Source organism: Pseudomonas brassicacearum (assembly GCF_003732175.1).
Lineage (GTDB): Bacteria > Pseudomonadota > Gammaproteobacteria > Pseudomonadales > Pseudomonadaceae > Aquipseudomonas > Aquipseudomonas brassicacearum_G.
The window spans coordinates 173,015-229,261 of record NZ_MOBI01000005.1; the positions used below are offsets into that span (position 1 = coordinate 173,015).

At 59.5% G+C, this 56,247-nt stretch carries 55 protein-coding genes and 1 riboswitch (1 of these 56 running past the window's edge); of the genes, 32 read left to right on the forward strand and 23 right to left on the reverse strand.

All coding sequences use genetic code 11. The annotated features are described in order from the left end of the window. Window positions 1-443 precede the first annotated feature (443 nt). Complete coding sequence (locus BK658_RS04825) at window positions 444-737, forward strand: fructose-bisphosphate aldolase (RefSeq protein ID WP_123581290.1); 294 nt, start codon at window positions 444-446, stop codon at window positions 735-737. Window positions 738-767: 30 nt separating this feature from the next. On the opposite strand, the gene BK658_RS04830 is transcribed toward BK658_RS04825, so the two are convergent. Both BK658_RS04830 and BK658_RS04835 read right to left on the reverse strand, forming a co-directional pair. Then, a complete protein-coding gene (locus BK658_RS04830) occupies window positions 768-2,024 on the reverse strand; it encodes a type II toxin-antitoxin system HipA family toxin (RefSeq protein ID WP_123581291.1) in 1,257 nt (418 codons plus the stop codon). Then, window positions 2,017-2,268, reverse strand: coding sequence for a helix-turn-helix transcriptional regulator (locus BK658_RS04835; RefSeq protein ID WP_123581292.1), 252 nt, complete (start codon window positions 2,266-2,268; stop codon window positions 2,017-2,019). Before BK658_RS04835 ends, BK658_RS04830 begins: the two co-directional genes overlap by 8 nt. Before the next feature lie 293 nt (window positions 2,269-2,561). Between BK658_RS04835 and BK658_RS04840 the strand changes: the two genes are divergently transcribed. Further along, window positions 2,562-3,386 (forward strand): aspartyl/asparaginyl beta-hydroxylase domain-containing protein, encoded by an 825-nt coding sequence (locus BK658_RS04840; RefSeq protein WP_123581293.1) that lies wholly within the window; start codon window positions 2,562-2,564, stop codon window positions 3,384-3,386. A gap of 596 nt (window positions 3,387-3,982) precedes the next feature. Next, window positions 3,983-4,252 (forward strand): hypothetical protein, encoded by a 270-nt coding sequence (locus tag BK658_RS29790; RefSeq protein WP_148049702.1) that lies wholly within the window; start codon window positions 3,983-3,985, stop codon window positions 4,250-4,252. Between the two features lie 106 nt (window positions 4,253-4,358). On the opposite strand, the gene fba is transcribed toward BK658_RS29790, so the two are convergent. From fba to tkt, 6 genes are all read right to left on the reverse strand, one after another. Continuing rightward, window positions 4,359-5,423: a class II fructose-bisphosphate aldolase gene (fba, locus tag BK658_RS04845; RefSeq protein ID WP_019694035.1), complete on the reverse strand. Its 1,065-nt coding sequence runs from the start codon at window positions 5,421-5,423 to the stop codon at window positions 4,359-4,361. Window positions 5,424-5,674: 251 nt separating this feature from the next. Next, window positions 5,675-6,007, reverse strand: a complete 333-nt coding sequence (locus tag BK658_RS04850) for an MliC family protein (protein WP_123581294.1) — start codon at window positions 6,005-6,007, stop codon at window positions 5,675-5,677. A gap of 59 nt (window positions 6,008-6,066) precedes the next feature. Continuing rightward, entirely contained in the window at window positions 6,067-6,288 is a 222-nt protein-coding gene (locus BK658_RS04855) for a hypothetical protein (protein WP_123581295.1), read from the reverse strand. 34 nt (window positions 6,289-6,322) lie between these two features. After that, entirely contained in the window at window positions 6,323-7,486 is a 1,164-nt protein-coding gene (locus BK658_RS04860; RefSeq protein ID WP_123581296.1) for a phosphoglycerate kinase, read from the reverse strand. 25 nt (window positions 7,487-7,511) lie between these two features. Further along, window positions 7,512-8,597, reverse strand: a complete 1,086-nt coding sequence (epd, locus tag BK658_RS04865) for an erythrose-4-phosphate dehydrogenase (protein WP_123581297.1) — start codon at window positions 8,595-8,597, stop codon at window positions 7,512-7,514. Between the two features lie 151 nt (window positions 8,598-8,748). After that, window positions 8,749-10,746, reverse strand: a complete 1,998-nt coding sequence (gene tkt / locus BK658_RS04870) for a transketolase (protein WP_123581298.1) — start codon at window positions 10,744-10,746, stop codon at window positions 8,749-8,751. A gap of 39 nt (window positions 10,747-10,785) precedes the next feature. Between tkt and BK658_RS29795 the strand changes: the two genes are divergently transcribed. From BK658_RS29795 to BK658_RS04890, 5 genes are all read left to right on the forward strand, one after another. After that, entirely contained in the window at window positions 10,786-11,007 is a 222-nt protein-coding gene (locus BK658_RS29795) for a hypothetical protein (RefSeq protein WP_148049703.1), read from the forward strand. Between the two features lie 12 nt (window positions 11,008-11,019). Next, window positions 11,020-12,015: an ArsR/SmtB family transcription factor gene (locus BK658_RS04875; protein WP_123581299.1), complete on the forward strand. Its 996-nt coding sequence runs from the start codon at window positions 11,020-11,022 to the stop codon at window positions 12,013-12,015. 18 nt (window positions 12,016-12,033) lie between these two features. Next, on the forward strand, window positions 12,034-13,224 hold the full coding sequence (gene metK / locus BK658_RS04880; protein WP_103316704.1) for a methionine adenosyltransferase: 1,191 nt from the start codon (window positions 12,034-12,036) through the stop codon (window positions 13,222-13,224). A 158-nt stretch (window positions 13,225-13,382) separates the two neighbouring features. After that, complete coding sequence (gene ligB / locus BK658_RS04885; RefSeq protein WP_123581300.1) at window positions 13,383-15,065, forward strand: NAD-dependent DNA ligase LigB; 1,683 nt, start codon at window positions 13,383-13,385, stop codon at window positions 15,063-15,065. Window positions 15,066-15,162: 97 nt separating this feature from the next. Further along, entirely contained in the window at window positions 15,163-15,558 is a 396-nt protein-coding gene (locus BK658_RS04890; protein WP_123581301.1) for a DUF1090 domain-containing protein, read from the forward strand. 194 nt (window positions 15,559-15,752) lie between these two features. On the opposite strand, the gene BK658_RS04895 is transcribed toward BK658_RS04890, so the two are convergent. Beyond that, a complete protein-coding gene (locus BK658_RS04895) occupies window positions 15,753-16,202 on the reverse strand; it encodes a c-type cytochrome (RefSeq protein ID WP_019694045.1) in 450 nt (149 codons plus the stop codon). A gap of 128 nt (window positions 16,203-16,330) precedes the next feature. On the opposite strand from BK658_RS04895, the gene mltA reads away from it, so the two are divergent. Further along, window positions 16,331-17,515 carry a murein transglycosylase A gene (mltA, locus tag BK658_RS04900; RefSeq protein WP_123581302.1) on the forward strand — a complete coding sequence of 395 codons (1,185 nt, stop codon included), beginning with the start codon at window positions 16,331-16,333 and terminating at the stop codon, window positions 17,513-17,515. 128 nt (window positions 17,516-17,643) lie between these two features. On the opposite strand, the gene BK658_RS04905 is transcribed toward mltA, so the two are convergent. Then, window positions 17,644-18,027 carry an MAPEG family protein gene (locus BK658_RS04905; protein WP_123581303.1) on the reverse strand — a complete coding sequence of 128 codons (384 nt, stop codon included), beginning with the start codon at window positions 18,025-18,027 and terminating at the stop codon, window positions 17,644-17,646. 35 nt (window positions 18,028-18,062) lie between these two features. Beyond that, window positions 18,063-18,896: an EamA family transporter gene (locus BK658_RS04910; protein ID WP_123581304.1), complete on the reverse strand. Its 834-nt coding sequence runs from the start codon at window positions 18,894-18,896 to the stop codon at window positions 18,063-18,065. Window positions 18,897-19,094: 198 nt separating this feature from the next. Here BK658_RS04910 and BK658_RS04915 point away from each other — a divergent pair, with 198 nt between their 5' ends. Next, window positions 19,095-20,264 carry an MFS transporter gene (locus tag BK658_RS04915; protein WP_123581305.1) on the forward strand — a complete coding sequence of 390 codons (1,170 nt, stop codon included), beginning with the start codon at window positions 19,095-19,097 and terminating at the stop codon, window positions 20,262-20,264. A 187-nt stretch (window positions 20,265-20,451) separates the two neighbouring features. On the opposite strand, the gene BK658_RS04920 is transcribed toward BK658_RS04915, so the two are convergent. After that, window positions 20,452-20,856 carry an acyl-CoA thioesterase gene (locus BK658_RS04920; protein WP_019694048.1) on the reverse strand — a complete coding sequence of 135 codons (405 nt, stop codon included), beginning with the start codon at window positions 20,854-20,856 and terminating at the stop codon, window positions 20,452-20,454. Between the two features lie 198 nt (window positions 20,857-21,054). Then, window positions 21,055-21,157: riboswitch (S-adenosyl-L-homocysteine riboswitch) on the forward strand. Between the two features lie 22 nt (window positions 21,158-21,179). Here BK658_RS04920 and ahcY point away from each other — a divergent pair. From ahcY to BK658_RS04945, 5 genes are all read left to right on the forward strand, one after another. After that, window positions 21,180-22,589 (forward strand): adenosylhomocysteinase, encoded by a 1,410-nt coding sequence (ahcY, locus tag BK658_RS04925; RefSeq protein ID WP_123581306.1) that lies wholly within the window; start codon window positions 21,180-21,182, stop codon window positions 22,587-22,589. A 167-nt stretch (window positions 22,590-22,756) separates the two neighbouring features. Next, window positions 22,757-23,602, forward strand: coding sequence for a methylenetetrahydrofolate reductase [NAD(P)H] (metF, locus tag BK658_RS04930; protein ID WP_123581307.1), 846 nt, complete (start codon window positions 22,757-22,759; stop codon window positions 23,600-23,602). An 87-nt stretch (window positions 23,603-23,689) separates the two neighbouring features. Then, a complete protein-coding gene (locus BK658_RS04935; RefSeq protein WP_123581308.1) occupies window positions 23,690-24,772 on the forward strand; it encodes a hypothetical protein in 1,083 nt (360 codons plus the stop codon). Between the two features lie 56 nt (window positions 24,773-24,828). Then, window positions 24,829-25,644: a substrate-binding periplasmic protein gene (locus tag BK658_RS04940; RefSeq protein WP_123581309.1), complete on the forward strand. Its 816-nt coding sequence runs from the start codon at window positions 24,829-24,831 to the stop codon at window positions 25,642-25,644. A 227-nt stretch (window positions 25,645-25,871) separates the two neighbouring features. Continuing rightward, on the forward strand, window positions 25,872-27,728 hold the full coding sequence (locus BK658_RS04945) for an RNA helicase RhlE2 (RefSeq protein WP_123581310.1): 1,857 nt from the start codon (window positions 25,872-25,874) through the stop codon (window positions 27,726-27,728). Window positions 27,729-27,794: 66 nt separating this feature from the next. Here the strand turns inward: BK658_RS04945 and BK658_RS04950 are convergent, their stop codons facing one another. Both BK658_RS04950 and BK658_RS04955 read right to left on the reverse strand, forming a co-directional pair. After that, a complete protein-coding gene (locus BK658_RS04950; RefSeq protein WP_123581311.1) occupies window positions 27,795-28,373 on the reverse strand; it encodes a YceI family protein in 579 nt (192 codons plus the stop codon). Window positions 28,374-28,405: 32 nt separating this feature from the next. Beyond that, the gene (locus BK658_RS04955; protein ID WP_123581312.1) at window positions 28,406-28,957 is read right to left on the reverse strand and encodes a cytochrome b; all 552 of its coding nucleotides are present in this window, start codon (window positions 28,955-28,957) and stop codon (window positions 28,406-28,408) included. Between the two features lie 322 nt (window positions 28,958-29,279). On the opposite strand from BK658_RS04955, the gene BK658_RS04960 reads away from it, so the two are divergent. Beyond that, window positions 29,280-30,686: an adenosylmethionine--8-amino-7-oxononanoate transaminase gene (locus BK658_RS04960; RefSeq protein WP_123581313.1), complete on the forward strand. Its 1,407-nt coding sequence runs from the start codon at window positions 29,280-29,282 to the stop codon at window positions 30,684-30,686. A gap of 144 nt (window positions 30,687-30,830) precedes the next feature. Then, a complete protein-coding gene (locus BK658_RS04965; RefSeq protein WP_123581314.1) occupies window positions 30,831-31,550 on the forward strand; it encodes a 16S rRNA (uracil(1498)-N(3))-methyltransferase in 720 nt (239 codons plus the stop codon). Between the two features lie 84 nt (window positions 31,551-31,634). On the opposite strand, the gene trhA is transcribed toward BK658_RS04965, so the two are convergent. The 7 genes from trhA to pilG all read right to left on the reverse strand — a co-directional run bounded on the left by trhA (window position 31,635) and on the right by pilG (window position 42,421). Continuing rightward, window positions 31,635-32,252, reverse strand: a complete 618-nt coding sequence (gene trhA, locus BK658_RS04970) for a PAQR family membrane homeostasis protein TrhA (protein WP_123581315.1) — start codon at window positions 32,250-32,252, stop codon at window positions 31,635-31,637. Between the two features lie 151 nt (window positions 32,253-32,403). After that, entirely contained in the window at window positions 32,404-32,865 is a 462-nt protein-coding gene (locus tag BK658_RS04975) for a chemotaxis protein CheW (protein ID WP_123581316.1), read from the reverse strand. Beyond that, entirely contained in the window at window positions 32,858-38,788 is a 5,931-nt protein-coding gene (locus BK658_RS04980; RefSeq protein WP_123581317.1) for an Hpt domain-containing protein, read from the reverse strand. Before BK658_RS04980 ends, BK658_RS04975 begins: the two co-directional genes overlap by 8 nt. A 38-nt stretch (window positions 38,789-38,826) precedes the next feature. Continuing rightward, window positions 38,827-40,887 carry a methyl-accepting chemotaxis protein gene (locus tag BK658_RS04985; protein WP_123581318.1) on the reverse strand — a complete coding sequence of 687 codons (2,061 nt, stop codon included), beginning with the start codon at window positions 40,885-40,887 and terminating at the stop codon, window positions 38,827-38,829. Window positions 40,888-41,043: 156 nt separating this feature from the next. Further along, a complete protein-coding gene (locus BK658_RS04990; protein WP_123581319.1) occupies window positions 41,044-41,583 on the reverse strand; it encodes a chemotaxis protein CheW in 540 nt (179 codons plus the stop codon). A gap of 10 nt (window positions 41,584-41,593) precedes the next feature. After that, the gene (gene pilH / locus BK658_RS04995) at window positions 41,594-41,959 is read right to left on the reverse strand and encodes a twitching motility response regulator PilH (protein WP_123581320.1); all 366 of its coding nucleotides are present in this window, start codon (window positions 41,957-41,959) and stop codon (window positions 41,594-41,596) included. A 57-nt stretch (window positions 41,960-42,016) separates the two neighbouring features. Next, a complete protein-coding gene (pilG, locus tag BK658_RS05000; RefSeq protein WP_103316754.1) occupies window positions 42,017-42,421 on the reverse strand; it encodes a twitching motility response regulator PilG in 405 nt (134 codons plus the stop codon). A 234-nt stretch (window positions 42,422-42,655) separates the two neighbouring features. Here pilG and gshB point away from each other — a divergent pair, with 234 nt between their 5' ends. The 7 genes from gshB (at window position 42,656) to BK658_RS05040 (ending at window position 48,686) form a co-directional block, all read left to right on the forward strand. Continuing rightward, on the forward strand, window positions 42,656-43,609 hold the full coding sequence (gene gshB / locus BK658_RS05005) for a glutathione synthase (protein WP_123581321.1): 954 nt from the start codon (window positions 42,656-42,658) through the stop codon (window positions 43,607-43,609). 77 nt (window positions 43,610-43,686) lie between these two features. Beyond that, entirely contained in the window at window positions 43,687-44,586 is a 900-nt protein-coding gene (locus BK658_RS05010; RefSeq protein WP_123581322.1) for an energy transducer TonB, read from the forward strand. A gap of 192 nt (window positions 44,587-44,778) precedes the next feature. Continuing rightward, window positions 44,779-45,348 carry a YqgE/AlgH family protein gene (locus tag BK658_RS05020; RefSeq protein ID WP_123581323.1) on the forward strand — a complete coding sequence of 190 codons (570 nt, stop codon included), beginning with the start codon at window positions 44,779-44,781 and terminating at the stop codon, window positions 45,346-45,348. Continuing rightward, window positions 45,348-45,785: a Holliday junction resolvase RuvX gene (ruvX, locus tag BK658_RS05025; RefSeq protein ID WP_054594455.1), complete on the forward strand. Its 438-nt coding sequence runs from the start codon at window positions 45,348-45,350 to the stop codon at window positions 45,783-45,785. Before BK658_RS05020 ends, ruvX begins: the two co-directional genes overlap by 1 nt. A gap of 95 nt (window positions 45,786-45,880) precedes the next feature. After that, complete coding sequence (pyrR, locus tag BK658_RS05030) at window positions 45,881-46,387, forward strand: bifunctional pyr operon transcriptional regulator/uracil phosphoribosyltransferase PyrR (protein WP_123581324.1); 507 nt, start codon at window positions 45,881-45,883, stop codon at window positions 46,385-46,387. A gap of 26 nt (window positions 46,388-46,413) precedes the next feature. Continuing rightward, window positions 46,414-47,418: an aspartate carbamoyltransferase catalytic subunit gene (locus tag BK658_RS05035; RefSeq protein WP_123581325.1), complete on the forward strand. Its 1,005-nt coding sequence runs from the start codon at window positions 46,414-46,416 to the stop codon at window positions 47,416-47,418. Beyond that, entirely contained in the window at window positions 47,415-48,686 is a 1,272-nt protein-coding gene (locus tag BK658_RS05040; RefSeq protein ID WP_123581326.1) for a dihydroorotase, read from the forward strand. The genes BK658_RS05035 and BK658_RS05040 overlap by 4 nt, the downstream gene beginning before the upstream one ends. 158 nt (window positions 48,687-48,844) lie before the next feature. On the opposite strand, the gene BK658_RS05045 is transcribed toward BK658_RS05040, so the two are convergent. Continuing rightward, window positions 48,845-49,264, reverse strand: a complete 420-nt coding sequence (locus tag BK658_RS05045; protein WP_123581327.1) for an NINE protein — start codon at window positions 49,262-49,264, stop codon at window positions 48,845-48,847. Between the two features lie 251 nt (window positions 49,265-49,515). Between BK658_RS05045 and BK658_RS05050 the strand changes: the two genes are divergently transcribed. Further along, a complete protein-coding gene (locus BK658_RS05050; protein WP_123581328.1) occupies window positions 49,516-50,139 on the forward strand; it encodes a C40 family peptidase in 624 nt (207 codons plus the stop codon). Window positions 50,140-50,285: 146 nt separating this feature from the next. On the opposite strand, the gene BK658_RS05055 is transcribed toward BK658_RS05050, so the two are convergent. Then, window positions 50,286-51,320 (reverse strand): type IV pilus twitching motility protein PilT, encoded by a 1,035-nt coding sequence (locus BK658_RS05055; RefSeq protein ID WP_123581329.1) that lies wholly within the window; start codon window positions 51,318-51,320, stop codon window positions 50,286-50,288. A gap of 196 nt (window positions 51,321-51,516) precedes the next feature. On the opposite strand from BK658_RS05055, the gene BK658_RS05060 reads away from it, so the two are divergent. The 7 genes from BK658_RS05060 to BK658_RS05090 all read left to right on the forward strand — a co-directional run. Beyond that, the gene (locus BK658_RS05060) at window positions 51,517-52,203 is read left to right on the forward strand and encodes a YggS family pyridoxal phosphate-dependent enzyme (protein WP_123581330.1); all 687 of its coding nucleotides are present in this window, start codon (window positions 51,517-51,519) and stop codon (window positions 52,201-52,203) included. A 33-nt stretch (window positions 52,204-52,236) separates the two neighbouring features. After that, a complete protein-coding gene (gene proC, locus BK658_RS05065) occupies window positions 52,237-53,055 on the forward strand; it encodes a pyrroline-5-carboxylate reductase (RefSeq protein WP_123581331.1) in 819 nt (272 codons plus the stop codon). Window positions 53,056-53,079: 24 nt separating this feature from the next. Then, on the forward strand, window positions 53,080-53,667 hold the full coding sequence (locus BK658_RS05070; RefSeq protein WP_123581332.1) for a YggT family protein: 588 nt from the start codon (window positions 53,080-53,082) through the stop codon (window positions 53,665-53,667). Continuing rightward, window positions 53,667-53,957, forward strand: a complete 291-nt coding sequence (locus BK658_RS05075) for a DUF167 domain-containing protein (RefSeq protein WP_123581333.1) — start codon at window positions 53,667-53,669, stop codon at window positions 53,955-53,957. The genes BK658_RS05070 and BK658_RS05075 overlap by 1 nt, the downstream gene beginning before the upstream one ends. A 191-nt stretch (window positions 53,958-54,148) precedes the next feature. After that, window positions 54,149-55,288, forward strand: a complete 1,140-nt coding sequence (gene metX / locus BK658_RS05080) for a homoserine O-succinyltransferase MetX (protein ID WP_123581334.1) — start codon at window positions 54,149-54,151, stop codon at window positions 55,286-55,288. A gap of 7 nt (window positions 55,289-55,295) precedes the next feature. Then, window positions 55,296-55,916 (forward strand): methionine biosynthesis protein MetW, encoded by a 621-nt coding sequence (gene metW / locus BK658_RS05085; protein ID WP_071552963.1) that lies wholly within the window; start codon window positions 55,296-55,298, stop codon window positions 55,914-55,916. Between the two features lie 24 nt (window positions 55,917-55,940). Then, window positions 55,941-56,247 carry the 5' portion of a DUF4426 domain-containing protein gene (locus BK658_RS05090; protein ID WP_123581335.1) on the forward strand. 128 nt of this gene lie beyond the right edge of the window, so the window shows 307 of its 435 coding nt (coding positions 1-307); its start codon is at window positions 55,941-55,943; the stop codon falls past the right edge of the window.

Sequence of the window (56,247 nt, forward strand, 5' to 3'; positions counted from 1 at the left end):
TCAGTAGGAACAATCCCATTGTGGCGAGGGAGCTTGCTCCCGCTGGGTTGCGAAGCAGCCCCAAACCCTACCACCTCATTTCCTCAGACACACCACACCGCCCGGTTTACGACGGCTGCGCCGCCGAGCGGGAGCAAGCTCCCTCGCCACAATGACCGCGCAACGGTCCTACAGCCCGGTTGCACCCGCCAAAATCGCCGCTTACAGTCCATCCCGTCAGCTGGCTTCGGTCAGCGGCAGGGTTTCGCAGCCCTTATCCAGCACCGTCAAAAGACAGCACAGGTAAACTCTCCTGCGTTTCGTTTCATGGCGGCTGTGTGTGGGAGGCTTTCGGGTCTGCCGGGGTTTTAATTCTTTTCCTGGTCTGCGAACCCGCGCACAGCTGCCACCCAATTTGTTTCGCAGCGAACGGTGGCCATTCTTTTTCTTGAAAGGATTCCGCTATGACTACGCAAACCCCGCCCCGCCGCTTCACCCCCTTCACCCAAATCGCCACCGACTACCCCGTCCTGCTCATCGACAGCCACGCCCCGCTCCGCGAGCTTCACGCCTGCGTCAGCGAACGCCTCAACGCCGTCCTCAAGTACCTCAACCTCATGGCCTGCACCAGCCTCCCCGACTACGCCGAGAACGACATCAACACCGTCACCAACATCGCGCGGATCATGATCCAGGACATTACCGATGTGTTTGGGGTGATTGAGCAGCGAGGGTTTGACGAGCCGGCGAATGGCTGAAAGTTTGGCGTATGAAAAGGGCGAGACTGATTAAATGAATTTGCCCCCTTTTCTTTGCTTGATCGAGTCATTAAGTGCCATCAACCGCCCCGCATCCCATTCGGCCAACATCCCCGCAAACAACTCACCGTCTATCCGATGCCGATTAGCTGCCAACGCCTCGGTCATCGCCTCGGCAATTCGCTCAATAATCAAAGCCGGTTTATCCACCGCGCAGTGCTTACGACCAAATTCAATCAGTTGCTGACGATCTGGATAGGTCTTTACCTTGTTCATCTTGATGGCCAACGTCCGGTCAACCAATGATCTCCCAGACTTCGGATTGTAGTTTTCGTAAACGGTTGTAGTGGTCACATCAAAAACAGGCGCCAACTGCACCGTCTCAAGCGCTTCAGGATGGGTGTAAATAACCCCGAAATTCTTCAAATGCGCGTCGCCATTGCGAACCATCACCGAAAGACACACATAAGAGAAAAATCGTTCAAGCTCACGTATCGGCTCGCCATGTCGGCACACTTGGCTAATCACCGCCGCTAGCGTCTCGTAACTTTGGGAGTACTTGTAGTTATCGTGAGGATCCTTGTTGAGACTGAGCAGTACGGCCATGTCTTCAAAACCAAGCCGGCCAGTCGTTGTCAGGTCGAATCGCTCCATCACAAACAGATCGCCGCTTTCCGACAGCCAGAATGGCGGTGTTTCCAGCCCCGCAAGGCGGGCCGCTTCCAAGCAGAGAAATTCGTTCTGCGCCAAGTGTGCATACTCGTCGGCCCCTGACTTAACGATCAGGTCGGAACTGAGCATGGTTTTTCGGTTACCAGTGAGCTTGTCCAGATCGGGCACCAGCACCTTGGGCTGTACGCCTGAAATGCCCGACTCAAAATAGGTATCGACGAGAAATTCGAAGACGCCTTGCGAGGTATCCGCTGACAGAATTTCTTGCAGCCCGACCTGAGCACGAACCGGCGCGAATGCCTCTGTCGGGTTCTGATAACTGAGTCGGCCGATCTGATTCCCCCCGATGACCGATAACAGGCGCATTTCATCCACCTGCATGTGCTTGGCCATCCGGCGTTTGATCTGATCAGCCAGAAACCCTTCTGGCACGTTCATATCGAATATCGGGTGTAAAACGTTGTTGATTGATGGCGTCGGGTCATAGGGCATGACCAGTGAAACCTCGCGTGGCCCTTCGGCAGATGCGTAGGCAAACGAGAACTGGGAACCTTTGGAGAGTTCGCCGGAGAGCCCCTGTGGTGTCTCTACGTTGAGCGACTTGACTCTACTCATCAGATTCCACCAATTCAGCGAGGGATTTGAGGTCGATCCGGCTATCGACAACTTCAAGCGCCATGCCCAACGCCGAGATGACCCTGAATGCCGTGTACAGCGACACATTTTCGCCAGCTTCAAGGTCGATGATGGTTTTACGGCTACATTTCGCTCGGTGTGCCAGTTGTGCCTGGCTGTGGCCTTGGGAGCGACGCAGCTGACGCATTCGCTCGCCGAATACGGCCGGGTTGTTCAGGAGCATAAATGTCACCTATATCGGACTTTTACAGAGATACTTTTCATTATGTCCGCTATAGGTGACATTTCAAGCACCTTATGTCAGCTGCTTCCGAAAATAAAAATCCGGACAAAAAAACGCCTCGCTGCGATTTTTTACTGACACCGAAGAAAAATTCATCTCCTTGCATCTGAGAAATCTTTACAAACAAGAAACATTTATTACAGAATGAGCCCTTATGATGGCGAATATAATGTTTGTCCTATAGGTATTTTTCAAATCCAAATACCCGCACCGCCTCAGGGGAACTGAGTTCCATGAACACTCGAGTCATCCGCAAGAAAGCAGTCTCGGCAGTCACCATTCTCGGTATTGCCGCCATTATTTATTGTTTCCCGGTGGCAACCCTTTGGTTTCTTGCTGTGCTTTGTATTTGCGGCATCTATGACTTCCTGCGCAATGGCATCTTCGATACCGACATCATCAAAAAGTATTTTATAGGTGGCGGCCGTAATACATGGTTACTCGCGCCTCTGAATACTTTTTTCGATCTGTTGTGCAAGCCAAGCCGTTATGTTTACACGTTGCGCGATCTTCCCGAAAGCCACCAGCACGATATCAACTATGTAATTGAAACCGCGATGGCTCACAAGGAAGAGATCATTGCATTCCTCGATGCGCGCATGGCCCAGAAAAAGCGTGGCATGTTGTTCTTCCAATGGTATGGCCGCAAGATCGATACCGAACTCAACATCCCCGCACTTCAGAAGAAACTGCCTTATATCAAGACCATCGGCGTATCGGTTTTCAATGAAAATCAGTCGACGTCCTTTCACTTCGGGCCATTGCGCATGATGTACCGCGTGCTCTACAACATCATGCCGGCCGCCCATCATGACGGTGTGTACATTCAGGTCAGGAAGCAAAAACACTACTGGCACGACGATCCGCTGTTCATCTTTGATGACACGCTGTTACACGCATCCTTCAACAAGAACAACGCCAAGCGCTACTGCCTGTTCCTCGACATACTGCGCCCGTCCTGGGCCTCTTTTATCCTGAACGGCATCGTTGCGTCGTTTGCAGGCGTAGCCTTCGCCTTGCGCCGGTTCTTTTACAAGAACTGGAAACTTATTCAGTAAGCGTAAAAAACGGGAAAACCTTAGTTACCCCATCACTCTCACCCAACGAAAACCCGCCTCTCGGCGGGTTTTTCGTTAGTGCAATTAAACGCTCAGCTCTTAGGAAAATAATTGGCTGGATGAGGATCCTTGCTTCAGTAAACTGGGCGAGACGGATACAGAGCACCGCGCACGCTATAAATCTTTTGTGGAGCAGACCATCCCAACGCCCGAACTACAACTGATCAGCGATGCCGTCTAACGCAATCAGCTCACCGGCAGCCCGCGCTTCACGGGTGAAATAGAAGAAAATACAAGGCGACACATCACACAACGGGAGCGAGGCAGGCCGATGAAGGCGTTCGAATCAAACACAAAGGGTGATTAAATAAATCCTCTCCACTTTCTTTATTATGCCGCCAACTTTTCCCAGCTATACCAAATTCGTTTAATTATTTCATGCGATTATCGCGAAATCGCATAGTTAACTGTCACTTCTTACAGGTGACCCAGCAGCAGATGATGCCTACTATCACAACGCGACATCTAAAGCGGAACGGATGAACGCATCCATTACATATCACCCGTTCCACACATCAAAAAAGGAGATTTAGATCATGGCGATTCAATATATAACTTTCAATTCGTGCACCGCACCAGGAACAGTTACCATCGGAGGCCAAGCCAAAGCATATGACCCAATCTACATGTGTGTAGCAGCACACGGAGCATTATTGGGCGCCAGCATGGCTGACCAGAATGGTAATTTCACTGTCGTTGGTTCTATTACCGGGAAATTCCCACCGGGCTCTTATGACATCACATTAACCGACGTGCCGGGCGGCTCTGGAACTTGGACCACTCCTGTAAGAGCCACCTTCAATTAAATGCAATAATAATGAGGGCAATATTCACTTAATCCTCATTGATATTTCCCGTATAAAAAACCCGCCTCTCGGCGGGTTTTTTATTAGTGCTATCAAACGCTCAGACTTAGTTAACCTTGGCGTTCAACTCACCCTTCAAATAACGCTGGAACATCGCTTCCAACGAGATCGGCTTGATCTTCGAAGCATTACCGGCAGTCCCAAACGCTTCATAACGTGCGATGCACACATCACGCATGGCCGTCACGGTGGCGCCGAAGAATTTACGTGGGTCGAATTCGCTCGGGTTGGTGGCCATCAGGCGACGCATCGCACCGGTGGATGCCAGACGCAGGTCGGTGTCGATGTTGACCTTGCGCACGCCGTGCTTGATGCCTTCGACGATTTCTTCAACCGGTACGCCGTAGGTTTCTTTGATGTCGCCGCCGTACTGGTTGATGATCGCCAGCCACTCTTGCGGTACCGAAGAGGAACCGTGCATCACCAGGTGGGTGTTCGGGATGCGCTTGTGGATTTCCTTGATGCGGTCGATGGCCAACACGTCGCCGGTTGGTGGCTTGGTGAACTTATAAGCGCCGTGGCTGGTGCCGATGGCGATGGCCAGGGCGTCGACCTGGGTGCGCTTGACGAAGTCAGCGGCTTCTTCCGGGTCGGTCAGCATTTGGCTGTGATCGAGCACGCCTTCTGCACCGATACCGTCTTCTTCACCGGCCATGCCGGTTTCCAGCGAACCCAGGCAGCCCAGCTCGCCTTCTACCGATACGCCGCAGGCGTGAGCCATGGCCACGGTTTGTTGGGTAACGCGGACGTTGTAGTCGTAGTCGGTCGGGGTCTTGCCGTCTTCGCCGAGGGAGCCGTCCATCATCACCGAGCTGAAGCCCAGCTGGATCGAGCGCTGGCAGACGTCAGGGCTGGTGCCGTGGTCCTGGTGCATGCACACCGGGATGTGCGGGAATTCTTCGATTGCCGCCAGAATCAGGTGACGCAGGAATGGCGCGCCAGCGTATTTACGGGCGCCGGCCGAAGCCTGGACGATCACCGGGGAGTCAGTCTTGTCAGCGGCTTCCATGATGGCGCGCATCTGCTCAAGGTTGTTGACGTTGAAGGCTGGAACGCCGTAGCCGAACTCGGCTGCGTGGTCCAGCATCTGGCGCATGCTGATAAGTGCCATGGTGTGTGTCTCTCCCGGTTGAGGGTCGTTAATCGTGCAAGCCTGCCGTAGCGGCGGCTGCTATTCAAGTTAATGCAGATCGGGGGTAAGACCGGCCTGCGAATTCGGTGGTGCTTCAATCTCAAGAACTACACCGACCCACTGTGGGAGCGAGCCTGCTCGCGATAGCGGTTGCTCAGTCACATCATCGTTGGATGTGCCATCCTCATCGCGAGCAGGCTCGCTCCCACATTAGGTCCGTGGTGTGTCAATTACTGCGCTTTACAGCCGCGGCCGATCAAATCGTTGGTGGCGACCCAGTACACCAGGCCTTCCTCACCTTTGACGTGAAACGCCAGTTTGTCATCGCTGTACAGCGAACCACTGCCTGCCGGCTCCAGCTTCAAGCGGTGCACCTGATCGTCGCCACCCAGGCGCACGTCAACAGCGTTGTGGCTGTTGTCAGTGTAGTGCCAGAGTACTTGTGCCTGGCTGTCGCAAACCCAGGTCGTCCATGCATCAGGCGCGGGCGACGACGCGAACGGGTTCATAGTGGCGCAACCGGCAAGTACTGCCAGTGCCCCCACGGCTATCAAGCCTTTCATCAATGTTCCTCGGCTGGCGGCGCACGCCACCAGCACTGGGAGTGTGTGAGTCAGACCGGTCAAGGGCAACCATGTTCCTTGGCCGGAGTCCGTGTCTCGTATTTATCCAGGCCATCCGGCCCGGAACGCTTGTTGAGCACCGGGTTGGTTTCTGCTTGCCAGTCAGCCTGATAACAGCCTTTGTCCGGCGCGCCGGTATCCGTTTCCGGCGCGGCTTTCGGGGTACTCCCGCAGCCGGCCAGTACACCCGCTGCGATCAATGTCGCTAACGACTTGACCATGTAAACACTCCTTTGCCTGGCCAATGGATGACCCTTAGGCCTTTGCCCGGCTTTCCAGGACTTCAACCGCTGGCAGCACTTTGCCTTCGACGAACTCGAGGAACGCGCCGCCGCCGGTAGAAATGTAGGAGATTTGCCCGGCAACACCATACTTATCGATGGCTGCCAGGGTGTCGCCACCGCCCGCGATGGAGAATGCCGAGCTGTCTGCAATGGCCTGAGCCAGGACTTTGGTGCCGTTACCGAACTGGTCGAATTCGAATACGCCGACCGGGCCGTTCCACAGGATGGTTTTCGACGACTTCAGCAGCTCAGCGAAGTGCGCCGCAGTCTGTGGGCCGATGTCGAGGATCATGTCGTCTGCCGCTACGTCGGCGATCAACTTGACGGTCGCGCTAGCGCTTTCGGCGAATTCCTTGGCAACCACCACGTCGACCGGCAACGGCACGCTGACTTTAGCGGCGATGGCGCGGGCGGTGTCCAGCAGGTCTGGCTCGTACAGCGATTTGCCGACCGGGTGACCGGCAGCAGCCAGAAAGGTGTTGGCGATGCCGCCACCGACGATCAGTTGGTCGCAGATCTGGCTCAGGCTGTTCAGCACGTCGAGTTTGGTCGAGACCTTGGAGCCGGCGACGATGGCTGCCATTGGCTGGGCCGGGGCGCCAAGGGCTTTGCCCAGTGCGTCCAGCTCGGCAGCCAGCAACGGGCCAGCCGCAGCGACTTTGGCGAACTTGGCCACGCCGTGGGTCGAACCCTCGGCACGGTGAGCGGTGCCGAAGGCGTCCATCACGAACACGTCGCACAGGGCAGCGTATTGCCGGGCCAGTTCGTCAGCGTTCTTTTTCTCGCCTTTATTGAAGCGCACGTTCTCGAACAGCACGATGTCGCCAGCCTTGACGTCAACGCCGTCCAGATAGTCGGACACCAACGGCACTTCACGGCCCAGAGCCTTGCTCAGGTAGTCAGCAACTGGCTTGAGGCTGTTCTCGGCCGAGAATTCACCTTCGGTCGGACGGCCCAGGTGCGAGCAGACCATCACCGCCGCGCCTTTTTCCAGGGCCAGCTTGATGGTCGGCAGCGAAGCCAGGATTCGCGCATCGCTGGTGACAACACCATCCTTGACTGGGACGTTGAGGTCTTCGCGGATCAATACGCGCTTACCTTGCAGATCGAGGTCGGTCATCTTCAACACGGTCATGGGTCGCATTTCCTGGATAGCTGTTTTAGAGAGCAGATTTTTTAGAAACAGAGAGTTGAGAAGCAGAGAGCTTGATAGCGGTTTGCAGATAGTGTTCTGCAACATCCAGCATTCGGTTGGCAAAACCCCATTCGTTGTCGAACCAGGCCAGCACGTTCACCAGCCTTGGGCCGGAAACGCGGGTCTGACTGGCATCGACGATCGCCGAATGTGGGTCATGGTTGAAATCACAACTGGCATGAGGCAATTCGGTGTAAGCCAGAAGCCCCTTGAGCGGGCCGCTGGTGGCAGCCTCGCGCAGGATCCGGTTGACTTCACTCGCGTCAGTGTCGGTAACGGTTTGCATCGTAATATCGAGGCAAGACACGTTGACCGTCGGCACGCGTACAGCTTTGGCCTGAATTCGCCCGGCAAGTTCCGGCAGCAAGCGTTCGATACCACGCGCCAGGCCGGTGGACACCGGGATCACCGACTGAAACGCCGAACGGGTACGGCGCAGGTCTTCGTGATGGTAGGCGTCGATGACCGGCTGATCGTTCATCGCCGAGTGAATCGTGGTGATCGACACGTAATCCAGACCAAAGGCCTGATCCAGCAGCCGCAACAGCGGCACGCCGCAGTTGGTGGTGCAGGACGCATTGGACACCAGCCGTTCATCGCCGGTCAGACAATCCTGATTGACGCCATAGACGATGGTGGCGTCGACATCCGCTTCGCTGGCCATCGGCTGGGAAAACAGCACACGCGGCGCACCGGCGTCGAGAAAGCGCTGACCGTCTGCGCGCGTGTGGTAGGCGCCGGAGCACTCCAGCACCAGATCGACGCCCAGCGACGCCCAATCGATGCCTTCGGGGATGGAACTGCGCAGGACCTTCACGCAGTTGCCATTAATATGCAGACAATCGCCGTCGACCTTCACCTCACCGGGAAAACGCCCGTGGGTGGAGTCGAAGCGTGTCAGGTATTCGATGCTGGCCATGTCGGCCAGATCGTTGATCGCCACAATTTCAAACCCGCCAGCCGCCCCTCGCTCGAACAAGGCACGCAAGACGCAACGACCAATCCGGCCGTAGCCGTTGAGTGCAACTTTGTAAGGACGCGGTTGAGGCATGGGGTTCTCGATTACCGTGGTGAATCCTTCAATCCGGTGTTGCCTGAACCAACGCTATCGCGAGCAGGCTCGCTCCCACAAGGATCTTCACCGACCCTGTGGGAGCGAGCCTGCTCGCGATGACGTCAGATCAGACGACACATTTTCTGGATCAGTCTTCCAGCAGCTCTTCAGCCTGACCCAGGATGTTTTCCAGGGTGAAGCCGAACTCTTCGAACAAGGCAGGCGCAGGCGCCGACTCGCCGTAGGTGGTCATGCCGATGACGCGACCTTCCAGGCCCACGTACTTGTACCAGTAGTCCGCGTGTGCGGCCTCGATGGCGATACGGGCGCTGACCTGCAACGGCAGAACCGCTTGCTTGTAGCCGGCATCCTGAGCATCGAACACGCTGGTGCATGGCATGGAAACCACGCGCACCTTGCGACCCTGTTCAGTCAGTTTGTCGTAGGCCTGAACGGCCAGGCCGACTTCCGAACCAGTGGAGATCAGGATCAGCTCTGGCTCGCCTGCGCAATCCTTGAGCACATAACCACCGCGGTTGATCAGTTCGATCTGCACCGCGTCACGGGTTTGGTGCTGCAGGTTCTGACGCGAGAAGATCAGCGCTGTAGGACCGTCTTTACGCTCCAGGGCGTTCTTCCAGGCCACTGCCGATTCAACGGCATCGGCTGGACGCCAGGTGTCGAGGTTCGGTGTGCAGCGCAGGCTGGCCAGCTGCTCGATTGGCTGGTGAGTCGGACCGTCTTCGCCCAGACCGATGGAGTCGTGGGTGTAGACGTGGATCACGCGCTGCTTCATCAGGGCGGACATGCGCACTGCGTTGCGGGCGTATTCCATGAACATCAGGAAGGTCGCGCCGTAAGGCACCAGGCCGCCGTGCAAGGCAACGCCGTTCATGATGGCAGTCATGCCGAACTCGCGAACGCCGTAGTACATGTAGTTGCCGCTGGCATCTTCAGCGCTGACACCTTTACAACCTTTCCACAGGGTCAGGTTGGAACCGGCCAGGTCAGCCGAACCGCCGAGCATTTCCGGCAGCAGCGGGCCGAACGCGTTCAGGGCGTTCTGGCTGGCTTTACGGCTGGCGATGGTTTCGCCTTTGGCCGCTACTTCAGCGATGTAGGCCGAAGCTTTTTCAGCGAAGTCTTCTGGCAGCTCACCGCTCAGACGACGGACCAGCTCGTTGGCCAGCTCCGGGAATTCGGCGGAGTAGGCCGCGAAGCGCTGATCCCACTCGGCTTCGACAGCGCGACCGGCTTCTTTGGCATCCCATTCGGCATAGATGTCGGCCGGGATTTCGAAAGGGCCGTAGTTCCATTTCAGCGCAGTGCGGGTCAGGGCGATTTCCGCGTCACCCAGTGGGGCACCGTGGCAATCTTCCTTGCCTTGCTTGTTCGGCGAACCGAAGCCGATGGTGGTTTTGCAGCAGATCAGCGTCGGTTGCGCGCTTTTGCGGGCAGTCTCGATCGCGGTCTTGATCTCTTCCGGGTCGTGACCGTCAACATTGCGGATCACTTGCCAGTTGTAGGCTTCGAAACGCTTTGGAGTGTCATCGGTGAACCAGCCTTCGACTTCGCCGTCGATGGAGATGCCGTTGTCATCGTAGAAAGCGATCAGCTTGCCCAGGCCCAGGGTACCGGCCAGGGAACTGACTTCGTGGGAAATGCCTTCCATCATGCAGCCATCACCCAGGAACACGTAGATGTGGTGGTCGACAACATTGTGACCTGGACGGTTGAACTGCGCCGCCAGGACTTTTTCTGCCAGGGCAAAGCCCACGGCGTTGGCCAGGCCCTGACCCAACGGGCCAGTGGTGGTTTCAACACCCGGGGTGTAACCGAGTTCCGGGTGGCCCGGTGTGCGGCTGTGCAGTTGGCGGAAGTTTTTCAGGTCATCGATCGACAGGTCGTAGCCGGTCAGGTGCAGCAACGAGTAAAGCAACATCGAGCCGTGACCGTTGGACAGGATGAACCGGTCGCGGTCGGCAAACGATGGATTGCTCGGGTTGTGCTTGAGGTAGTCACGCCAAAGCACTTCGGCGATATCCGCCATACCCATAGGGGCACCGGGATGGCCGCTGTTGGCTTTTTGCACGGCATCCATGCTGAGGGCACGAATGGCGTTGGCACGCTCACGACGGCTGGGCATCGCTGTTCTCCTGCGGATTCTGAATCGAGAGTGAATAGGATGAAACGGAAAAAAGGCGAGCATTTTCCCTCACCCGGACGCCTCGGGGCAATGACAGATAGTCATCTGGAGACGTTTTTCCAATGGATAACGCAGGTTTCTAATGATGAAACCTTTCCGCGCTTGGTTTGTAGAGTGAAGCGCAGCCCGGTAAGTGCCATCTATCGAGCAATATCAAAACTTTTTGATATTGCCCTTGCGGGGATTTCGGTGGATCACTAGACTGCTGGCCTTATGAATTTACGCGTGCCTTCCATTCGCCATGACGATTGCGATGAGCTGGCGGCCTTGTGCAAGGCCGGCGGCGATCCGTTGCGGCTGAACGTTTTGCGCGCACTGGCCAACGATTCGTTCGGCGTGCTGGAGCTGGCGCAAATCTTCGCCACCGGCCAGTCGGGCATGAGCCACCACCTGAAGGTGCTGGCCCAGGCCGATCTGGTAGCGACCCGCCGTGAAGGCAACGCGATTTTTTACCGTCGCGCCCTGCCCCACACCGAATTGTTGGGCGGCAAGCTGCACGCAGCACTGCTCGACGAAGTAGACAACCTGACCCTGCCCAGCGATGTGCAGGCACGGATCAGCCAGGTCCACAGACAACGAGCCGCTGCCAGCCAGGACTTTTTCTCACGGGTTGCGGAAAAATTTCGCGCCCAGCAAGACTTGATCGCCGGCTTGGCGCAGTACCGTGAAAGCGTGCTGGCCCTGCTCGACAAGTTGAGTTTCAGCGAAGGCGCCACCGCGATTGAAGTCGGCCCCGGCGACGGCAGTTTTCTGCCGGAACTGGCGCGCCGATTCAGTCAGGTCACGGCGCTCGACAACAGCCCGGCGATGCTCGAACTGGCGCGTCAGGTTTGTGAACGTGAAACGCTGGCTAACGTCAGCCTGCAATTGGCCGATGCATTGGATGGCGTAAGCCTTGAGGCCGATTGCGTTGTACTGAACATGGTCTTGCACCATTTCGCCGCGCCAGCCGATGCGCTCAAGCAGATGGCCGGTTTGCTGCAACCAGGCGGTAGCCTGTTAGTGACAGAGTTATGTAGCCACAACCAAAGTTGGGCCAGGGAGGCCTGCGGTGATCTTTGGTTGGGGTTTGAACAGGACGATTTGGCCCGTTGGGCCACCGCTGCGGGACTCGTTCCCGGGGAAAGCCTCTATGTAGGCTTACGTAATGGTTTCCAGATCCAGGTCCGCCACTTTCAGCGACCGGCTGGCGACACTCACCATCGGTAAATTCAGGAAAACATCGAGATGAGCGAATACTCCCTTTTCACCTCCGAGTCCGTGTCTGAAGGGCATCCGGACAAAATCGCCGACCAGATTTCTGATGCGGTGCTGGACGCCATCATTGCTGAAGACAAGTTCGCCCGTGTGGCGTGCGAGACTCTGGTGAAAACGGGCGTGGCGATCATCGCCGGCGAAGTCACCACCTCGGCCTGGGTCGATCTGGAAGACATCGTCCGTAACGTGATCCTCGACATCGGCTACAACAGCTCGAATGTTGGCTTCGACGGCGCGACCTGCGGCGTGATGAACATCATCGGTAAGCAGTCCCCCGACATCAACCAGGGTGTTGATCGCGCCAAGCCTGAAGACCAGGGCGCCGGCGACCAGGGCCTGATGTTCGGCTACGCCAGCAACGAAACCGACGTGCTGATGCCAGCACCGATCACCTTCTCGCACCAACTGGTTCAGCGCCAGGCCGAAGCCCGTAAGTCCGGCCTGCTGCCTTGGCTGCGCCCGGACGCCAAGTCGCAAGTAACCTGCCGCTACGAAAACGGCAAGGTTGTCGGTATCGACGCCGTTGTACTGTCGACCCAGCACAACCCGGAAGTATCCTACAAAGACCTGCGCGAAGGCGTGATGGAACTGATCGTCAAGCACGTGCTGCCTGCCGAGCTGCTGTCCAAGGACACCCAGTTCCACATCAACCCGACTGGCCAGTTCATCATCGGTGGCCCGGTGGGCGACTGCGGCCTGACCGGTCGCAAGATCATCGTTGACAGCTACGGCGGCATGGCCCGTCACGGCGGCGGCGCGTTTTCCGGTAAAGATCCATCGAAGGTTGACCGTTCGGCTGCCTACGCCGGTCGTTATGTGGCCAAGAACATCGTGGCTGCCGGCCTGGCCGAGCGTTGCGAGATTCAGGTTTCCTACGCAATCGGCGTCGCTCAACCGACTTCGATTTCGTTGAACACCTTCGGCACCGGCAAGATCAGCGACGACAAGATCGTCAAACTGGTCCGCGAAGTGTTCGACCTGCGTCCATACGCAATCACCACCATGCTCGACCTGCTGCACCCGATGTACCAGGACACCGCTGCGTACGGCCACTTCGGTCGCACCCCGGAAACCAAAACCGTGGGCGACGATACATTCACCACGTTCACCTGGGAAAAAACCGACCGCGCCGACGCCCTGCGCGCCGCTGCCGGTCTGTAAGACTTTCCTGGCTGCACAAAAAGCCCCGCACGGTTCGCCGTGCGGGGCTTTTTCATGGGCGCTGATCCGGTCTGGACACACCCTGAAAACTACCCGCGCTCGCTAGCCTCCCTGCTGATCTAGCCTTCAGGCATCCCCCTCGAGCAAGGATGCTCATGATGCTGCCCACGCTTCGTCTGTTGATCGGTTTTTGGTTGATCGTTGCCTGCCTGAACGCCAACGCCAATAGCTGCCCCGACTGGCCCCCCATCCGGGCCCAAGCCGAAATCACCGCGCTGCAAGAGCAAATCGAGCGCTGGGACGACAGCTACCACCGGCAAGGACATTCACTGGTCACCGACGAGCTTTATGACCAGTCCCGCGTCCGCCTCAAGGCTTGGCGAGAATGCTTTGCCCCGGCCACAACACCTGAAAATCCGCTGCGTGCCGCCCGCGGCACGGTTACCCATCCGACTCCCCATACCGGCCTCGAAAAGCTCATCGACGGTCGAGCCGTCGAAGCCTGGCTCAAGACACGCGACGATATCTGGGTTCAGCCCAAAGTCGATGGCGTTGCAGTCACGTTGATTTACCGTGAGGGCCAGCTCCAGCAGGCGATCAGTCGCGGCAACGGTATCAACGGCCAGGACTGGACCGCTTCGGCGCGCAAGATCGCCGCGATCCCCCAGCAACTGCCGCAGCCACTGGATTTGCTGCTGCAAGGCGAGCTCTATTGGCGCCTGACAGATCATCTGCAAGCCAAAAGTGGCAGCCTGAATGCCCGAAGCGCCGTGGCCGGGTTGATGGCCCGTAAAGAACTGAACCTTGTGGACGCCAACGGGATAGGACTATTCGTCTGGGACTGGCCGCAAGGTCCGACCAGCTTGCCAGAGCGCCTGGCCGCCCTCAAAGCGCTGGGCTTCCCTGACGGCGAGTTCTACAGCCACCCCGTCAGCGCATTTGCCGATGCCGAGCGTTGGCGCGATCACTGGTATCGCACACCCCTGCCGTTTGCCAGCGACGGTATTGTTTTGCGTCAGAGCCAACGTCCGGCGGCAGAACGCTGGGAGGCGAAAACACCGTTCTGGAGTGCGGCCTGGAAGTACCCTTTCGCCCAGGCGTTGGCTGAAGTGCGCCAGGTTAACTTCAAGATCGGGCGCACCGGGCGCATCACCCCGGTGCTCGAGCTTGCTCCGGTCATGCTCGATGACCGACAGATCAAACGTGTGAGCGTCAGTTCGTTGCAGCGCTGGCAGGCCATGGATATCCGCCCCGGCGATCAGGTCGCCATCAGCCTTGCCGGGCTGACCATCCCGCGACTCGACAGTGTCGTGTTGCGCAGCACTGAACGACCTGAGGTCAGCGCACCGCGTGCAGAAGACTTCCATCACCTCAGCTGTTGGCAACCGAAACCGGGCTGCGAAAGCCAGTTTCTCGCACGACTGACCTGGCTCAGTGGCAAGCAAGGCCTGGCGCTACGCCATATAGGCCCCGGCACTTGGGAAAAATTGATCAGCGCCGGACGCCTCAAGGGTTTGCTCGATTGGTTGACCCTCGACGCCCAAGAGCTTGCTAACATTGACGGTTTCGGCGAGCGCAGCAGTGTCCGCTTGCTGAACAGCCTGCAAAGCGCCCGGCAACAGCCCTTTTCACGCTGGCTGAAGGCTTTGGGCTTACCGCCCGCGGGCGAGGCCAGACTTGCGGACTCATGGCAATTACTGGCGCAACGAGACACTGAGCAATGGCAGACCGAAGCCGGAATCGGCCCGGGGCGCGCGGCGCAATTGAGCGCATTTTTCCGCGACCCGCAGGTGCTGGCCTTGAGCGAACAATTACACGCTGCCGGGATAGACGGTTTCTAGATATGCAGAGAGCCGGCAGTTTTGAACCCAATGGGTATCGATGCGCTCCAACAGCCCATCTGCTGCCGATCTGATGATTTTTTTAAACGGAGCCTTTATGAAATTTCTTTCACCGCTCGCCATACTGACCCTTTGCGGCGTCATGGCGACACCGCTGATGGCTGCCGAAGAAACCCCGGAGCTCACTGGCTGCGCTGCCAAGCGCCAGTCCATCAGCAACCAGATCGAACAGGCCAGGGTGCATGGCAATGCCGGACAACAGTCTGGCCTGGAAAAAGCCCTGAGCGAAGCCACCGAGCACTGCAACGACGCCTCCTTGAAGAAAGAGCGCGAGAACAAGGTGCTCGACGCCAAGCACGAAGTCAGCCGCCGTCAGGCCGACCTCGACAAAGCCATGAAACAGGGCGATGCCGAGAAGATAAACAAACGCAAAGACAAACTCGCCGAGTCCCGTAAAGAATTGCAGCAAGCGCTGGACGAGTTGGATAAGTAAATCCGGACGTGATGGGGAGAGTTTTTGTGGCGAGGGGGCTTGCCCCCGTTGGGTCGCAAAGCGACCCCGATTCGGCTGGCACGGAATGCCAGAATGAATGCGCTCGCTGACATAACGACTGCTGCGCAGCCGAACGGGGCGATGCGGCGCTCCGACGAGCCCCCTCGCCACAGAGTTATCAGATGAGCCTGAAATCAGTGATCACGAAACTGTTTATGGCACGCACTACAGGCGTCTTCGACTTTTTGCACGGCCGGGCCCAGGTTACTGGCCTTGTACGGCTGAACCTGGCTGGCAATCACCAATTCACCGGTGGCGGCCTCAAGCGTGCGGGCCATGTCCTGGAAACGCGCCTGCTGCTGCCAGACACCGTCTTTGGCGCTGGTGTTGCCGTCCTCACGAACCTGTGGGAAATGCTTCCACGGCTCATGGGACAAGGCGTCGAGCTTGACTGCGCCTGCGGTAAAACGCGGGCCATCGAACGGGATACGTCCCCGCAACATGCCGCCCAGGTCTTCGCCGGTCTTGAGCATTTGCTTGAAAATCGCCTTGCGCTGACCCAGCGGCGAGTTCGGATCGACACCGCCACAGGCGGACAGCGTCAGGCAGGCCAGCAATACAACAGAAAGTCTTTTAAGAGTCATGGTGGCTTCAGGTCACGGGAAACGGCGGCCAGTATCCTCGCGTCGTCAGCAAAGACCAATAGCCCTATTAACAATAAGGGTTGCCTGAACGCTGGAAGCGCTCGGGCAACCTGCACAGGAAATACTGCATGAACAGCCGTTTCAAGGCCTGGCGCAACACTCTGCTCTGGACCGTACCGATGGTCGCCCTGCTCGCCGGTTGCAACAGTGGCGACACCGCAAAACCACAAACCCACGCCATCGCCACCTATTCCAGCGCGACCTGGGAAGCGTTGCCCGCGGTATCTGATAATGACTTGCTGGCCGGCTTCGGTTCCTGGCGCAGCGCCTGTACTCGCCTGAAATCCGACCCGGTCTGGGGCGCGACCTGCGCAGCGGCCGCCAACGTGCCGCAAACCGCAGACGCCATCCGTGGTTTTCTCAAGGAACAGCTGGCGGTCTACGGCCTGCGCTCCTCCAGCGGCAATGCGAATGGCTTGATCACCGGCTATTACGAGCCGGTCTATCCGGGCAGCCTGACGCAGAACCCGGTGGCCAATGTGCCGGTTTACGGTGTACCGGACGACATGATCATCGTCTCGCTTGAGAGCATTTACCCCGAACTCAAAGGCAAGCGCCTGCGCGGGCGCCTTGAAGGCCGGGTGCTCAAGCCTTACGACGATGCCGCCGCCATTGAAACCAACGGGGTCAAGGCGCCTGTGCTGGCGTGGCTGACCGACCCGATGGACCTGCAGTTTCTACAAATCCAGGGCTCGGGCCGCATTCAACTGGAAGATGGCCGCCAACTGCGCATCGGTTATGCCGACCAGAACGGCCACCCCTACCGCCCAATTGGCCGCTGGCTGGTGGATCAGGGTGAGCTGAAAAAGGAAGACGTAACCATGGGCGCCATCAGTGCCTGGGCCAAGGCCCACACGACGCGCATTCCTGAACTGCTCGGCAGTAACCCGAGTTATGTATTCTTCAGCCGCAATCCTGACAGCAACGAAGGTCCACGCGGTTCGTTGAACGTGCCACTGACCTCGGGTTACAGCGTGGCGGTGGACCGCAAGGTTATTCCGCTGGGCAGTCTGCTCTGGTTATCCACTACCCGCCCTGATGGCAGCGCACTGGTACGCCCCGTCGCCGCACAGGACACCGGTGGCGCGATCACCGGCGAAGTTCGCGCCGACCTGTTCTGGGGCACCGGCGATGCCGCTGGGCAACTGGCTGGCGACATGAAACAGCAAGGGCAAATCTGGATGCTCTGGCCAAAAGGCGCGGCGTTGCCGCAATTGCCGCAGGTGACCGATGCGGTAAAAACTACCCCTTAGGCAATGTGTCGACTGGACTATTGCTATCGCGAGCAGGCTCGCTCCCACATTGGAATGCATTCTCCTGTGGGAACGAGCCTGCTCGCGAAGAGGCCAATCGAAACACCGAAAATTACGGCTACTGAACTTCAGATCGACACAAAAAAGAAACTGGCAATCAGCCCCATGCCGACAAACCACACCAGCGAACGCAGGATCGCCCAGTCTGCCAGGTAGCAGATGATGTAAAGCAGGCGACTGGTGATGAACAGCACCGACAGCACGTTGATCGTCACCAGTTCGGCATTGCCGGCCAAATGCGCGACGATGACCGCAGCGGCAAACGCCGGGGTTACTTCAAAGCTGTTCAACTGGGCCCAATGGGCACGCTTGGCAAACCCGTCGAGGGACTCAAGAAAATCTCGCGGATCATGATTATCCTGAAGCCCGAACTTGCCGCCGGTCTTGGCGATGGCGGTGCACAGGTACGGCAAGAAAATCGCGATCAATACACACCACAGAGCAACAGTCATTACGGATTCCTTTTCAGAGATTGTTGAACGTTCGCTCAAAGCTTCATGACCAGCATACCGACCAGCACCAGCCCACAGGCCAGGAGTCTGGGTCTGCCAAAAGGTTCTTTGAGGTAACGCATGCCGAACAGCACCACCAGGATCACACTGATCTCGCGCAGCGCCGCCGCTTCGGCAATCGATCCCAACTGCATGGCCCAGAGCACCAAAGCGTAGCTGAACAACACGCAGAACCCGACGCTCAAGCCCAGTCGCCACTGCTCACGCCAGAACAGCATGAAAGCCGGACGTTTGCGCACCAGTGCCAACAGCGGAAACGGCCAGGCGCTGACCAACGTGACCCAGACCAGATAATCGAGCGGGTGCGACCAACGCCGTAACGCCTGCCCATCAATGAAGGTGTAGCAGCCGATGCACAAACCGATCAGCACCACCACCGGCAACATCGACCACGGCAAACGCTCCCCGCCACCGCCCTGCCAGAGCAGGCACAGCATGCCGAACGGGATCAGCAAAATGCCAAGGATCTGCTGGGTCGTCAGCACTTCGCCCACAAAGATCAGTGTCAGCGCCAAGACCACCAACGGCGACAAACCGCGCATCAGCGGATAGACCAGTCCGAGATCGCCAACTCGATAGGCCTGGATCAGCAGATAGCGGTAGAACAACTCGAAGGCCGCTGAAGCGAGTATCCACGGCCAGATGTCCATCGGCGGCAGCGCGACGAAACCCAGCATCAGCGCGACAAACAGCATCGCTACACTGTCCATGCAGGCCACGACCAATAACCGCTCAGCACTGAATTTGATCAGGGTATTCCAGGCTGCGTGCAACAGCGCCGCCACCAACACCAGAATCGTCGCAAGCACCCTGCTCTCCTTGCCCGCATCAACCGAATTGATTCGCCATATGTCAGCAGCTGTTTATACTGCAACCGACCACGCCGCACTCAGTTGCGCACATACTTATTCCAATAAATTTCTGCTGCTACCCGATCCTTACGGAGCCGGGAGCGCGCATGCGTATGCCTGATCAGAGCGTCAAGACTACCGACAGAGACCTTGCGCATGCCACTCGCCTTGCTTGCACTGGCTGTTGCCGCCTTCGGCATCGGCACCACTGAATTCGTCATCATGGGCTTGCTGCCCGATGTCGCCCGCGACCTCGCCGTGAGCATTCCGCACGCCGGCCTGCTGATTACCGGTTACGCCCTGGGCGTGGTGTTCGGTGCACCGATCCTCGCGATCGGGACGGCCAACATGCCACGCAAAGCCACGCTGCTGGGCATGACGCTGATGTTCATTCTCGGCAACATCCTCTGTGCGCTCGCTCCGAACTACGCCACGTTGATGGCCGCGCGGGTGATTACCGCGTTGTGCCACGGCGCATTCTTCGGTATCGGTTCGGTGGTCGCTGCAGGTTTGGTGGCGCCGAACAAACGCGCCCAGGCGATTGCGATGATGTTCACCGGCCTGACCCTCGCCAACGTACTCGGCGTACCGCTGGGCACCGCGCTCGGGCAATACGCCGGCTGGCGCTCGACCTTCTGGGCAGTGTCGGTGATCGGCGTGATCGCAGCCATCGCCCAGTGGGTCTGGTTGCCGAAAGAGATCGCCATGGACAAGGCCAACCTGGCCAGCGAATTCAAGGTACTGGGCAAAACCAATGTGCTGCTGGCGTTGGGCATGAGCGTGCTGGCATCGACCAGCCTGTTCAGTGTCTTCACCTACATCGCACCGATCCTGCAGGACATCACCGGCGTCAGCCCGCACGGCGTAACCATCATGCTGTTGTTGTTCGGTGTGGGCTTGACTGCTGGCAGCATGCTCGGCGGACGCCTGGCCGACAGCCGCTTGCTGCCGTCATTGGTCGGCATGGCCCTCGCCGTCGTGCTGGTGCTGGCCGCATTCAGCCAGACCAGCCACTCGGTGATCCCGGCAGCCATCACCCTTGTGCTGTGGGGCGTGTTCGCCTTCGCCCTATGCCCGATCCTGCAACTGCTGATCATCGACCAGGCCGTCGAGGCGCCAAATCTGGGTTCAACCCTGAACCAAAGCGCCTTCAACCTGGGCAACGCAGCCGGTGCGTGGATCGGCGGGCTGGTGGTGGCCAGCGGCGCCGACCTTGCAGACCTGCCGTGGACCGGCGCACTGGTCAGCGGCTTGACTGTGCTGACGGCGCTGTTCTTTATCTACCTGCAACGCCGCGAAGCGGCAACGGCCAACGTCCCTGGCTAATCGACGCGCTCCGTCAGATTGCTATCGCGCGTCTTGCACAACACCTGTGGCGAGGGGGCTTGCCCCCGTTGGGACGCGTAGCGGCCCTAAAACCTGCCATCGAATTCCTTCAGTTCAGACTTCACCGCCCGGTTTACGACTGCTGCGCAGCCGAACGGGGGCAGCCCCCTCGCCACAAAGCGTGCGACTACTCGACGGCGGGATCGTCCTGGAACTGGTCTTTGACGTACTTGATCTCGGTCCGGCCATGGGGCGCAGGCAAGCCGTCTTCGCCCAGGTTGACGAAGACCATCTTCTCGACCGTGAGGATGCTTTTGCGGGTGATCTTGTTGCGCACCTCGCACGTCAGGGTGATCGAGGTACGACCGAATTCGGTAGCGGTGATACCCAGTTCGATGATGTCGCCCTGGCGTGAGGCGCTGACGAAGTTGATTTCGGAAATGTACTTGGTGACCACACGCTGGTTGCCCAGCTGGACGATTGCATAAATGGCGGCCTCTTCGTCGATCCAGCGCAGCAGGCTACCGCCGAACAGCGTGCCGTTGGGGTTAAGGTCTTCGGGTTTTACCCATTTGCGGGTGTGGAAATTCATGCTCGCTCCTGACCGTCTTGCCGATTGATGCCGGCCATAATGGCAGACCGGGCAGTCATGCTCCATGAGGCTTCGACTATGGTCGCCATTAGCGATCTTCATCTGGCCGACAGAAACCCTTTGGAAGTCTGGCCCAGACGGCTATAATCGCCCCCGTTTCAAAACGGTCATCTTCGATTGGTACCGTTTTCCCGCCACCTGTCCGAGGGGCGCTGCAGCAGGTTCGACCTGTCAGGCTCGGATGGGGCGTTGCCCGGCCATGATCGGCTGGACACTAAACGCACAACGGCGCCCATTCGCATACTTACGAATGGAGGCTCTTCATGAGCGCTGTAATCACGCCTGCAGATTTTAACGACTACAAAGTTGCCGACATGTCCCTGGCTGCCTGGGGCCGTCGTGAAACCATCATCGCCGAATCGGAAATGCCGGCCCTGATGGGTCTGCGCCGCAAGTACTCCGTCGAGCAACCGCTCAAGGGCGCGAAGATTCTCGGCTGCATCCACATGACTATTCAGACTGCCGTGCTGATCGAAACCCTGGTTGCCCTGGGTGCCGAAGTACGCTGGTCGTCCTGCAATATTTTCTCGACTCAGGATCAGGCCGCTGCTTCGATCGCCGCTGCCGGCATCCCGGTATTTGCCTGGAAGGGCGAGACTGAAGAAGAGTACGAGTGGTGCCTGGAGCAAACCATCCTTAAGGATGGCCAGCCTTGGGATGCCAACATGATCCTCGACGATGGTGGCGACCTGACCGAGCTGCTGCACAAGAAGTACCCACAAGTACTGGACCGCGCTCACGGCGTGACCGAAGAAACCACCACTGGCGTACACCGTCTGCTGGACATGCTGGCCAAGGGCGAGCTGAAAATCCCGGCCATCAACGTCAACGACTCGGTGACCAAGAGCAAGAACGACAACAAGTACGGCTGCCGTCACAGCCTGAACGACGCGATCAAGCGCGGTACCGACCACCTGCTGTCCGGCAAGCAAGCGCTGGTCATCGGTTACGGTGACGTGGGCAAGGGTTCGGCCCAGTCCCTGCGTCAGGAAGGCATGATCGTTAAAGTCTCCGAAGTTGACCCGATCTGCGCCATGCAAGCCTGCATGGACGGTTTCGAGCTGGTTTCGCCGTTCATCGACGGTATCAACAACGGCACTGAAGCAAGCATCGACAAGGCCCTGCTGGGCAAGATCGACCTGATCGTGACCACCACCGGCAACGTGAATGTTTGCGACGCGAACATGCTCAAAGCCCTGAAGAAGCGCGCCGTGGTCTGCAACATCGGTCACTTCGACAACGAAATCGACACGGCTTTCATGCGCAAGAACTGGGCATGGGAAGAAGTGAAGCCACAGGTTCACAAGGTTCACCGTACTGGCACGGGCGATTTCGACCCACAGAACGACGACTACCTGATTCTGCTGGCCGAAGGCCGTCTGGTTAACCTGGGCAACGCCACTGGCCACCCAAGCCGTATCATGGATGGCTCGTTCGCCAACCAGGTTCTGGCGCAGATCTTCCTGTTCGGCCAGAAGTACGCCGACCTGTCGCCAGCCCAGAAAGCCGAGCGCCTGACCGTGGAAGTACTGCCGAAGAAACTCGACGAAGAAGTGGCCCTGGAAATGGTCCGCGGTTTCGGTGGTGTGGTCACTCAACTGACCAAGCAACAGGCTGAATACATCGGCGTGACCGTTGAAGGCCCGTTCAAACCGCACGCTTACCGCTACTGATTCACGCGGCTGTCCGCTCCCCTTGTAGGAGCTGGCTTGCCTGCGATTGCATCACCGTGGTGTTCTTGTAACATCGCAGTGCCTGCATCGCGGGCAAGCCCGGCTCCTACAAAAGCCAGTCCTCATGTGGGTCAGCCTTCGGCTTACGAGTTTCAAAGGGTATTCCTATGTCCCAAGACCGCCGCTACAGCTTCGAGTTCTTCCCTACGAAGACCGATGCAGGGCATGAAAAGCTCATCGCCACTGCCCGTCAGCTGGCCACGTACAACCCCGATTTCTTCTCCTGCACCTATGGCGCTGGTGGTTCGACCCGTGATCGCACCCTCAACACCGTGTTGCAGCTCGAAAGCGAAGTCAAAGTCCCTGCCGCACCGCATCTGTCTTGCGTTGGCGACAGCAAGGCTGACTTGCGCGGCCTGCTGGCTCAATACAAGTCGGCCGGCATCAAGCGGATCGTTGCTTTGCGCGGTGACCTGCCTTCAGGCATGGGCATGGCCAGCGGCGAAATGCGCCATGCCAATGACCTGGTGAGCTTCATTCGTGAAGAGACCGGCGATCACTTCCACATCGAAGTCGCCGCTTACCCGGAAATGCACCCGCAAGCACGCAACTTCGAAGACGATCTCACCAATTTCGTGCGCAAGGCCAACGCCGGTGCCAACAGTGCGATCACCCAGTACTTCTTCAACGCCGACAGCTACTTCTACTTCGTCGAGCGTGTACAGGCGATGGGCGTGAACATCCCGATTGTTCCGGGCATCATGCCGATCACCAATTACAGCAAGCTGGCACGTTTCTCCGACGCCTGCGGTGCGGAAATACCGCGCTGGATCCGCAAACAGCTGGAAGCCTATGGTGACGACACCCAAAGCATTCAGGGTTTCGGCGAGCAGGTGATCACCGAAATGTGTGAACGGTTGTTGCAAGGCGGTGCACCAGGGCTGCATTTCTATACCCTGAACCAGGCCGAACCTAGCCTGGCCGTCTGGAACAATCTGAAACTGCCACGCTGAAACAGGCGTAGCATTCAGAACGAGGCCCTGGCGAAACCCAGGGCCTTTTTTTTCATTCTCCCAACTCGCCAGGGATGATCGCAGTAGATGTCCACAATTGCCCCAGTCACAAACCCTCAACTGATTTATCTGGTTTACGGTGCCAACACCTACCACCAGGAAGCAGTGTTCAGTATTGCCAGTGCCTTGGCAGGGTTGCGCGAAACACCGGGCGAAGGCTTGGACATCCAGGTTTTCACCGACAACCCGGCGCCTTACCGCGACTTGCCGGTTCGGGTTCGAGAGCTGGATGAAAGCACCCGCCAGGCGTGGATTGCCCCGCATGGTTATCACTTCCGCGCCAAGCATGTGGTGATGCAGCAGGTGTTGCGCGAGTCCGAGCGTGCGCTGCTGATCGACACCGATACATTCTTCCACTGCTCACCACTGGAACTGTTCCGTCGCGTCGAGCCGGGCACCCTGCTGTGCAATGCCTTTGGATTGCAATACGGCAGCAACAAAGAGGCGGGGCTGTATCGGACACTGGCTGGCGTACTGCAGCAAAGACAGCTGGCAGATGACCAGATGCCGCTCCTGAACTCGGGAGTCATCGGCCTTGATCGCGTCGATGCCGGCGTTCTCGATCATTCGATCGCCTTGATGGATGAGCTGTACCCTCTGGCGCAAGGCGCCTATACCCTTGAAGAATTCTGCCTGTCGGTAGCGGCCTACCGCACAACGCAGGTGCGCGAGTGTCCGGACCTGATTCATCACTACTGGAGCCGCAAGCAGCTGTTTCGCGCCAAGATCAAAGCATGGCTGGACAAGCATGCTGCCGACCCGATCAGCACCTTCGCGCTGGATGAAACCCGCCTGGTGACCGCGACACTGCCGCGACCACCGACACTCCAACGTCTGGCCTATAAAATCGTGACCCTGGCGTTGCCCAGACATCAGCGCCAGTTCATGCGTGAAATCCTCTACGGCTGCTACCAGCACACCAACCCGTTCGATCAGGCCTGCACGCCGGTCTGGTGGGAAAAGGCTCGTGACAACGTCGAGCGCCGCCTCGACAGCCCCCTTGAAAACCATCAACTCGAACACTGGTTCAACCACCCGATGATTCGCCTGGTGCTGGGCGAACGCCGCAAGGCCATCTACTTGCACCTGGTGCAGACAAAAGGCGACTAACCCTCGGGCTAGACACCCTCTAGCTATTTCACCGGCTCTCGTCGTAATCTCCTGCGATGCCCGTCATTGCCCAATTGCTGACAGCCGTGCTTTTTGCTTGCCTGAGCTTTGCCGCTCGGGGCGAGAAACTGCGCATTGTCACCGAGCCTTGGGCACCTTACGTCTACGAGGAAAACGGCCAGGCCCTCGGGCTGGACTACGAAACCACGGCGATCGTCTTCCAGCGCCTGGGGATTGAGGTGGAGTGGCAGTTCCTGCCATGGAAACGCTGCCTGGCCATGCTTGATCAAGGGTTGGCCGACGGCGCGCTGGATATCTTCCACAGCAGCGAACGCGACGCCACCTTGCTCTATCCCAGCGAACCACTTTCGGAAGTCGAGTTCGTGCTGTTCTATGCCAATGATCGTCCTCACCCCTTCCGCACCCTCGAAGACCTGCGCGGCCTGACCATCGGCACCTCGCCCGGCTACCTGTACAGCCAGGACTTCAGGGACTCGACCCTGTTCACCCGCGAGCCTGCGCCGACCCATGAAGCCAACTTTGGCAAGCTGCAGCGCGGTCGCATCGACCTGCTGATCACCGACCGTCGGGTTGGCCAAACCCTGCTCGACACCTTGAAACTGCGTGACCAGATCAGCGAAAGCCCCACGGTCATCAGTCACCAAAGTCAGTTTCTGGCCCTGCGTCGCAATGCCGGCATGGACCTGCTGGTGCAACGTTTCGGCGCCGAGCTCAAGCGTTTCAAACGCGAACCGGCCTACGCTCAATTGAGTGCGCGTTATGGCGCCGGCCCGGTACCTGACGCTACGCAGATCACGCCGCAAGCCAGCAACGGGAAAACCGTTGAGCAGCAGGAAAGCAGCGCTCCGTGATTGCTCTGTTATACTCCGGCCTTCCCGCCAGGCTTACGCCCGGACGCTCGGTCTTGTTTAAGGCATCTCGACACCGCTACAGCGCAGCTTTTCAGCCCGCGCGAGTACTCGAAGATGAGCCTTCAAGCCCCAGCAGGACCGGACGCGATTGCGCTTCTCCATAAACGCCATTCGCGCCAGGCAAGACTATCCCATTGGGCCAAGCCCTAACTAAAACAGGATTACTCATGTCCTTTGCTTCCCTCGGTCTCTCCGAGGCTTTAGTCCGCGCCATCGAGGCAGCGGGCTACACCCAGCCTACCCCGGTGCAACAGCGGGCCATTCCCGCCGTGTTGCAAGGTCGCGACTTGATGGTTGCGGCGCAGACAGGTACGGGTAAAACCGGCGGTTTCGCCTTGCCGATTCTGGAGCGTTTGTTCCCCAACGGTCACCCGGACAAATCCCAGCGTCACGGCCCGCGCCAACCACGCGTCCTGGTCCTGACCCCGACTCGCGAACTGGCTGCCCAGGTGCACGAGAGTTTCAAGGTCTATGCCCGTGACCTGAAATTCGTCAGTGCCTGCATTTTCGGCGGCGTTGGCATGAACCCACAGGTTCAGGCCATGTCCCGTGGCGTTGACGTGCTGGTGGCTTGCCCGGGCCGTTTGCTCGACCTGGCTGGCCAAGGTAGCGTCGACCTGTCCCACGTGGAAATCCTGGTACTGGACGAAGCGGACCGGATGCTCGACATGGGCTTCGTCCATGACGTGAAAAAAGTCCTCGCCCGCCTGCCGGCCAAACGTCAGAACCTGCTGTTCTCGGCAACCTTCTCCAAGGACATCACTGACCTTGCCGGCAAGTTGCTGCACAACCCGGAACGCATCGAAGTCACGCCACCGAACACCACGGTCGAGCGCATCGAGCAACGGGTGTTCCGTCTGGCCGCCAGCCACAAGCGCTCGCTGCTGGCACACCTGATTACTGCCGGCGCCTGGGAACAGGTTCTGGTCTTCACCCGCACCAAGCACGGCGCCAACCGCCTGGCCGAGTACCTGGACAAACACGGCCTGAGCGCCGTCGCGATCCACGGCAACAAGAGCCAGAATGCTCGCACCAAGGCCCTGGCCGACTTCAAGGCCGGTGAGGTACGCATCCTGGTGGCCACCGATATCGCCGCTCGCGGCCTGGATATCGATCAGTTGCCACACGTGGTCAACTTCGAGCTGCCAAACGTCGACGAAGACTATGTGCACCGTATCGGCCGTACTGGCCGTGCCGGTCGTTCGGGCGAGGCGATCTCGCTAGTTGCCCCGGACGAAGAAAAACTGCTGAAAAGCATCGAGCGCATGACCAAGCAGAAAATCGCCGATGGCGACCTGATGGGCTTTGATTCCAGCGCTGTAGAAGCCGAGAAGCCAGAAGTTCGCGAGCGTCCGGATGTGCGTAACCCGCGCAACCCACGTGGCCCGCGCGGCGACGGTCCAAACGGCAGCGGCGGTGGCGGCGGTCGTAAAGACAAAGGCAAGGACAAGGGTGGCAAGGAAAAACCGGCTGCCAGCCGTGGCGAACGCCCGGCTCAAAAGCCGCGTGAAGGCACCCCGGCCCGCGAACAGCAGCGACCGGCACCCCGCGCCGCCGCTGACCGTGCACCGGACGAGTTCCTCGACGACGATGTCGATAACTTCGGTAACCGCGTCGACTACGTTCCGCAGCAAAAGGCCCCTCAGGGTCGTGGCCGCCGTCCAGGTGCTCCGGCACAAGGCGCTGCCGCAGGTGCTCCACGCACCGGCCAGCCACAAGGTCGCCAGAATGGTCCGCGCAACAGCAGCGGCGCCAGCACTGGCACCCCGCCTGCCAAACGCAGCGGTCCACGCAGCGGCGCTCCACGTGACGGCCAGGCCCGTCGCGAAGAGTCGCGCAACCGCCGCCCGGCCCGTGACGACCAGCCGCGTCAGGAACCCGCAGTGCAGAACCCGCGCGGTACCCAGCCGAAGATCATGCACAAGGAGTCCAAAGCTGATCGCTTCCCGACGCCTGAGCAGCTCGATCAACTGCCAAGCCGCCCACGTGGCGAGAAACCGGCGTTGCTGACGCGCAACCGCTGATTTCTCCCGCTAACAAAAACGCCCCTGATCGCGAGATCAGGGGCGTTTTTGTGTCAGCCGCGAAAATTATTTCGCTTGAACACCTTCAAACGTGATGTCCAGGTCCAGGGTCTGGGAAGTAGGACCTGGGCCTTTGATGCCGAACTCGCTCAACTGCAGGGTAGTCGTGCCGTTGAAGCCGGCACGGTAGCCACCCCATGGATCCTTGCCTTCGCCGTTGAAGGTTGCCTTGATCACGACTGGCTTGGTCACGCCGTGCAGGGTCAGGTCGCCGGTCACGTCAGCGGTTTTTTCGCCAGTGGATTTGACACTGGTGGAAACGAACTTGGCTTCAGGGAATTTCGCTGCGTCCAGGAAGTCCGGGGTACGGATGTGCTTGTCACGTTCAGCGTGATTGGTATCAACGCTGGCGGTTTTCAGCACAACGTCGATTTTACTGGCTTCTGGAGCCTTGGCGTCGAAACTGAATTTACCGTCCCAGTCCTTGAAAGTACCGTGGATGAAGCTGTAGCCCAGGTGGCTGATCTTGAAATCGACAAAGGCGTGATTGCCTTCCTTGTCGATCTTGTATTCCGTGGCCATCGCTTGCCCTGCCGACAACAGAGCAGTACCGATTGCCAGAGCGGCGAGAGTCTTTTTCAACATGCTTTCTATTCCTTGGGAGTCGAGGTTGAACATCAGGCTTTGCGCCCCAGCATTCGCGTCAGGGTCGCATCACGGTCGATAAAGTGGTGCTTCAGTGCTGCCAACGCATGGAGACCGGAAAAAATTACCAGCGCCCAGGCCAGATACAGATGAATCGCACCGGCGGTGTCTGCCTGGTCCGGTAGACCGGAAATCAGCGCAGGAATTTCAAACAGGCCAAACACCGAAATCCCGACACCGTCTGCGGTGGAAATCAGGTAACCGGCGATCATCGCAGCGAACAGGCCGAAATACAGAAACCCATGACCCAGTGTGGCGCCCAGGCGAGTCATGCGACTGTAGCTACTCAAGGCTGGCGGCGGTGGGCTGATAAAGCGCCACAACACCCGCAGCAGCATAATCGCGAACAGCGTCAGGCCGATGCTTTTGTGCAAGTCCGGCGCTTCTTTGCGCCAGCTGCTGTAGTAGTCGAGACCGACCATCCACAAGCCCAGAGCAAACAGACCGAAGACTGCCAGTGCCACGCCCCAGTGCAGAAAGATGCTGACCCCGCCATAGCGGGAGGAAGAGTTACGTAGCTGCATTGCCCAAATCCTGTAAGAACTGCGACCAAGACTATCGAGTTATCTATCGATTTAAAGCCGAAAATTTCGCTTTGAAATATCGAGAAATACGATCAAGAGTCTGAAAGAGATGGGTTAAGGAAAGATTAACCTCCAACGTGCGACGCAAACATCAGGCGCTCTAGCGTGCCCTGTCAGCGTAAGTGCACGTCAATACAATCACGTAGCGTACCGCTGTTTCCATGTACAAACGCCACAATAGGTTGTCCGCTCGCCTGGCATTGCATAGGCTTGCGCGATTGTATGTCCGCGCATCTCACGGACCGCCTCGAGGAGAGTGACAATGGGCTTGAATAATCAGTGGATGCAGCGCGATCTCGCGGTTCTGTGGCATCCCTGCACCCAGATGAAAGACCACGAACAGCTGCCGCTGATCCCGATCAAGCGCGGCGAAGGCGTATGGCTCGAAGACTTCGAAGGCAAACGCTACCTCGACGCGGTCAGTTCCTGGTGGGTCAACGTGTTTGGCCACGCCAACCCGCGGATCAACCAGCGGATCAAGGACCAGGTCGATCAACTGGAACACGTGATCCTCGCCGGCTTCAGCCATCAACCGGTGATCGAGTTGTCCGAACGCCTGGTGAAGATGACGCCGGAAGGCCTGACGCGGTGCTTCTACGCCGATAATGGCTCGTCCTGTATCGAAGTTGCGCTGAAAATGAGCTTTCACTACTGGCTCAACCGCGGCCAGTCGGACAAGAAGCGCTTCGTCACGCTGACCAACAGCTACCACGGCGAAACCATGGCCGCGATGTCGGTAGGCGACGTGCCGCTGTTCACTGAAACCTATAAAGCGCTGCTGCTGGACACCATCAAGGTGCCGAGCCCGGACTGCTACCTGCGTCCCGAAGGCATGAGCTGGGAAGAACACTCGCGCAACATGTTCGCCGCGATGGAACAGACCCTCGCCGAAAACCACGAAACCGTCGCCGCGGTAATCGTCGAGCCGCTGATCCAGGGTGCTGGCGGGATGCGCATGTATCACCCGGTGTACCTGAAACTGCTGCGCGAAGCCTGTGACCGTTACGGCGTGCACCTGATCCAAGACGAAATCGCCGTCGGCTTCGGCCGCACCGGGACGATGTTCGCCTGCGAACAGGCCGGCATCCGCCCGGACTTCCTGTGCCTGTCCAAAGCCCTGACCGGTGGTTATCTGCCGCTGGCTGCGTGCGTCACCACGGATGAGGTCTACAGCGCTTTCTACGACGACTATCCGACCCTGCGCGCCTTCCTGCATTCCCACAGCTACACCGGCAATCCGCTGGCCTGTGCGGCGGCGTTGGCGACGCTGGATATCTTCGAAGAAGACAACGTCATCGAGAATAACAAGGCCCTCGCCCAGCGCATGGCCAGCTCGACCGCGCACCTGGTTGACCACCCGCATGTTTCGGAAGTACGTCAGACCGGCATGGTGCTGGCCATCGAGATGGTTCAGGACAAGGCGAGCAAAACCGCTTATCCCTGGCAGGAGCGCCGCGGGCTGAAAGTGTTCCAGCACGCACTGGAACGTGGCGCGCTGTTGCGGCCGTTGGGCAGCGTGGTGTATTTCCTGCCGCCATACGTGATCACCCCCGAGCAGATCGACTTCCTTGCCACCGTTGCCAGCGAAGGAATCGATATCGCCACCAGCAACAAGGTCAGCGTGGCAGTGCCGAAGGACTTCCATCCGGGCTTCCGCGATCCGGGCTAAACCCCCGGTCGATCGTTCCCACGCTCTGCGTGGGAATGCATCCCGTGACGCTCCGCGTCACAAGAGCGGACGCGGAGCGTCCAGCGAGGCGTTACCACGCAGAGCGTGGGAACGATCAGTTCAGATGAATTACAGAGAACCCAGATGAGACTGTCCCGCTTCTTTATCGACGCCCCCTTGAGCCTCGGCGAGCATGAATTGCCTGAGGCCCAGGCGCACTACATCAGTCGCGTACTGCGCATGGCCGAGGGCGATGCGTTGCAAGTGTTCGACGGTTCAGGTCAGGAGTTTCGCGGCACGCTGGCAGAAGTCGGCAAGAAACGCGTGCGCGTGGCGTTAACGGAAAGCTTCGCCGGGCAAATCGAGTCGCCGTTGCAGATTCATCTGGGCCAGGGTTTGTCTCGCGGCGAGCGGATGGACTGGGCGATTCAGAAAGCCACCGAGTTGGGCGTGACTGAAATCACCCCGATTTTCAGTGACCGCTGCGAAGTCCGGCTCAAGGACGAACGCGCCGACAAACGCCTGCAACACTGGCGTCAGGTCGCTATCAGCGCGTGCGAGCAATGCGGTCGTTCGCGAGTGCCGCTGATTCATCCGCCCCTGTTGCTGGCCGACTGGCTCAAACAATCCGAGGCCGACCTGAAACTGGTGCTGCACCCGGTGGCCGAGCCGCTGGTCAGCCATGCGAAACCTTCGACACTGGCGTTCCTGATCGGCCCCGAAGGCGGGTTGTCGGACGTGGAAGTCGATCAGGCTCAAAGCGCCGGCTTCCATTCCGCCCGCCTCGGCCCGCGAGTGCTGCGCACCGAAACCGCGCCGGTGGTGGCATTGGCGGTGGCTCAGCAACTTTGGGGCGACTTCTAGTCCCCTATCGCGAGCAGGCTCGCTCCCACAAGAACGCCGCTGTACCTGTGGGAGCGAGCCTGCTCGCGATGGCCGCGCCTCGGTTTAAAGGACGTAAAACAGAATCGCCACGAAGTGCAGCAAACTGCCGGCGATGACGAACAGGTGCCAGATGCCGTGGGCGTGGCGCAGTCGGCTGTCGAGGGCGAAGAAGATAATGCCGACGGTATAAAACACCCCGCCAGCCGCCAGCCAGGCAAAACCGATGGTGCCCAACGCCGCCAGCAGCGGCTTGACCGCCACCAGCACGATCCAGCCCATCACCGCGTAGATCACGATCGACAGAATCCGCGCCTCGGAGCGCGGCTTGATCTCTTGCAGCATGCCGATCACCGCCAGCCCCCAGACAATCCCGAACAGCGTCCAGCCCCATGGCCCACGCAGAGTCACCAGACAAAACGGCGTGTAACTGCCAGCGATCAACAGGTAGATCGACAGGTGATCGACCTTCTGCATGATCACCTTCGCCCGCCCGCGCACGCTGTGGTAAACCGTCGAAACGCTGTACAGCACCAGCAAGGTAAATCCGTAAATCGCCACGCTGACAATCTTCCAGGGGCTGCCGTCCAGACTGGCAATCACCAACAACCAGACCGCCCCGACACACGCCGCAACCGCCCCGAACAAATGGCTCCAGGCGTTGAATTTTTCTCCGTGATACATGTGTCCCCAACCTCAAAAAATCACTGCAACATCGCACAAAATAGATCGTTCCCACGCTCTGCGTGGGAATGCATCCCGTGACGCTCTGCGTCACATCTGAAGCGGACGCAGAGCGTCCATGGCGGCATTCCCACGCAGAGCGTGGGAACGATCAGGAAGGAGCCAACCCCGCCCCCACCAACAACTCTTCCAGCGCCAGCAGGTCCGGGACTTTCGCCACGTGTTCGGCGACCTGTACCGCGGCGTGTTCCAGCGAGCACAGCGGCACGTCGACATAGCTCAACTGGCTGTCGAGCTTGTAGGAACGTGGAATCCCTTGCACCAGCAAGGCGATGAATTTGAGGTGCGGGCGCCCGCCGAGAGCGTTGAGGACGACGATACGCGCACGGTCGCCGATCACGGTTTTGTTGCCGCAGGCCGATTCGAAACTCAACAGCGGGATTTGCCGCTCGCGCCAGGTCACCAGGCCCAGGTACCAGTGCGGAGAATCGAGGTCAAAAGCACCGGGCTGATAGTCAATCAGCTCGGCGACGGCGACATTGGGCAGGATCAGGTTGCGATCGGCCAGGGGCAGCAGCAGCCCGGTAAGGTTGCTGGTGCGGTGCTCAAGCATGGGTTTTGCTCCACAAGGCGATGCTGTCGAGCAACACCGATTCCTGGTACGGCTTGCCGAGGTAGTCGTTGACGCCGATAGCCATTGCCCGGTCACGGTGTTTCTGGCCGGTGCGCGAGGTGATCATGATGATCGGCAGGTGCTGCAACCGTGGATCGTTGCGCACCTGCATGGCCACTTCAAAACCATCCATGCGCGGCATTTCAATGTCCAGCAGCATCAGGTCAGGCATGTGCTCTTCGAGCAACAGCATGGCGTCGACACCGTCCTTGGCGGTCAGCACGTTCATGCCATGGCGTTCGAGCAGACGGCTGGTGACCTTGCGCACGGTGACCGAGTCATCGACCACCAGGACCAGCATCGAACGCTGCGGCTCGGTCTCCGTGGCCGGTTCCTGAATGACCCGCTGCGGCGACACGTGCGCCTGCATGGCGCGAATATGCGTCAGCAGGTCGAGAATCAGCACCACCCGGCCATCGCCAAGAATGGTCGCGCCGGACAATCCCTGCACCGCCGCGAACTGCGGGCCGAGACTTTTCACCACGATTTCCCGGGTACCGGTCGTCGCATCGACCTGCACCGCGATGCGTCGCTCGTTGCACTGCACCAGCAACACCGGCAACGGCAGGCTCTGGCCCAACAGTTTCGGGCGGACGCTGGTCTTCAGCAGCTCGCCGAGGTAGCACAGTTCATAACGTTGCCCGGCGTATTCGTATAACGGCAGATCGAGCTGGTAATAACCCTCCAGTTCAAAGGGCAGCACGCACACGATGCCTTCGATGGTGTTCAGCGGGATTGCGTATTGATCCTCGGCACACTGCACCATCAACGCGCGGTTGACCGACACGGTGAACGGCAACCGAATGCGAAAGTGCACGCCCTGTCCAGGTACAGAGTCGATGACCATCGAGCCACCGAGTTGCCGCACTTCTTCGTGAACCACGTCCATGCCGACGCCACGCCCGGAGATCTGGGTGATTTTCTCCGCCGTGGAAAACCCTGGTTGCAGAATGAACTGCAACACGTCGCGATCGCTCATGTCGCTACCGGGGTCGAGCAACCCGCGCTTTATCGCCTTGCGCCGCACTGCATCCAGCGGCACGCCGGCACCGTCGTCGCGGATGTCGAAAATGATGTCGCCGCCCTCACGGGACAAGTCCAGGGTGATGCGGCCTTGCTCGGGTTTACCGGCCGCACGGCGGACTTCGGCGGACTCCAGACCGTGGTCGACCGCATTGCGCAGCATGTGCTCAAGCGGTGCCGCCATGCGCTCCAGCACATTGCGGTCCATCTCGCCTTCGGCGTTCCCGACAATGAACTCGACGTCCTTGCCCAACTCGCTGGAGACCTGACGAACGATACGCTTCAAGCGCGGCAGCATCCGTTCGAACGGCACCATGCGCGTGCGCATCAAGCCTTCCTGCAGTTCGGTATTGATCCGACCTTGTTGTTGCAGCAGGTTCTCTGCGTCGTGGTTACATCGCTCGAGGGTTTCCTTAAGGTCGAGCAAGTCGGACGCTGACTCGAACAATGCCCGCGACAACTGCTGCAACTGCGAGTGACGATCCATTTCCAACGGATCGAACTCTTCGTAGCCCAGACGTTCGGCTTCAACCTGCTGCCGGCTGAGGATCCGGCCCTGGGTTTCGGTGTCGAGCCGGCGCAACTGATCGCGCATGCGCTCGATGGTGGTTTCCATCTCACTCAGGGCGACTTGCGCATCGTTGACTTGCTGCTCGATGCGCCCGCGGAAGATCGAGGTTTCCCCGGCCAGGTTGACCAGATCGTCCAACAGCTCGGCCGACACCTTGACCATATCGGCGCCAGCATCGGGTTGCAGCGCTGCGGCCTCAGGCTTGGCCACCGGTGCGACTTCAACCACCGGAGCCGGCGTCTGTGCCTTGTCAGCCGTGGGGTGAGTGAAGGCCTTGATCGCTTCAATCAGGCTGTCAGCCGGCAGCACCGGCTGGCCGGCGCGGGTTGCGTCGAGCATCTGCGCCAATCGGTCATGGCTGCGTTGCAACAGATCGAACAACGCCGGTATGGCGTGCAGCAAGCCGGTCGACAGCCCTTCGTAAAGAAATTCCAGCTCATGGGCCAGGTCGCCAATCGGGGCGATTTCGACCATCCGCGCGCCGCCCTTGAGGGTGTGCAGGTCGCGCAGCAGGGTTTCCATTTCCTGACGGTTTTGCGGGTCCGCCTGCCAGCGCGCCAGCGCCGCACCCGAGCTGTCGATGATGTCGAAACCTTCCTCGAGGAAGATCTCCAGCAGTTCCGGATCGTTGCTCGCCGCATCATTCTCAGCCGCCGCTTCGATCACTTCAGCCGTACTGCCAGTGCTTTGTCGAAATTGCTGGATCGCCTCGATCAGCGTACCCGGATCGCTCAGTGGCTGATGGTTTTGCAGCTGTTCGAGCAACACCGCGAGGTGGTCGTGGCTCTGTTGCAGTAACACTCCGAGCGCTGACGAATGACTGAAGCGCCGGTCGACCAGGCCTTCATAAAGGCTTTCAAGTTCGTGGGCCAGATCACCGACCGGCCCGACCTCGGCCATCCGCGCGCCGCCCTTGAGGGTGTGCAAGTCGCGCTGCAACGACGACAGCGGCGCGGCGCTCTCTGGATCATTGAGCCAACGCTGCAAGGCCTGTCCGGCGCTTTCGAGGATATCCACCGCTTCTTCGAGAAAGATCGAAACGATTTCAGCGTCAATCGTCAACGCCTGCGCCTGTGCCAACTCACTGGTGGCGCTGCCCAGCTCGGTAATGCTCAGCGTGCGGCTGCCATCGCTGCGAATCAGGCCCATGGCCGATGGATCAAGGCCCTCATTGAGCAAGTCACGCAAGGCCCGCACCCGCGCCGGTTGCGAGCCGACTTCCTGGCCAGCGGCCAGTTCATCGAGCATGTTGATCAGCGCTTCGTGAGCGCTTTGGGCTTCGTGGAAGAACCGTTCGTTGACCGCCAGGCTGCTTTCTTCCACCGCGCCATAGAGGTCGAGCAAGGCTTCGCACAGCTCATCCACCGGATGCAGATCGGCCAGGTGCGCGTTCTCGCCCAGAGTCGTCAATTCATCCAGCAGCGCGCTGAGTTCCTGCCGCTCGCCGGGGTGTTGCTGCCAGCGCTGCAAGAGGTTTTCGGCGTCCAGCAGGATGTCCATGCCCTGTGCCAGGAATTTGTTGATCAGTTGCGGATCACGCTTGATCCGCAGCCCCGTGTTCAGCGCATTGAGGATGGCGTCCAGACGCTCGGCAAGCAGCGCCTGAGTGCGCCCGATCAGGTCTTCGGCACCCTTGATCGGCGTCAGCGGATCACTGTTCAATTGCTTCAGCCCGCGCCGCAACAGTTCACCGGCTTCGAGCAGCAGTTCGACTTCGTCCAGGTCCAGCGCAATCTGGTGCGCCTTGTACTCGCGGGCCAGATGATCGAACGGCGCCGCCAGTTCGGCAATCGGCAACACACCTGCCATCGAAGCGCTGCCCTTGAGGGTGTGCAACGCGCGCTGCAACTCATCGCTGGCCTGCAACGGCACGTGCTCGGCGGCCTGATCGAGAAAACGGTCGAGGCTCTGGAGGTGGGTTTCAGCTTCGTTGCGGAAGATCTCCAACAACTGCGGATCAAGCATCTCGCCATCCTGCAGCACAGTGTCCGGCAGGGTTTCATCACCCTTCGCCAGGGCATGGGCGCGAGTGGCCAGGCGGTCGACATCTTCACGCTGACGCTGGGTGTTGGCGGCGAACTCGGCGATCAGCTCAGGGAGCAGTTGCAACACTTCATCCAGCAGTTGATAAACCGGCGGACCCGGTTCGACACTGTGCTCCAGCACCCGGTTGAGCAGATTCTCCAGCGCCCACGCCAACTCGCCCAACACCAGTGCGCGGACCATTCGCCCGCTGCCTTTCAAGGTATGGAAAGCGCGACGCAACTCGCTCAGGAGCGAGGTGCTTTCGGGGCTGGCCACCCAGCGCGGCAAGTATTCGCGCAGGATATCCAGGACTTCATCGGTCTCCTCGAGAAAGACTTCGCGCAGCTCGGCATCCACCGGCTCTTCATCGGCCGGCGGCGGCAGCAGACTGCCCGGCGTGATCAGCGCGGGCGGATTGACGGCTCGGCCCGGGCTGGCCAACACCTCTGCAAGCGATTGGGCAATCTGCGGGTTATCCAGCGCCGGCAGATCCGGCATCACCAACGCCAAGCCTGGGCTCAGCACGTCTTCGGGCAGCGGCACAGGCACCTCGCCGGGGAAGTAACCCAGCGCTACCAGGCTTTGCTCGGCGACATCGAGGATCTTTTCGCCGGGCGCCTCGGGGTCTTCGCTCAAACGCTCCAGGTAATATTCGATGCTGGTAATGGCGTCGGCCAAGCTGTCGAGTTGCGGCCAGTCGGGACGCGTCTGGTCTGCCAGCAGATGCTCGCGAATGAAACCGTTGCAGGCTTCCAGCAGGCTCGCCGCACGACTCAACGGAATCATCGCCAACGCGCCACGCACCTGGGTCAGCACGGCCGGAAGCGGCTGCAAGGCCTGACGATCCCAATCACTGTCGATGTAGTCGACGATCATGTCCTTGGCCTGTTGCAGGCAAATTCGCGCTTCCTTGATGACGATCTGGTGGATCTGCGTCAGGTCGGTGGTCGGCAACCGGCTCTCTTCGCGGTTTTCCTCGACGGTGCCGACCATTCCGGCCAGGGTCGCCTCGACGTAAAGCAGGGCTCCGGCGACATCCATCAGGATCGCGTCGTTCGGCTCGCGTTGGCCTTGTGCAAGGCTCAGGACCACCGCCAGTTGATCGATGATCACCTTGCGCGGTTGACCGAAGCCGAGCACTGCCAGGGTGTCGGCGATTTGCCGCAGTGGCGCCAGCAGGCTGTCGAGGTCCGAGACATGTTGTCGGTCGCTGCGCACGAACAGGTCGAGGCGCTCCTTGACCCGCACCAGTTCTTCGCAGAGCGCGGCCAGCACCGAGCGCATCGCGTCGCGATCCGGGCCGGCCAGGCGGGCGCGTTCTTCATCGACCATTGCACTGTCGGGCAACGCGTCGTCCAGGGCATAACGCTCTTTCATGGCTTGCATCTGCGCAGTGGGATGTTGTGCCTTGGCAATGTAGAACAGCAGGCTTTTGAGCAACTCAGGTGGTGCCGGCTGATTGATTTCCGAGATGCCGTGTTCAAGCAGGCGCTTGAGTTCCTTGTCAGCGTCCTTGAACAGGCTGCGCAGCGCCGGACTGTTGGCGACACTGCCGCTGAGCATGCCTTCGACCAGCGCCGAAGCGATCTGCCACAACGGCCCCAATGGTGCGCCGTCGCACAGCATTTCGAGGCGTGCAAAGACCTTCGCCACATAGCCGAGATTGGTGGCGTCGTCCTGTTCGCGAAGCAACCCAACCAGCCCCATCTGCAACATTTGCCGTAATTTGCGCAGCACATTCGGCAGCTCGGCCGGCTCAAGCATCGCCAGCGTATCGTCGTCCAATGCGGGAAGCGCTTGCCACTGTGGGCTGAACAGGCTGGTTTCCGACAACAGGCTTTCGCCACGGGCGCTGCGCAGGTCGTTGATCAGCGGCAAGACCACCAACGGCAAGTCACGGCGGGCGCTGTGCACGCGGTCGAGGTAAATCGGCAGTTGGCCGAGGGCTTGTTGCAGCAGGCGAATGGCTTCATCGCGGTGGCTGACGCGGTTGTGCTGCAACGCCGCCGCGAGCTGCTCCATCTCTTCGGCGAGCAACGCTGCGCCGTAGAATTCGACCATCTGCAAACTGCCGTGAACCTGATGAATCCCCGCCAGGCACTCCTCGATCGCGTGCGCCGTCTGCGGTTCTTCGACCCGGTTGTCGAGGGCCATGCTTTCAAGGGCAATAAACGCCTGCTTCAACGTTTCGGCAATTTCGCCCTTGACCCATTCGAGGGCCACATAGTCGTGCCGATCACCCATAACCACTCCCATCAAAATGCTTTTCCAGCAGGCATCGTTCAAGCCTTGTCGGCGCTGCGCTCAGGCACCGCCGGCAAGGTGAAACCAGACACCGAACGCCGCAGTTGGCTGGCCATCTTCGCCAGGTTGCCGATGCTCTCGGCGGTGGCCGTGGAGCCCGACGAGGTCTGCGTGGTGATCTGCTGGATCACGTTCATCGTCAAGGATATCTGACCCGCCGAAGATGTCTGTTGCTGCGCCGCGTTGGAAATACTCTGGATCAACGCTGCGAGCGTTTTCGACACGCCTTCGATTTCTTCCAGGGCCACCCCCGCATCCTGCGCCAGTCGCGCGCCACGCACCACTTCGGTGGTGGTCTGCTCCATGGAAATCACCGCTTCATTGGTGTCAGTCTGGATCGCCCGCACCAGAGTTTCAATTTGCCGGGTGGCCGCCGACGAACGCTCCGCCAGACGCTGGACTTCATCGGCAACCACCGCAAAACCGCGCCCGGCATCACCGGCCATGGAGGCCTGGATCGCTGCGTTTAGCGCAAGAATATTGGTCTGGTCGGCAATGTCGTCGATCAGGCTGACGATGTCACCGATTTCCTGGGAAGACTCGCCCAGACGCTTGATCCGCTTGGCCGTGTCCTGAATCTGCTCACGGATATTGTCCATGCCGTGAATGGTGTTGTGCACCACCTCGTTGCCCTTGTTGGCGATCTCCACCGAGCGCTCGGCAACAGCGGACGACTCGGCAGCATTGGCCGAGACCTGATCGATCGACTGGGCCATTTCGTTGATCGCCGTCGAGGCTTCGGAAATCTGCTGGGCCTGATGCTCCGAGGCCTGGGCCAGGTGCATCGCGGTCGCCTGGGTTTCCTGCACTGCGGCAGCGACCTGGCCGGCCGTCAGGTTGATGGTCGCGACCAGATCGCGCAGCTGATCAACCGAGTAATTGATCGAGTCGGCGATGGTCCCGGTAAAGTCTTCGGTGACCGATGCCGTGACCGTCAGGTCGCCATCGGCGAGGTCTTCGATTTCGTCGAGCAAGCGCATGATCGCGTTCTGGTTACGTTCGTTCTTCTCGGCAGTTTCCCGCAACTGGCGATTGGTTTCACGGACCATCACCAGGCCGATCAGAATGATTGAAGTCAGCGCCAGCAAGCCCAGCACGTAACCGCCGATGGCATCGGTCGAACGCCCGCCCACCATGTTTTCGAAGCCGTTGGCCAGGTGCGAGGCTTCATCGAGCAAGGTCTGCGACAAGTTGAAGATGTTGCCCGCCGACTCGCGGACCTTGAACAGTTCAGGCGAGGTTTCGAGGATCTCGTCGACCGAGCCCGAAACGAATTCGAACAGCTCGGAAATTTCGGTCAGCCGGGCACGCGCGTCCTGGTCTTCGACCTGGCTGATCTTCAGGGACGGATTGCCCTGGAGCATGCCGTTGAGCACCTGACCGAAGCGCGCCGCATCACGGCCAAAGGCGTCGGCAGCCTGTTGGGCATTTTCGTCACCGACGAGCACCGTGTTGACCGCGCCCAGGATCCGTTCGGCCAGCAACGACTGGCGCTGAGCCATGGCGACCTGAGCAGCAGGTGCGCCGCGCTGGAGCAGGATTTCGACGACTTTTTCGTACTCGACCTGCAACTGCGGCACGGTCTCGGCCAGGGTCGCGGCGACCTGATGCAGCGACAGCACAGTCTGTTCGCTGGAAAGAATCGCGTCGGTATTTTTCAGCAGGCGCTCCCAGTCCAGCTGTACCGCTCGCATTTCGGCGTGCACCGCGTGGGGAGCTGGTGGCAGACCGGTGGTCGGGTCACCTTTCTTCAAGTAACCCCAGCGTAGGGCGAAGTCGTTACGCGAATCACTCAGCAGCTTGAACGCCGCCGCTTTGCCGGCCGCCGCTTCAGTGGCGTTCTTGGCGATGCGCTGGGACAGCACGCGCAGCTCGCCAGCGTGACCAATGTACTGCTTGTCGTAGGAGGCCTGGGTATTGAGGTAAGCGAAGTTGGCGAACAGCAACACGATGAACACGATCAGCGCCATGAACAGCACAATGATCTGCGCACGACTGCGCGACCCTTCCGTAGCCTTGCCTGTATTTGCTTTTATCATCGATCCTCGCCTGTTAACCAACGCCCTGCCAGGACTGGCCGAAGAACCTGTGGGAGCGAGCTTGCTCGCGATTCAGGCGCTGCGGTCTTGCTGATATACCGCGTTATCGTTCATCGCGAGCAGGCTCGCTCCCACACGGGATCCGCGTCGTACCGGTTAAACGGCCACATCCATGAATCGTGGCGACTGCGCCAGGGCAAACGGGCTGAAAACCTGCCAACGTTGCTCGCGTTCGAACTGTCCCTTTATGAAAGGGCCCGCCGGACCACCCTGAGCGTCCAGTGATGCCGGCTCGAAACTGGCCTGGTTGAAGTGCTGCATGCCGAGCACCTCATCGACCATCAACCCGACGAACACCTCTTTATACTCAACGACCAGTACGCGCCGCTGTTTGCGCAGCGCAGACAACTCAATCCCGAGGAAACCGCACAGATCCATGACCGGCAACAGTCGTCCGCGCAGGTTGGCCACGCCCCTGACCCACGACTTGACTCCCGGCAACTGGGTCAAGCGCGGCTCGTGCAACACCTCGCTGACTTCGCCCATCGGCGCCACGTACCAGCGCTCGCCGAGGCGAAAACCGATCCCGCTCCAGCCGTGGTTGCGGGTTTGCTGCGAAGGCAGGTCCGCCGCCAGCAGACGGCAGCGCTGATCGATCTGCAGCAGCAGCTCGAAGGCAGTCAGCGACTCGGCCATGGGGCGGCCGTCAACCCGCCAGCACGTTGTTCAGAGTCTTGATCAGGGTCTCTTCGTCGACCGGTTTGGTGAGGTAATCCTTGGCACCCTGGCGAGTGCCCCAGACCTTGTCGGTTTCCTGATCCTTGGTGGTGATGATAATCACCGGGATGTGGCTGGTCTCAGCGTCTTTGGTCAGCTGGCGGGTGGCCTGGAAACCGTTGAGGCCGGGCATGACGATGTCCATCAGCACCACGTCGGGTTTCTCCTGACGGGCCAGTGCCACGCCGTCTGCGCCGTTTTCGGCTTTCAACACTTCGTAACCGTGCTTTTCCAGCATGCCGGTCAGTTTGTACATTTCGGTCGGCGAATCATCGACGATCAGAATACGTGCCATGGTCTTCCCCATTCTTGTAGACGCCGGGCCCGCTGGCCGAGCGTCACTGTGCGTGTCTTACTGCGGCGAAACAACGGCAAAGCCCGGTACATGGGCCTGGATCGCGCTCAGCAGTTCTTCCTTGCTGAAAGGTTTGGTCAAAAACTGGTCGGAGCCGACGATGCGCCCCTTGGCCTTGTCGAACAACCCGTCCTTGGACGACAGCATAATCACTGGCGTGGACTTGAACGCGCTGTTGTTCTTGATCAACGCGCAGGTCTGATAGCCATCCAGACGCGGCATCATGATGTCGACAAAGATAATGCCGGGATGATTGTCGGCAATCTTGGCCAGGGCATCGAAACCATCGATGGCCGTGATGACCTCACAGCCCACGTTTTTCAACAGCGTTTCGGCAGTGCGGCGAATCGTCTTCGAATCGTCGATCACCATGACCTTCAAGGCGCTGGAATGCTGTTCCATATCTGCTCTACCGTCGCCTTTGCGAATCAATTTGTCGTTTGCGGCTTACCGGGGGCTGGAAACCCTTGATGTTCAAGGGCCAGCGCGACATGGGAGTCTTTTTAGCACAGTCTCCAAATCCAATCTATCGAGCAACCTTCGAGGTGGTTTTTCCTTGACCGGGAACACACTGGGCGCCACTCTGACGCCACTTTTTAATGTCGCTTCGACCACCCAAATTTCGAGGAAAAACCCATGAGCGTTCGCGTCGGGATTGTCATGGACCCTATCGCCAGCATTTCCTATAAAAAGGATAGTTCGCTGGCCATGCTGTTGGCCGCCCAGGCACGCGGCTGGACGCTGTTCTATATGGAACAGCGCGATCTGTACCAGGCCGAAGGTGAAGCCCGGGCGCGGATGCGTCCTTTGAAAGTTTTCGCCAATCCGCAAAAGTGGTTTGAGCTGGAAGCCGAAACCGACGCGCTGCTAAGCGATCTGGACGTGATCCTGATGCGCAAGGATCCGCCGTTCGACATGGAATTCGTTTACTCCACCTACTTGCTGGAGCAAGCCGAGCGCGCGGGCGTACTGGTGGTCAACAAGCCGCAGAGCCTGCGCGACTGCAATGAAAAACTGTTCGCCACGCTGTTCCCGCAATGCACGCCGCCGACCGTGGTCAGCCGCCGTCCCGATGTACTGCGCGATTTCGCCGATCATCATGGCGATGTGATTCTCAAGCCGCTGGACGGCATGGGCGGTGCGTCGATCTTCCGTCACACCAAAGGTCATCCGAACCTTTCGGTGATCCTCGAAACCCTGACCCAGCACGGCAAGCAGCAAATCATGGCGCAGGGTTACCTGCCGGCGATCAAGGACGGCGACAAGCGCATCCTGATGATCGATGGCGAACCGGTGGATTACTGCCTGGCGCGGATTCCCGCCGCTGGCGAAACCCGTGGCAACCTGGCTGCCGGTGGTCGTGGCGAAGCACGCCCGCTGACCGACAAGGACCGCTGGATCGCCGCACAGGTCGGCCCGACCCTGCGTGAAAAGGGCTTGCTGTTCGTCGGCCTCGACGTAATCGGCGAGCACCTGACCGAAATCAATGTCACCAGTCCGACCTGCATTCGCGAGATCGACAACGCTTTTGGCACGAACATCGGCGAAATGCTGATGGCTGCCATCGATCAGAAGCTTAAAGCGCGTTGATATAGAACAGCCAAGTTACGACCAACATTGCGTTATCATGCGCGGCCTGTGAAAAACGCGATGTTGGTTTTCTTGTTATGACACTTCCGTCCGATCTGCCTCCCGAACTCGCCCACCGTGGCGTGCGCCCGGCCGATCGCCTCGGTTTTACCCTGTTTCTTGCGGCGCTGATTCACCTGGCCTTGCTGTTGGGCGTCGGGTTCACCTTTGTCGAACCCAAGCAGATCAGCAGAACCCTGGAAATCACCCTCGCCACCTTCAAAAGCGAAAAGAAGCCTGCAAAAGCCGATTTTCTCGCTCAGGAAAACCAGCAAGGCAGCGGCACTCTGGATAAAAAGGCGATCCCCAAGACCACCCAGATCGCACCATTCCAGGACAACAAGGTGCAAAAGGTCTCGCCCCCGCCGTCGGTCAAACCCCAAGTAGAGGAAGCCGCGCCGAAAACCGCCGTGACCACTATCGCGCCAGCGCCAAAGAAAGCCGCGACCAAGAAACAAGAGGTCAAGGCCGAGCCGACGCCCAAGGCCGCGACACCGACGTTCGACAGCTCGCAGCTGTCCAGCGACATCGCCAGCCTGGAAGCGGAACTGGCCAACGAACAACAGCTGTATGCCAAGCGCCCGCGTATCCACCGCCTGAGCGCCGCCTCGACCATGCGCGACAAGGGTGCCTGGTATAAGGACGAATGGCGCAAGAAGGTCGAGCGTATCGGCAATTTGAACTACCCCGAAGAAGCCCGGCGCAAGCAGATCTACGGCAACTTGCGACTGATGGTCTCGATCAACCACGATGGTTCGCTATATGAGGTGCTGGTGCTGGAGTCCTCCGGCCAGCCGCTGCTGGATCAAGCTGCTCAGCGCATCGTCCGCCTGGCCGCACCGTTTGCGCCGTTTACCGGCGACCTGTCGGATATCGACCGGCTGGAAATCATTCGTACATGGAAGTTTGCGCGCGGAGACAAGCTTTCCAGTAATTGACCACCACAGAACCCCTGTGGGAGCGAGCTTGCTCGCGATGGCGGCATTGCAGTCGACATTAATGCTGAATGTGAAATTGTCATCGCGAGCAAGCTCGCTCCCACATTTGATCTGGGTTGCCAGCTGGAATAAGGGCATTTCCTGCGCATCCCCAGCTTGTCAGTTTGCCCCTCCAACGCCACACTAGCGCCTATGAAGAACGTCAGCCCCAGCTACCTCAAGCATCACTTCCTGATCGCCATGCCTCACATGGCCGACCCGAACTTTGCGCACACCTTGACCTACATCGTCGAGCACACGGCCAATGGTGCCATGGGGTTGATCATCAACCGCCCGCAAGACCTGAGCCTGGCGGACATTCTCGAGCAATTGCGCCCTGACATCGAACCCTCGCCACTGTGCCAGCACGTGCCGATTTTCACTGGCGGCCCGGTACAGACCGATCGTGGTTTTGTCCTGCACCCCGTCGGCTCGACGTATCAGGCAACGGTCGAACTGGATGGCCTGGCGCTGTCCACCTCCCAGGACGTGCTGTTTGCCATCGCCGATGGCGTTGGCCCGAGCAAAAGCCTGATCGCCCTCGGTTACGCCGGCTGGGAAGCCGGGCAACTGGAGACCGAGCTGGCCGACAACGCCTGGCTGACCTGCCCGTTCGATGCCGACATCCTGTTCAACACCAGCAGTGAACTGCGTCTGGAAGCGGCCGCCAAGCGCCTGGGCATCAACCTCAGCCTGCTGACCAGCCAGGCGGGACACGCCTGATGGCCCTGCGTCTGATTCTGGGTTTTGACTACGGCACCAAACAGATCGGCGTTGCGGTCGGCCAGGTGATTACCGGCCAGGCCCGCGAACTCTGCACCTTGAAGGCGCAAAACGGCATTCCTGACTGGAATCAGGTCGAAGCCCTGATCAAGGAATGGAAACCCGACGCTGTGGTGGTCGGCCTCCCGCTGAACATGGACGGCACGCCCAGTGACATGTGCTTGCGCGCCGAGAAGTTCGCCCGCCGCCTGAATGGCCGCTACAACCTGCCCTTCTATACCCACGATGAACGCCTGACCACCTTTGAAGCCAAAGGTGAACGGCGGGCACAGGGCGGGCAGAAAGGCAGTTACCGCGACAACCCGGTCGACGCCATCGCCGCCGCCCTGCTGCTGCAAGGCTGGCTCGACGAAAACACTGCACTGTTCGAATCCTGAAAGCCGAATCCTGAAGAGGCGCCACAGTGCCTCTCTTCGCTACAACCCGAGCCGCACTGTACACGCAGTGTGCTCGGGCCCATGAAGGAGCAACCATGAGCCTGCCCAATCCCGCCGAACTGATCAGCCAAATGGCGGTCCGTCTCAAGGCCCATCTTGAACACCGGGGCATCAGCGAACCGCGCTACGTCGGCATTCGCACCGGTGGTGTGTGGGTCGCCCAGGCCTTGCTCGAAGAGCTTGGTAGCGACGCGCCACTGGGCACCCTGGACGTTTCCTTCTACCGCGACGACTTCAGCCAGAGCGGCCTGCACCCGCAGGTGCGCCCTTCGGCACTGCCGTTCGAAATCGAAGGCCAGCATCTGGTGCTGATCGACGACGTGCTGATGAGCGGTCGGACGATCCGCGCCGCCATGAACGAACTCTTCGATTACGGCCGCCCGGCCAGCATCACCCTGGTGTGCTTGCTCGATCTGGATGCCGGCGAGCTGCCAATCCGCCCGAACGTGGTGGGTGCCACCCTGTCGCTGGCGGCCCACGAACGGGTCAAGCTGACGGGCCCCGACCCGCTGCAACTCGAACTGCAAGACCTCGCCCTTTAATTCGCCCTTTTAAAGAGTCCATTGCGATGACGCCCCCAGACACCAAGCGCCCGCTGCAGCTCAATGATCAGGGCCAGCTGCGCCACTTCCTCTCGCTCGACGGTCTGCGCCGCGAGCTGCTGACGGAAATCCTCGACACCGCCGACTCGTTCCTTGAAGTCGGCGCCCGGGCGGTAAAGAAAGTCCCGCTGCTGCGCGGCAAGACCGTGTGCAACGTGTTCTTCGAAAACTCCACCCGCACCCGTACCACCTTCGAACTGGCAGCCCAGCGACTGTCGGCGGACGTGATCACCCTGAACGTATCGACGTCGTCGGCGAGCAAGGGCGAAACCCTGCTCGACACCCTGCGCAACCTTGAAGCCATGGCCGCCGACATGTTCGTCGTGCGTCACGGCGACTCTGGCGCCGCGCACTTCATCGCCGAACATGTTTGCCCACAGGTGGCGATCATCAACGGTGGTGACGGTCGTCACGCCCACCCGACCCAAGGCATGCTCGACATGCTGACCATCCGTCGGCACAAAGGCAGCTTTGAAAACCTTTCGGTCGCCATCGTCGGCGACATCCTGCACTCGCGGGTTGCACGCTCGAACATGCTCGCGCTGAAAACCCTCGGCTGCCCGGACATCCGCGTGATTGCGCCGAAAACCCTGCTGCCGATCGGTATCGAGCAGTACGGCGTGAAGGTCTACACCGACATGACCGAAGGCCTGAAGGATGTCGACGTGGTGATCATGCTGCGTCTGCAGCGTGAACGCATGACCGGCGGCCTGCTGCCGAGCGAGGGCGAGTTCTATCGTCTGTTCGGCCTGACCACTGCGCGCCTGGCCGGTGCCAAACCGGATGCCATCGTCATGCACCCAGGTCCGATCAACCGTGGCGTGGAGATCGAATCGGCGGTGGCCGACGGTCCGCACTCGGTGATTCTCAATCAGGTGACCTACGGGATCGCCATTCGTATGGCCGTGTTGTCGATGGCCATGAGCGGGCAGACTGCCCAGCGCCAATTCGAGCAGGAGAAGGCCCAGTGAAGCTCAGCATTCTCGGCGCCCGCGTCATCGATCCAAGTAGCGGCCTGGATCAAGTCACCGATATTCACATTGAAGCCTGCAAGATCGTCGCCATTGGCGCCGCTCCAGTCGGTTTCGTCGCTGTCGAGACCATCGAGGCAAAAGGCCTGGTAGTCGCTCCCGGCCTCGTCGACCTGAACGTCGCCCTGCGCGAACCGGGTTACAGCCGCAAAGGCACGATTGCCAGTGAAACCCGCGCCGCTGCGGCGGGCGGCGTCACCAGCCTGTGCTGCCCGCCACGGACCAAACCGGTGCTGGACACCTCCGCCGTGGCCGAACTGATCCTCGACCGCGCCCGCGAGGCCGGGAATGCCAAGGTCTTTCCGATTGGCGCCCTGAGCAAAGGTCTGGACGGCGAACAGCTGGCAGAACTGATTGCCCTGCGCGATGCCGGTTGTATTGCATTCGGTAACGGCCTGGAGAGCTTTCGCAACACCCGCACCCTGTGCCGGGCGCTGGAATACGCGGCGACGTTCGACCTGACCGTAATCTTCCATTCGCAGGATCATGACCTCGCCGAAGGCGGCCTGGCTCACGAAGGCCCGACCGCGAGTTTCCTCGGCTTGCCGGGAATTCCCGAAACCGCTGAAACCGTGGCCCTGGCCCGTGACCTGCTGCTGGTCGAACAAACCGGTGTGCGGGCGCACTTCAGCCAGCTCACCAGCGCCCGTGGCGTGGCATTGATCGCTCAGGCTCAGGCCCGTGGCATGAAAGTGACAGCCGATGTGGCGTTGTATCAGCTAATCCTCACCGACGAAGCGCTGATCGACTTCAACAGCCTGTACCACGTCCAGCCACCGCTGCGCACCCGCGCTGACCGCGATGGCCTGCGCGCTGCCGTGAAGTCGGGGGTGGTTCAAGCCATCTCCAGCCATCACCAGCCGCACGAACGCGACGCCAAGCTGGCACCGTTCGGCGCGACCGAGCCGGGCATCAGCAGCGTTGAACTGCTACTGCCGCTAGCCCTGACGCTGGTAGAAGACGGTTTGCTCGACCTGCCGACGCTGCTGGCACGCCTGAGTTCCGGTCCGGCCGATGCCCTGCGCCTGCCAGTGGGCAAGCTGGCGGTGGGCGCTCCGGCGGATCTGGTGGTGTTCGACCCAGCCGCTTCCACCGTAGCCGGTGAGCACTGGTTGTCGAAGGGCGAAAACTGCCCGTTCCTCGGCCATAGCCTGCCGGGCGTGGTGCGCTATACCCTGGTGGACGGACGGATCAGCCACCAGGCGTAAAACGCGTCACCTGTGGAGAGGGGGCTTACCCCCGTCGGCCGGTCCGCGCTCGGGCGCAGCAGTCGCAAAACCAGCTAGTGGGTTCTATCTGAAAGAACTCGGCTGCTGATTTGGGACTGCTTCGCAGCCCAACGGGAGCAAGCCCCCTCGCCACATATTCAGCGGTTCTGCGCGTTGCGCACGGAGATCTGGTCATTCAATGTCCAGAAGTCGTACAGCACACCCAGAAAGAACAACCCGCCGGTCACCAGGTACAGCAGGCCCGTCAGCCACTTGCCTTGGTACATGCGGTGCAGACCGAACACGCCCAGGAAGGTCAGCAGAATCCAGGCAACGTTGTACTCGATAGGGCCGGCGGTAAAGCGCAGGTCCGCTTCACGGTCCATGGCCGGGATCAGGAACAGGTCGATCAACCAGCCAATGCCCAGCAACCCGAAGGTGAAAAACCAGATCGTTCCGGTGACCGGCTTGCCGTAATAGAAGCGGTGAGAGCCGGTAAAACCGAAAATCCATAGCAGGTAACCGATCACCTTGCTGTGGGTGTCCTGGTGTGAAACATCCTGACGATAGGTGTTCATGGGTTCCCTCATTTGCCTCGATAGATAAATATTCTTGAATTCTTTGTGACTTTTTTACAGGCGCCCGACGTGTGGCAAATGCTACCTTGTCCCCCGTCAAAGCCTTGTAACACCTGACTTCTGTCCGACAATTGAGTCCATTTGCCGCTTCTTTGCTGCAGTTGACCCCCGGGTTGAATCGACCAACGGCCTCGGAAAGGACAAAAAAGCTGTTATAAAGTTGCGCGCTTACCCACATAGAGCCTTGCCTAATGCGTCCATTTTTCAAGACATGGCTAACCATTTGCCTATTAATGCCACTGGCCGCCCACGCCACCAATCGTGAGCAACGTCTTCCGAACGTTAATGGTTACACCCCAAAATCTCATGTTTCTGCCGCTACCAGCAAAAACAAACACGCTGTCAAAGGTCTGACTCACCTGAGCAAGGCCGACAGCAAGCTGGTCCCGCCGATGGGAGCCAAACAAAGCAGCAATGTACTGAGTCGTGCAGTAAACGTGCTCGGCACTCCTTATCGTTGGGGCGGCAGTAGCCCAAGTAAAGGCTTCGATTGCAGCGGGCTGGTGAAATACGCCTTCAATGGCGTTGGTGCGGCTGATCTGCCACGCACCTCCAACGCCATGGCCGCCGGTCACGGACAGAAAGTCGATCGCAAGGACTTGAAGCCGGGCGACCTGATTTTCTTCAATATCAAGAGCCGCAAGGTCAACCACGTCGCCATTTACCTGGGCAACGACCGCTTCATCCACGCACCGCGCCGTGGCAAGTCGGTGACCATCGACACCCTGAAGAAACCGTACTGGGAAAGCCATTACGTGGTTGCCAAACGGGTTGAAACGAAAGAATCGAAAGCCCTGCGGATCGCTCAGCGCTAATCCCAGCCTGATGATCGTTCCCACGCTCCTGCGTGGGAATGCATCCCGTGACGCTCCGCGTCACATCCAGAAGCGGACGCAGAGCGTCCATTGAGGCATTCCCACGCAGAGCGTGGGAACGATCCATAAGCACAACAAATCCCCTCTCAGAAATTATCCGGTGACCGCGCCCTCTCTCGCGCATGCTCGCGACTGATCAGGCCTTTGTTCACCAAATCCTTCAAGCTCATATCCAGCGTCTGCATCCCCAGCGAAGCCCCGGTCTGTATCGACGAGTACATCTGCGCAATCTTGTCTTCGCGGATCAGGTTACGGATCGCCGAGGTGCCAAGCATGATTTCGTGGGCCGCCACCCGGCCACCACCGATTTTCTTGATCAGCGTTTGGGAAATCACCGCCTGCAACGACTCTGAGAGCATCGAACGCACCATCGACTTCTCATCGCCTGGAAACACGTCCACCACCCGGTCAATGGTTTTCGCTGCCGAGTTGGTGTGCAAGGTGCCGAAGACCAGATGCCCGGTCTCGGCCGCCGTCAGCGCCAGGCGGATAGTCTCCAGGTCACGCATCTCCCCTACCAGAATCACGTCCGGATCCTCGCGCAATGCCGAACGCAACGCAGTAGCGAAACTGCGCGTATCGCGATGCACTTCACGCTGATTGATCAGGCATTTGCGTGATTCATGGAGGAATTCGATGGGGTCTTCGATGGTGAGGATATGGTGATGCCGGTGGTTGTTCAGGTAATCGATCATCGCCGCCTGGGTGGTCGACTTGCCGGAACCTGTCGGCCCGGTGACCAGCACCAGCCCGCGAGAGACCTCGGCAATACGGCGAAACACATCCCCCAGGCCCAGATCTTCCATACTCTGGATTTTCGACGGGATGGTCCGGAACACCGCGCCCGGACCGCGATACTGATTGAACGCATTGACCCGAAAGCGCGCCACACCTGGCGCCTCGAAGGAAAAGTCGGTCTCCAGCGCCTGCTCGAACTCCACCCGCTGCTTGTCGTTCATGATCGCGTAGATCAGCTCGCGCACCTGCTTGTCATCCAGCGCCGGCAGGTTGATTCGCCGCACATCGCCATCCACCCGGATCATCGGCGGCAGCCCCGCAGACAGGTGCAAGTCGGAAGCCCCTTGTTTGGCGCTGAACGCCAGCAGTTCAGTGATATCCATAGCACTCCCCAATTCCAGTAGAATGCCGCGAACCTCAGACTGCCGGCGGCAAGTATCCCGGCCTGAAAAGTCGCCGAGCGATGATCAGGCAAGGCAAAAGTCGAGGAAGAAGCGGAGTTGACGTTAGTCAATGAGCATTCTGAGTTGACTTTTAACGCAGCATGATCGAGCACAGGCACTTTTAAGGCGGGATTGAATGTCCACGATAGCAGACAACATTGCGCAGGTAGCTGCGCGCATCCGCGCAGCGGAACAAGCCGCGCAACGTGCCGAGCACAGCGTCCGCCTGCTGGCCGTGAGCAAGACCAAGCCCAGCGATGCCGTGCGTGAAGCCTATGCCGCCGGCGTGCACGACTTTGGCGAGAACTATCTGCAGGAGGCCCTGGGCAAACAGCTCGAGTTGGCCGACCTGCCCTTGATCTGGCACTTCATCGGCCCCATTCAATCGAACAAGACGCGCGCTATCGCCGAGAACTTCGCTTGGGTGCATTCCGTGGATCGCTTGAAAATCGCGCAACGCCTGTCCGAACAACGTCCGGCCGAGCTGCCTCCCTTGAACATCTGCATTCAGGTCAATGTCAGCGGTGAAGCCAGCAAATCCGGTTGCACCCCGGCCGACCTGCCAGCACTGGCCAGCGCCATCAGCGCGCTGCCGCGGTTGAAACTGCGCGGCTTGATGGCAATTCCCGAGCCGACTGAAGATCGCGCGGCTCAGGACGCAGCCTTTGCGACCGTACAAATGCTGCAAGCAAGCCTGAATCTGCCACTCGACACACTTTCCATGGGCATGAGCCACGACCTGGAGTCGGCCATCGCGATGGGCGCCACCTGGGTTCGTATTGGTACGGCCCTGTTTGGTGCCCGCGACTACGGTCAGCCGTAAGGTGGCTGACTTACCTCTCTATAAGGACCTGACATGAGCAAGACACGAATTGCCTTTATCGGTGCCGGAAACATGGCCGCCAGCCTGATCGGCGGCCTGCGTGCCAAAGGTCTGGAAGCTGCACAGATCCGCGCCAGCGATCCTGGCGCTGAAACCCGCGCACGGGTAACTGCTGAACATGGCATCGAAACGTTTGCCGACAACGCCGACGCCATTCAAGGCGCAGACGTGATCGTACTGGCGGTCAAACCCCAGGCGATGAAAGCCGTGTGTGAAGCACTGCGCCCTAGCCTTGCAGCGAATCAGATGGTGGTGTCGATTGCCGCCGGGATCACCTGCGCCAGCATGAACAGCTGGCTCGGCGCTCAGCCGATCGTGCGCTGCATGCCCAACACACCTGCGCTGCTGCGTCAGGGTGTCAGCGGTCTGTATGCCACGGCCCAAGTGACTGCCGATCAGCGTCAGCAGGCCCAAGAACTGCTGTCAGCCGTTGGCATCGCCCTGTGGCTGAACGAAGAGCAGCAACTGGACGCGGTCACCGCCGTTTCCGGTTCGGGGCCTGCGTACTTCTTCCTGCTGATCGAAGCCATGACCGCTGCGGGTGAGAAACTTGGCCTGCCACGGGACATCGCCACCCAGCTGACCCTGCAAACCGCGCTGGGCGCCGCGCACATGGCCGTCGCCAGTGACGTCGACGCCGCTGAACTGCGCCGTCGCGTGACCTCGCCAGCCGGCACCACCGAAGCCGCGATCAAAACCTTCCAGGCCGGTGGCTTTGAAGCTCTGGTCGAAAAAGCACTCGGCGCCGCGGCACACCGTTCGGCCGAGATGGCCGAGCAACTTGGTCGCTAATCAGCTCTTACAAAGGAATCAATAATGCTTGGACTCAATGACGCTGCCATTTTCATCATTAAAACCTTGGGCAGCCTGTACCTGCTGATCGTGCTGCTGCGTTTTATCCTGCAATTGGTTCGGGCAAACTTTTACAACCCGCTCTGCCAGTTCATCGTGAAAGCCACTCAACCGCTACTCAAGCCTCTGCGCCGGGTAATCCCAAGCATGTTCGGGCTGGACATGTCGTCTCTTGTACTGGCGCTGATCGTGCAGATGCTGCTGATAGCCGTCATCCTGGCGCTCAAAGGCTTCCTGGTCGACGTGCTGCTTCTGGTGCCTTGGGCACTGATCGCCATCTTCTCGCTGTTTTTGAATATTCTGTTCTACGCGATGATCATCAGCGTGATTCTGTCCTGGGTCGCCCCGGGGAGTCACAATCCGGGCGCAGAACTGGTCGCGCAGATCACTGAACCGGTACTCGCCCCATTCCGCCGTATCGTGCCGAACCTGGGTGGCCTCGATATCTCGCCGATCTTCGCGTTTATCGTGATCCAGTTGCTGCAAAGCTGGCTGATCCCACGCCTTGCGTACTTCGCTCTCATGCCGCAGGGGCTGCTCGGGCTCATCTGATGAGTTACTTTCGCTGGGACGGGGATGATCTGATCCTCGACTGTCACCTGCAACCGGCGGCCCGTAGCGATGATTTCTGCGGGCTGCATGGCGATCGGCTGAAGATCCGTCTAACCGCCCCGCCGGTCGAAGGCAAGGCCAATGCCTACCTGATGGCGTTTCTGGCCAAGGCGTTTGGCGTGTCCAAGAGCCAGGTGAGCCTGATCAGCGGTGAGCTGAACCGGCAGAAGCGGGTTCGGATCAATGCACCAAAAAAGCTTCCCGATTTGCCGGACTTAACACAGCCCTGATCGTTCCCACGCTCCCGCGTGGGAATGCCTCTACGGACGCTCTGCGTTCGGCTCTCGATGTGACGCGGAGCGTCACGGGATGCATTCCCACGCAGAGCGTGGGAACGATCATGAAATCAGGCCCGGCCTTTGCTTGCCGCTGGGGGCCCTGCTCATTAGACTTACGCCTCATTTCAACGAGAGCAGGGTCGATGCCAACTGCCTTTCCCGCCGATTCTGTTGGTCTGGTGACGCCGCAAGTGGCGCGCTTCAGCGAGCCCCTGGCCCTTGCCTGCGGTCGCTCTTTGCCAGCCTATGACCTGATCTATGAAACCTACGGCACGCTGAACGCCACGGCGAGCAACGCCGTGCTGATTTGCCATGCCTTGTCCGGTCACCATCACGCTGCCGGTTATCACAGTACCGAAGACCGGAAACCCGGTTGGTGGGACAGCTGTATCGGCCCGGGCAAACCGATCGACACCAACAAGTTCTTTGTGGTCAGCCTGAACAACCTCGGCGGCTGCAACGGCTCCACCGGCCCGAGCAGTATCAACCCGGACACCGGCAAACCGTTCGGTGCCGACTTCCCGGTGCTGACCGTGGAAGACTGGGTTCACAGCCAGGCGCGTCTGGCGGACCGGATCGGCATCAACCAGTGGGCCGCCGTGATCGGCGGCAGTCTGGGCGGCATGCAGGCGATGCAGTGGAGCATCACTTACCCTGATCGCATCCGTCACTGCGTGGCCATTGCCTCGGCACCGAAACTGTCGGCGCAGAACATCGCCTTCAACGAAGTGGCGCGTCAGGCAATCCTCACCGATCCGGACTTCCATGGTGGCTCGTTCCAGGAAGCGGGCGTGATCCCCAAGCGCGGGCTGATGCTGGCGCGAATGGTCGGGCATATCACCTACCTGTCAGACGATTCCATGGGCGAGAAATTTGGCCGTGGCCTGAAGAGCGAAAAGCTCAACTACGACTTCCACAGCGTCGAGTTCCAGGTCGAAAGCTACCTGCGTTATCAGGGTGAAGAGTTCTCTGGGCGTTTTGATGCCAACACCTACCTGCTGATGACCAAAGCGCTGGACTATTTCGATCCGGCAGCGAACTTCGACGATAACCTGGCTAAAACCTTCGCCGACGCCAAAGCCAAGTTCTGCGTGATGTCCTTCACCACCGATTGGCGCTTCTCCCCGGCCCGCTCGCGGGAACTGGTTGACGCGCTGATGGCGGCCAAGAAAGACGTTTGCTACCTGGAGATCGATGCTCCGCAAGGCCACGACGCCTTCCTGATTCCGATCCCGCGCTACTTGCAGGCGTTTCGCAATTACATGAACCGAATTTCGCTTTGAGGAAGACATGAGAGCCGATCTGGAAATCATCCAGGAATGGATCCCCGCCGGCAGCCGCGTGCTCGACCTCGGTTGCGGTGACGGCGAGCTGCTGACCTGGCTACGCGATAACAAGCAAGTCACCGGCTACGGGCTGGAAAACGATGCGGACAACATCGCCGAATGCGTGGCCAAGGGCATCAACGTCATCGAGCAGGACCTGGACAAGGGCCTGGGCAACTTTGCCAGCAACAGTTTCGACATCGTGGTGATGACCCAGGCCCTGCAAGCCGTGCATTACCCGGACAAGATCCTCGACGAAATGCTGCGGGTCGGTCGTCAGTGCATCATCACCTTCCCCAACTTCGGTCACTGGCGCTGCCGCTGGTACCTGGCGAGCAAGGGCCGGATGCCGGTTTCGGAGTTTTTGCCGTACACCTGGTACAACACGCCGAACATCCACTTCTGCACCTTTGAAGACTTTGAAGCGCTGTGCCGCGAACGTGAAGCCAAGGTCATCGATCGGCTTGCCGTCGATCAACAACACCGACACGGGTGGGCCAGCAAGCTATGGCCTAATCTATTAGGTGAGATTGGCATCTACCGCGTCAGCAGTCCTGGCCTGCAGGATCACCAGGTAGCGGTTTAACGAGGTTTTTCAAGGAGAACGATCATGGGTCGTCTAGCCCTGTTTCTGTTAACAGCCTGCCTGAGCGTCAGCGCCATGGCCGCCGAGCCCATCAAAGGCGAACGTCAGGAAACCTTCGGTGACGTTACGGTGCACTACAACACCTTCAATTCCACCTACCTGACGCCGGACATCGCCAAAAGCGCCGAACTGGTCCGCAGCAAGAATCAGGGTGTGATCAATGTGTCGGTGATCAAGGCCAACAAACCGGTCATCGCCCAGGTCAGCGGCACAGTGAAGGACCTGACCAGTAAAAGCGTCCCGCTGAAGTTCAAACAGATCACCGAAACCG

Coding starts and splice junctions, on each gene's coding strand:
- BK658_RS04825 (WP_123581290.1), top strand. CDS start 444: ATGACTACGCAAACCCCGCCCCGCCGCTTCACCCCCTTCACCCAAATC.
- BK658_RS04830 (WP_123581291.1), bottom strand. CDS start 2,024: ATGAGTAGAGTCAAGTCGCTCAACGTAGAGACACCACAGGGGCTCTCC.
- BK658_RS04835 (WP_123581292.1), bottom strand. CDS start 2,268: ATGCTCCTGAACAACCCGGCCGTATTCGGCGAGCGAATGCGTCAGCTG.
- BK658_RS04840 (WP_123581293.1), top strand. CDS start 2,562: ATGAACACTCGAGTCATCCGCAAGAAAGCAGTCTCGGCAGTCACCATT.
- BK658_RS29790 (WP_148049702.1), top strand. CDS start 3,983: ATGGCGATTCAATATATAACTTTCAATTCGTGCACCGCACCAGGAACA.
- fba (WP_019694035.1), bottom strand. CDS start 5,423: ATGGCACTTATCAGCATGCGCCAGATGCTGGACCACGCAGCCGAGTTC.
- BK658_RS04850 (WP_123581294.1), bottom strand. CDS start 6,007: ATGAAAGGCTTGATAGCCGTGGGGGCACTGGCAGTACTTGCCGGTTGC.
- BK658_RS04855 (WP_123581295.1), bottom strand. CDS start 6,288: ATGGTCAAGTCGTTAGCGACATTGATCGCAGCGGGTGTACTGGCCGGC.
- BK658_RS04860 (WP_123581296.1), bottom strand. CDS start 7,486: ATGACCGTGTTGAAGATGACCGACCTCGATCTGCAAGGTAAGCGCGTA.
- epd (WP_123581297.1), bottom strand. CDS start 8,597: ATGCCTCAACCGCGTCCTTACAAAGTTGCACTCAACGGCTACGGCCGG.
- tkt (WP_123581298.1), bottom strand. CDS start 10,746: ATGCCCAGCCGTCGTGAGCGTGCCAACGCCATTCGTGCCCTCAGCATG.
- BK658_RS29795 (WP_148049703.1), top strand. CDS start 10,786: ATGAAACGGAAAAAAGGCGAGCATTTTCCCTCACCCGGACGCCTCGGG.
- BK658_RS04875 (WP_123581299.1), top strand. CDS start 11,020: ATGAATTTACGCGTGCCTTCCATTCGCCATGACGATTGCGATGAGCTG.
- metK (WP_103316704.1), top strand. CDS start 12,034: ATGAGCGAATACTCCCTTTTCACCTCCGAGTCCGTGTCTGAAGGGCAT.
- ligB (WP_123581300.1), top strand. CDS start 13,383: ATGCTGCCCACGCTTCGTCTGTTGATCGGTTTTTGGTTGATCGTTGCC.
- BK658_RS04890 (WP_123581301.1), top strand. CDS start 15,163: ATGAAATTTCTTTCACCGCTCGCCATACTGACCCTTTGCGGCGTCATG.
- BK658_RS04895 (WP_019694045.1), bottom strand. CDS start 16,202: ATGACTCTTAAAAGACTTTCTGTTGTATTGCTGGCCTGCCTGACGCTG.
- mltA (WP_123581302.1), top strand. CDS start 16,331: ATGAACAGCCGTTTCAAGGCCTGGCGCAACACTCTGCTCTGGACCGTA.
- BK658_RS04905 (WP_123581303.1), bottom strand. CDS start 18,027: ATGACTGTTGCTCTGTGGTGTGTATTGATCGCGATTTTCTTGCCGTAC.
- BK658_RS04915 (WP_123581305.1), top strand. CDS start 19,095: ATGCCACTCGCCTTGCTTGCACTGGCTGTTGCCGCCTTCGGCATCGGC.
- BK658_RS04920 (WP_019694048.1), bottom strand. CDS start 20,856: ATGAATTTCCACACCCGCAAATGGGTAAAACCCGAAGACCTTAACCCC.
- ahcY (WP_123581306.1), top strand. CDS start 21,180: ATGAGCGCTGTAATCACGCCTGCAGATTTTAACGACTACAAAGTTGCC.
- metF (WP_123581307.1), top strand. CDS start 22,757: ATGTCCCAAGACCGCCGCTACAGCTTCGAGTTCTTCCCTACGAAGACC.
- BK658_RS04935 (WP_123581308.1), top strand. CDS start 23,690: ATGTCCACAATTGCCCCAGTCACAAACCCTCAACTGATTTATCTGGTT.
- BK658_RS04940 (WP_123581309.1), top strand. CDS start 24,829: ATGCCCGTCATTGCCCAATTGCTGACAGCCGTGCTTTTTGCTTGCCTG.
- BK658_RS04945 (WP_123581310.1), top strand. CDS start 25,872: ATGTCCTTTGCTTCCCTCGGTCTCTCCGAGGCTTTAGTCCGCGCCATC.
- BK658_RS04950 (WP_123581311.1), bottom strand. CDS start 28,373: ATGTTGAAAAAGACTCTCGCCGCTCTGGCAATCGGTACTGCTCTGTTG.
- BK658_RS04955 (WP_123581312.1), bottom strand. CDS start 28,957: ATGCAGCTACGTAACTCTTCCTCCCGCTATGGCGGGGTCAGCATCTTT.
- BK658_RS04960 (WP_123581313.1), top strand. CDS start 29,280: ATGGGCTTGAATAATCAGTGGATGCAGCGCGATCTCGCGGTTCTGTGG.
- BK658_RS04965 (WP_123581314.1), top strand. CDS start 30,831: ATGAGACTGTCCCGCTTCTTTATCGACGCCCCCTTGAGCCTCGGCGAG.
- trhA (WP_123581315.1), bottom strand. CDS start 32,252: ATGTATCACGGAGAAAAATTCAACGCCTGGAGCCATTTGTTCGGGGCG.
- BK658_RS04975 (WP_123581316.1), bottom strand. CDS start 32,865: ATGCTTGAGCACCGCACCAGCAACCTTACCGGGCTGCTGCTGCCCCTG.
- BK658_RS04980 (WP_123581317.1), bottom strand. CDS start 38,788: ATGGGTGATCGGCACGACTATGTGGCCCTCGAATGGGTCAAGGGCGAA.
- BK658_RS04985 (WP_123581318.1), bottom strand. CDS start 40,887: ATGATAAAAGCAAATACAGGCAAGGCTACGGAAGGGTCGCGCAGTCGT.
- BK658_RS04990 (WP_123581319.1), bottom strand. CDS start 41,583: ATGGCCGAGTCGCTGACTGCCTTCGAGCTGCTGCTGCAGATCGATCAG.
- pilH (WP_123581320.1), bottom strand. CDS start 41,959: ATGGCACGTATTCTGATCGTCGATGATTCGCCGACCGAAATGTACAAA.
- pilG (WP_103316754.1), bottom strand. CDS start 42,421: ATGGAACAGCATTCCAGCGCCTTGAAGGTCATGGTGATCGACGATTCG.
- gshB (WP_123581321.1), top strand. CDS start 42,656: ATGAGCGTTCGCGTCGGGATTGTCATGGACCCTATCGCCAGCATTTCC.
- BK658_RS05010 (WP_123581322.1), top strand. CDS start 43,687: ATGACACTTCCGTCCGATCTGCCTCCCGAACTCGCCCACCGTGGCGTG.
- BK658_RS05020 (WP_123581323.1), top strand. CDS start 44,779: ATGAAGAACGTCAGCCCCAGCTACCTCAAGCATCACTTCCTGATCGCC.
- ruvX (WP_054594455.1), top strand. CDS start 45,348: ATGGCCCTGCGTCTGATTCTGGGTTTTGACTACGGCACCAAACAGATC.
- pyrR (WP_123581324.1), top strand. CDS start 45,881: ATGAGCCTGCCCAATCCCGCCGAACTGATCAGCCAAATGGCGGTCCGT.
- BK658_RS05035 (WP_123581325.1), top strand. CDS start 46,414: ATGACGCCCCCAGACACCAAGCGCCCGCTGCAGCTCAATGATCAGGGC.
- BK658_RS05045 (WP_123581327.1), bottom strand. CDS start 49,264: ATGAACACCTATCGTCAGGATGTTTCACACCAGGACACCCACAGCAAG.
- BK658_RS05050 (WP_123581328.1), top strand. CDS start 49,516: ATGCGTCCATTTTTCAAGACATGGCTAACCATTTGCCTATTAATGCCA.
- BK658_RS05055 (WP_123581329.1), bottom strand. CDS start 51,320: ATGGATATCACTGAACTGCTGGCGTTCAGCGCCAAACAAGGGGCTTCC.
- BK658_RS05060 (WP_123581330.1), top strand. CDS start 51,517: ATGTCCACGATAGCAGACAACATTGCGCAGGTAGCTGCGCGCATCCGC.
- proC (WP_123581331.1), top strand. CDS start 52,237: ATGAGCAAGACACGAATTGCCTTTATCGGTGCCGGAAACATGGCCGCC.
- BK658_RS05070 (WP_123581332.1), top strand. CDS start 53,080: ATGCTTGGACTCAATGACGCTGCCATTTTCATCATTAAAACCTTGGGC.
- BK658_RS05075 (WP_123581333.1), top strand. CDS start 53,667: ATGAGTTACTTTCGCTGGGACGGGGATGATCTGATCCTCGACTGTCAC.
- metX (WP_123581334.1), top strand. CDS start 54,149: ATGCCAACTGCCTTTCCCGCCGATTCTGTTGGTCTGGTGACGCCGCAA.
- metW (WP_071552963.1), top strand. CDS start 55,296: ATGAGAGCCGATCTGGAAATCATCCAGGAATGGATCCCCGCCGGCAGC.